This window comes from Lysinibacillus sp. NPDC093692, from assembly GCF_050280125.1.
GTDB lineage: Bacteria > Bacillota > Bacilli > Bacillales_A > Planococcaceae > Lysinibacillus.
The window spans coordinates 1-57,671 of the sequence record NZ_JBNNUW010000015.1 but is presented as its reverse complement, the minus strand read 5'-3'; the positions used below and the strand labels follow the sequence as shown (position 1 = coordinate 57,671).

The window sequence follows — 57,671 nt, the reverse complement described above, 5'->3', positions numbered from 1 at the left end:
ACTCCGTTATTTATGGGAAATCAAAAGCTGAAGCAACATTAGTAAATAAAATAGATCCTCGTTATGCAACAATATTGAAGGATCTAAAGGATAAAACATTTACGAAGGAAATTTTTACAAATCCTTACTTTAGTAAAAATTCTTGTTCTTTAGCAACAGAAGTCGCTTACGTAGTTGATTACTCTGCTTCGATGAAAGCTTCTGACCAAACAAATTACCGTGGTAAGAAAATGATGGAAGTCATCAATCAAATTAAGGCAAAAAATAATATTGTGATTGAAACAAATACAAAAGCTACTGTTCTTGGAGAGGGAACGACAGACAATGTATTGAAAAAAGATCTATATAAAGCATCGAAAGAGAAAGGTGCCACAGATATTTTTGCAGGTATTGAAATGGCACTGTCTAAATTCTCAAATGACTCAAAAACGTCAAAAGCTATTATTGTCGTGTCAGATGGTAAAACAAGTAAATCTAAGATGACAAAAGTGTTAAACGAAGCGAAAAATAAAGGGGTTAAGGTTTACACTGTAAGTATAGGTAAAAAATCACAAGTCAATGATGCAATTTTAACGCAATTGGCTGCTGAAACGGGTGGTATTTACTACCACGCAATCGATAACTTACAATTACATCAAGTTTTCCAAAAAATTATTGATGCAATTTTATGTAAAACTTCGCCTTCAAGTTGCGTGAATCCTGAAGACATATTTGAAGAAGCGACGGTAACTCTACGCAAAGGCAATATTACAATGAATGCAAGAATCGATGGTAATTGCTCAAATGTTGCAAAGGTTAATGTACGATTCCCTTCTTTAAGTGGAGATGCGCAGTTTGAATTGAATAAGCGTAGTGATAATGTCTACATGCTAACAAAAACAGTGCAAACAATGCAGGACTTCAAAGTTAATAATGAAATTGAATTTATAGCATATGATAAAGACGGTAAAATCATAGCTACAAAAACTACGACAATTACAAATTAATAGATTAATACTCAAAAAAAGCTGAACTAATTCTAACAATTAGTTCAGCTTTTTTTTGAAATATTTATATAGCATTCACCATATCGTGTGGTTGATTTCCGTTCCGACTGGGCGCGTCCGATGAGCCGCTTGGGCCAACAGAATGTTGGTCTCGGAGGCGTTATCACAGGATGTGATGGTTTTAGCCTTCGTTCCACTATTGCTAATCCCCAAGGAGTCGCCCAGTCTCCACTCCAATCAACTTATCCTCATTATATATTTTTTAACAAATTTTTATTCTAACTTTCAGAAATGAACGGTACATTTAATAAATTTATTAAATTCGGCAATACTACAACTAAAGATACTTTGAGGTGAAAAAATGAGCAGAACTGTTTCTTTTTTTTTAGTTTCATTTTGTGTGTTTTTTCTAATAACATTACATGCATCTGCAAAGGATAAACCTAGTCTTTATGAAGAAATATATCCTGAAATAGGATATAAATCGGTAGAAGAAGCAGTGGGTGATTTTGAACAACACTTTAACCAAAAATTAAAGCTACCTCTTAGAGTACCCTCTATAAGCTTTACACATCATTTTGGAAGATTTACCGATTCAAAATATGAAGGCAATGACGCATTTGAAGTGACATTTATAAATGATCAATCATCTGAAAATCATTATAAAATTGACATTCGCCCACTTAAGTATAGATTGCCTATAAGAGAGAAATATGTAATCAAAACATTTGAATTGAAGAATGGGAATGTAGGCACATATATGACAATATCAGGCTTTAATGTGCTTGTTTTTGAGAGAGATAATTTGCAGTATATGCTAAGTGTAGATAAACGAGTCTCAAATAAAGTTACGCCTGAAGCTTTAGTAGACATAGCCAATTCTATTGATTATTAAGTGGAACAAAAATTTTGATGTGACTCGAGAACAATAGTATAGAAAAGTAAAAATAGCTTTGTTAAAGATAATTAAACAAAGGCTATTTTTTTATATCTTAAAAAAAATTTCATTTAATTTAGTTCGACTCTATTAGGATGATCCTTTAAAACGTATATCATGTGGATATGTTGATTGTAGTGGAGGCTTGCGACTCCTTCGTGACCAATATCGTGATGGCCCGAGACCCTGCAGCGAAGCGGCTCATCGGACGCCCCCCAGGAAAGCACCAAGCAGGAACGGAAATCAACCACACGTTTTGGTTAATAGCCATTAAAATAATAATTAATTCTGTCCCTTTAGAAAATGTTCTGGAAAACATTAAATTTGAAACAGAACGTATAATTTGTTACACTTAGTTTATAATAATTCTAATGTAGATGACGAATTTCAGTTCTTCATGACATGTTCACAAATTATTGATGAACTCTTGTCGAACTGTGCTATAATGAGATTTGTTAATTAGAACGTGAGAGGTGTTATTCATGCATACCATCGTAGTAGGCTTGAATTATAAAACGGCGCCAGTTGAGATTCGTGAAAAGTTATCATTCATAGAGAGTGAACTACCACAGGCAATGGAAGCGCTGCAAAAGGAAAAAAGTATATTAGAAAACGTTATTGTTTCGACATGTAACCGTACAGAAATATATGCAGTAGTTGACCAATTGCATACTGGACGTCATTTTGTTAAACAATTTTTAGCAAATTGGTTCGACCTGCCTGCGGAGACATTTTCTTCGTATTTAACAATTCGTGAAGAAGATGAGGCAATCGAGCATTTATTCAAAGTGACAGCTGGTATTGATTCGATGGTACTTGGCGAAACTCAAATTTTAGGACAAGTTAGAAAAAGCTTCTTAAATGGACAAGAGATTGGAACGACAGGAACGGTATACAATCAGCTATTTAAACAAGCAGTGACATTTGCGAAGCGAGCACATAATGAAACGGCTATCGGTGAGAACGCGGTATCTGTCTCTTATGCAGCAGTTGAATTAGCAAAAAAAATATTCGGATCTTTACAACGTAAGCATGTAGCTATTTTAGGTGCAGGAAAAATGGGGGAACTTGCTATTGAGAACCTTTACGGTAGCGGTGTAGGAAAAGTAACCGTAATTAACCGTACGTTCGAAAAAGCAGAAAGCCTAGCAGCTAAATTTGACGGTGAAGCAAAATCCATGAAGGAACTACAATGTTCATTACTGGAAGCGGATATTTTAATTACGTCTACAGGTGCAACAGATTATGTGATTGACTATGAATTGATGCAATTTGTTGAACGTTTGCGTAAAGGTAAACCATTATTTATGGTAGATATTGCGGTTCCACGTGATATTGATCCACGTGTTGGAGATTTACCGAATGTTTTCTTATATGATATAGATGATTTACAAGGCATCGTCGAAGCAAACTTAGTAGAACGTGAACGTGCTGCTGCTGATATTTCTTCGATGATTGGTAAAGAGGTTGTGCAATTTAAAGATTGGGTTGCGACTCTTGGCGTTGTCCCTGTCATCTCGGCTTTACGTAAAAAAGCAAATCATATTCAAGAAGAGACAATGATTAGTATCGAGAATAAAATGCCGGATTTAACGGATCGAGAACGTAAAATTTTAAGCAAGCATACAAAGTCTATTATTAATCAATTGTTAAAAGAACCAATTTTACAAGCTAAAGAAATGGCAAATTCATCAAAAGCAAATGAACAGTTACGTTTATTCCAACAAATTTTCGGTATTGAGGATGCTGTGGAAGCTGAAGTTACTGCGATGACAGAACAAGAGCTTGAACGCAAAGAACGCTTACAGTCGTCACAATCTTCCACTGAACCAAAGTATTCTTTCTAACTTCTTTCGGCAAATCTCTTTTGTAGCGAAAGCAAAGCGTCAGCTACAGAAGTCTCCCACCTCTATAGATGGTGAGATGAATGCAGGTTAAAGTTACTTTTCAGCGGGTGTCCAAACTCCGCTGAAACAGAGGAACTCAGGCTAAGACCTTCACATCCTGTGAAAACGCCTGTGTGACCAACTTCGTGTTGGCCTAAAGCCTCCGGCGGATGTCACAGAATCGGAAAGGAGTTCTTAGGGGATGTTAGCCGTTATCGCATCCATGCGATAACGGCTAACTGACCTGCTTCGTGCAGACCTAAGCACAAAGCCGATTCCGGACGCAATTATGCCAAGACATAATTGATAGATGTCTATGTGTTCGCGGTGCAACTTTAGAAAAGTTGTCCTTCGAGCTTTTTCCCGCGAGCAAGATTTTCTACTGATATTAAATGAGGCGTTTTCGTATCTGTATGGTAAACTAAGGATACGAAAACGTTTTTTTTTCTAGGCTAAAGTACACTACTTTAGTACTTTCAATATAAAGAAGGGATGTCTATTGGCTGATTTGACGATGACAAGGCTCTATGAAGTAATGATCGTCTTGTATGCGATCAGTCTAGTATTTTACTTTACTGATTACTTTTATAAGCAAATACGAGCAAGGCGAGTTGCTTTTTGGCTTGTTTCATTCGTATGGGTAATTCAAAGTGCCATTATTTTATTAACTTTTGTGGAAACGAAGCGATTTCCGATCTTATCCTTGTCAGAAGGAATTCTCTTTTATTCCTGGCTGCTCGTGACACTATCTATTATTTTGCACTGTATTGCACGAGTTGATTTACCGGTATTTATTATTAATATACTAGGATTTTTATTCGCTAGTATCTTTACTTTTATGCCGAAACGCCCGACAGGAATAGTAAGCGATACTTTAATTTCGGAATTGCTTTTTATTCATATATCATTTGCCATTTTATCGTACGCAGCGTTTTCTTTAACATTTGTTTTTGCGATATTGTACTTAGTATTATATCGTTTGCTGAAAAAGAAAAAATGGTCACATGTCTGGACAAGGCTGCCATCACTACAGCAGACGAGCAACTGGATGAATGTTTCATTTTACATTGGTATTCCAGTGTTGTCTGTAAGTTTAGTTTTAGGGTTTGAATGGGCACTACTAACGCTAGAGAGTCTTTCGATTTTTGATGCGAAGATTATTGGGTCCTTTATTATTTTAATTTTGTATTGCTTTATATTATATGCGAATCGTAAAAGTAAGCTGACAGGGACAACTTATGCGTGGGTACATATATACGCTTATCTATTAGTTGTTGTTAACTTCTTTTTAGGAAGCAGTTTATCACGATTCCATTTATGGTATTAGAAGAGAGGTTGGAGACTGTTGAGAAAAATTATTGTAGGTTCTAGGAGAAGTAAGCTAGCTTTAACACAAACAAATTGGTTTATCAATGAGTTAAAAGCAGCTGGTGTACCATTTGAATTTGAAGTGAAAGAAATTGTCACGAAAGGTGACCAAATTTTAGACGTGCAACTATCTAAAGTAGGTGGTAAAGGGCTTTTCGTAAAAGAAATTGAACAAGCGCTTTACGACAAAGAAATTGACTTTGCTGTCCATTCTATGAAGGATATGCCTGCAGTATTGCCTGAAGGATTAGTCATTGGCTGTATTCCACCACGTGAAGATGCGCGTGATGCTTTTATTTCAAAAGGACATGTGAAATTTGCCGACCTTCCAGCAGGAGCTGTTGTTGGGACAAGTTCTCTTCGTCGAAGTGCTCAACTTTTAACTGTCCGTCCAGATATAGAAATTAAATGGATTCGTGGAAATGTAGATACACGCTTAGCTAAACTTGAAACTGAAGAATACGATGCCATTATTTTAGCAGCAGCTGGCCTAAAACGCCTTGGCTGGAGCGATGATGTAGTTACTGAGTTTTTATCTGTTGAGGATTGTCTACCAGCAGTAGCACAAGGATCTCTAGGTATTGAATGCCGTGGAGATGATACAGAACTATTAACGGAATTGGGCAAGTTAACAGATAGCATTACATGGCAAGAAGCACATGCAGAACGTGCTTTCCTAGCGGCTATGGATGGCGGCTGTCAAGTGCCTATCGCAGGATATGCAAAGTCTAACGGGGAAGAAATTACATTAACTGGCCTTGTTGCTGCACCAGATGCTTCAGTTGTTTATAAGGAAACAGTTGTGGGCTCTAATGCGGAAGCAGTTGGGAAAGAGCTTGCTGAGATTTTAACGAAGCAAGGTGCTTTTGAATTAATTCAACGAGTAAAGGCAGAGCAAGATGCAAAATAATTTACCTTTAGAAGGTAAAACTATTATTTTGACAGGTACATCTAAGACGACAACCATAATAGATGACATTACAGCATTAGGTGGTCAAGCAGTAATTGCCCCTTTGATTGAAACTTGCGAGCTGATCGATAAAAACGATGATGTGCAATTAGAGTTTGCACGTCAATTTGAATGGCTCATTTTTACGAGTCAAAACGCGGTAGAAGCTTTTGCCAATAAGATGCATCGCTTTAATATAAGTGCAGCATATTTTCAAGGCAAAGTAGCTTCTATTGGTACTAAAACTACTACAGCCTTAGAAAAGCTAGGATTCCATGTTAGCTTTATGCCTTCTATATTTAGTGCAGATGTATTTGTTCAAGAATTTCCTGATGTGGTAGCAGGGAGCAATCCTACTTGTCTATTTATTCGTGGAGAAAAAGCGAAAAATACATTAAAGGAAGGTCTGCCCTTTACATTGAAGGAATGGACAGTTTATGAAACGATTGAGCGACATGATCAAAAACAATTAATGATTGAATGTATCCGTACGAATAGCGATGTCACAGTGATTTTTGCTAGTCCTTCTGCTGTTGATGTATACGCAAAGGATATAGCTTCGGTAATTGGTTGGGAGGCAGTACATGTAGCAGCAATCGGCCATATTACAGAAGCAGCTATTGTAAATCACGGTGCTATTGTAGATATTATGCCGAGCGTATATACAATGCAAGCAGTCATCGAGGAAATAACGAAAGTAGGAGAAAGAAAATGACAAAATTACAATTTCAAAGACATCGTCGTTTGCGTGCAAATGCTGCTATACGATCAATGGTAAAAGAAACATACTTACACAAAGAGGATTTAATATATCCGATTTTTGTTATGGAAGGCGAAAATATTAAAAATGAAGTCCCTTCTATGCCAGGAGTTTTTCAATTTTCATTAGATAAACTTGAAGCTGAGATTGATGAAGTTGTTGCTTTAGATATTCCTGCTGTTATTTTATTTGGCTTACCTGCAGAAAAAGATGCAGTTGGAACTGGTGCTTTCCATGATCATGGTATTGTGCAAAAAGCAACACGACTTATTAAAGCTCGTTACCCAGAACTATTAGTCATAGCGGATACATGCTTATGTGAATTTACAGATCATGGACATTGTGGCTTAATTGAAGGCGATCAAATTTTAAACGATCCTTCATTAGATGTTTTAGCACGTACAGCAGTATCACAAGCGAAAGCAGGGGCAGATATCATCGCTCCATCTAATATGATGGATGGATTTGTAGCAGCTATTCGTACAGGTCTAGATGAAGCAGGCTTTGAAAATGTTCCGATTATGTCATATGCCGTAAAATATGCATCTAGCTATTATGGTCCATTCCGAGATGCAGCTGATGGTGCACCTCAATTTGGTGATCGCAAATCATACCAAATGGATCCATCGAATCGAATGGAGGCATTCCGTGAAGCGGAATCAGATATTGAAGAAGGTGCAGATTTCTTAATCGTTAAACCAGCTTTAAGTTATTTAGACATTATTCGTGATGTGAAAAATAATTATACATTACCGATTGTTGCATACAACGTTTCTGGTGAATATGCAATGATTAAAGCTGCGGCTATTAATGGCTGGATTGAAGAGAAAAATGTAGTGCTTGAAACGTTACTTAGCATGAAACGTGCAGGCTCAGATTTAATCATTACGTATCATGCTAAAGATGTTGCACGTTGGTTGGAGGAGAAATAAATGACTCGTTCTTATGAAAAATCAAAACAAGCATATGCTGAAGCGATTAACCTAATGCCAGGTGGTGTTAGTAGCCCAGTACGTGCATTCAAATCCGTAAATATGGATCCAATCTTCATGGAATCTGGTCACGGAGCTATTATTAAAGATGTTGATGGCAATGAATATATTGACTATGTATTATCATGGGGACCTCTAATTTTAGGTCATACGCATCCAGAAGTTGTACAAGCAATTGCAGAAACAGCAGCGAAAGGCTCTTCGTTTGGAGCACCAAGTTACACAGAAAATCGATTAGCTAAATTAGTGTTAGATCGACTACCTGGTATGGAAATGATTCGCTTTGTTTCTTCTGGGACAGAGGCTACGATGTCTGCTTTACGCGTAGCTCGTGGTGTTACAGGTCGCGATAAAATTTTAAAATTTGAGGGCTCATATCACGGTCATGGAGATTCCTTGCTAATTAAGGCTGGCTCTGGGGTAGCTACATTAGGCTTACCTGACAGCCCTGGTGTCCCAGCGGATATTGCACGCAATACATTAACAGTAGCGTACAATGACTTAGAAGGGGCAAAACTAGTTTTCGAAAAGTTTGGTTCAGAGCTTGCGGCAGTAATTGTTGAGCCAGTCGCAGGAAATATGGGCGTTGTCCCTCCACAACCAGGCTTCCTACAAGGTTTACGTGAATTAACAAAGGAACATGGAACACTGTTGATTTTTGATGAAGTTATGACAGGCTTCCGTGTTGACTATGGCTGTGCACAAGGTTATTTTGATGTAACACCGGATATTACAACGTTAGGTAAAGTTATTGGTGGTGGACTTCCTGTAGGTGCATTTGCAGGGAAAAAGGAAATTATGGAGCAAGTGGCTCCGGCTGGACCAATCTATCAAGCTGGGACATTGTCAGGGAATCCATTAGCAATGACAGCTGGCTATGAAACATTAACTCGCCTAGATCCTAGCTCTTATGAATACTTCAAAAAGCTAGGAGATCAATTAGAGGCTGGTTTCCGTGAAGCCGCAACGAAATACAATATTCCGCATACTGTAAATCGTGCTGGTTCAATGATAGGTTTCTTCTTTACGAACGAAGATGTTATTGATTTTGATTCAGCAAAAACGTCAGATTTGCAATTATTTGCTGAATATTTCCGTCTAATGGCAGAAGAAGGTATTTTCTTACCTCCATCTCAATTTGAAGGTTTATTTATTTCTACTGCACATACGGAGGAGCATATCTCAAAAACAGTTGATGCTTTCCATAAAGTATTTGCACAATTAGCAAGATAATAGGTTGATACAAAATAGCATGCTAGAAGTATTTTCTGGCATGCTATTTATTGTTGTTTACTAATATAATTTGCCTCTGTCTGTAATGGCTTATATTTTTGCGGTTCATCACCAAAAGTTATGGATGACATTTGTTAAAACGTCTAAGTTGATTGGAGTGGAGATGGGCGACTCCTTGGAGATTAGCGTCACAGATGAGACCCTGCAGCGAAGCGAAGCAGCTCATCGGACGCCCTCAGGAAAGCGCCCGGTCGGAACGGAAATCAACCACTCGTTTTGGTGATGATCCATTTTTACCCGTTAAATGACAATGGATGTATGATCGTTACCGCTTGAAAAATTTTTATTAAAATTATAACTTTCAGCATAGCCAAATTGTGGCCGAAATCGTATATAATAGAGCTATTCGTAAAAGAAAGTAGTGAATTGATATGGCAACTGGCACACATATGGTCGAAGTACCTGTAGGAATTGAAAATGTATGGGACTTCGTCAGTGATATGGAAAAATGGGCAAAGCTTGTCCCAGGTTATAATGCGCATGAAATGATTGATGAAAAACATTCAACATGGACGTTTAAAGGCAATGTTGGTGTTCTGAAAAAAACAGTACAAGTAGAGATTACTATTTTAGAATGGGCAGCGCCTTCTAAAGTAACATTCGAATTAAAAGGAATTTCTGATAACTTTTCAGGAAACGGTTATTTCCTAGCAGAAAGTATTGATGCAGAAAATACAAAAATGACAGGCTTCTTGGAAGTAACAGCAGGAGGATTAGCCGGTCCTGTTTTAAATCCAATCTTTAAGCCAATCGTACCAAAAGCAACACAAATGTTAACAGACCGTGTAGCAAATAAAATTAAATTGGTGAATGTATAATAACGATTCCACCACAAGTAAAAGGCATGCTAGAATACTTCTTCTAGCATGCCTTTTTTAGGCTCGTTATTGTGGGGATTTTTGTTACGGCAGGCGCTTTTCTTAGGGGACGTCCGATGTGCCGCTTCCCTTAGGCACTATACAAAATCCGATCGCATTGTTTCTTTGCACGAGAGTAAAGAGACAGCTACATAATATACACCAAGACGAAATTGATTAATCACCCTATAGCATACTATCCTTCCGAGCTTCATATGATGCAAGAGGAGGGATTATTATCGAACACAAAACTTGGAATATGAGTGAAACTTTTTGTTTTCCTGGTTATGGCTGCCCAACAGAAATAGCAGCTGTACAAATTAAGCCACGGTGGCAGACAACGCAGTTAGAAGACTCTCTACGATTAATGGGTATTTATCATATCACAGCACATGTTCGCTTTGATTTTCAAGACATGCAAGCTTACATGGGTGATGATGAATTAGTACAAATCGATACGCTAGATATTCAAGGAGATACTGGTTATTTTGAATATGCAGTTCCTTTAAATGTAGATTTACCAAAGGATGCAGCTATTGAAGATTTAATGGTAAAGGATATTCGACCTGTTTTGAGGAATCAGATGTGTCAGCTCGAGTGGACGGTTACAAGTGTTTTTCATGAGCCTGAGCTTGCGTTAGAAAAAGCGCACGTTTTTGAAAGTCAGTCTGTCAATGCCTCAGCTCAAATTGAGAAGGGGGACCTTACAAAAGAAACGGCACAAGTAAAACAACCTACAACTGCAGTAGCTTCGAATCAGAAAGAAAAAACTGTAGCTGTAGTAGCTTCAGCACAAGAAGAAAAATCAAAGTTAGTTTCATTCGCAGTTCAAAAGGAAAAGTCTGAAGCAATAGTAGCTTCAGACAAAAAAGAAAAGCCTGCATCAAAAACAATGTTGAGGGAGTCCTCAAGTAATATTGTAGTCCGTGAATCTAGCTCCTGGCATGAAGTGCCATCGATGATCTGGGATTTAACCGAAGACTATACACCGCTAAAGGTTCGTGTTTCAAATGATTTCATTCAAAAGTAAATAGCATATAAGTAAAAGGAGCAATAAGATGATGAAATCCCCAGATGTTGGAATGATGATGACACGTATAAACTGAAAAGCACAAATTGGAACAATTATCGTTTTGCAATAAAAACGAAATTGTCGTAGCCATGGTGGTAAAAAACAAGGATTATACTTACGTCGTCGCATTTGAATTTTCACTTCCTTTTCTAGTAGTGCTTCCTAAAAAATAACTAAATCACTTGAAAAATTGCATGATTTTGGGGTACAATGTGAAAAAGTTGAATATCAATGCAAATGCTATGACAGGGAAGAGTAAATTATTCGTACATTTTAAGAGAGGAAACAGTAGCTGAAAAGTTTCTATTTGTACCTAGTTGAATGTAGCCCTCGAGCAGCTTTAGTGAACTAACAGTAGTTAAAGCCGGTTAAACACCGTTACCGAATTGAGAGCCAGTAGTAAAGGCTTAAGCAAGTAATACATTTTTTCTGATGAAACGTATGATAGCTTAACGCGCCTCTGCTGGAATTAAAGGTGGTACCGCGAACTTAAACTCCTTCGTCCTTTTTGACGTTAGGAGTTTTTTTATTTTTATTAATCTTCTTGTTAATGTCTTTTTACTGAGACTTAAAAAAGAATGATTGGTACTATCTCACACTAAAAAAAATATTAAGTTAACAGGAGGAGTCAAAATGACAGAAAACATTTCAATGCCAACAAAATATGATCCACAGTCCATTGAAGCAGGTCGTTATGAATGGTGGTTACAAGGGAAATTTTTTGAGGCGCAGCCTACAAGTGAAAAGGAGCCTTATTCTATCGTTATTCCACCACCGAATGTAACAGGTAGACTACACCTTGGCCATGCTTGGGATACAACTTTACAAGATATTTTAATTCGTATGAAGCGCATGCAAGGTTATGATGCACTTTGGTTACCAGGAATGGACCATGCAGGTATTGCGACACAAGCAAAAGTAGAAGCAAAACTACGAGAAGAAAATATTACACGTTATGATTTAGGTCGTGAAAAATTCCTCGAAAAAACATGGGAATGGAAAGAAGAATATGCTGGACATATTCGTGATCAATGGGCGAAGCTTGGTCTTGGGTTAGATTACACTCGCGAGCGTTTCACACTTGATGAAGGTCTTTCTGATGCAGTTAAAACTGTTTTCGTTCAATTGTATGAAAAAGGCCTAATCTATCGTGGCGAACGCATTATTAACTGGGATCCTGCTGCAAAAACAGCATTATCAGATATTGAAGTTATCTATAAAGATGTTCAAGGTGCATTCTATCATATGAAATACCCATTAGCTGATGGCTCAGGATATGTGGAAGTAGCAACTACACGTCCTGAAACAATGCTAGGTGACTCTGGGGTAGCTGTTCACCCGAATGATGAGCGCTATCAACACTTAATCGGTAAAACAGTTATTTTACCAATCGTAGGTCGTGAAATTCCAATCGTAGCAGATGACTACGTAGATTTGGATTTCGGTACTGGAGTTGTAAAAATGACACCAGCACACGATCCTAATGACTTTGAGGTGGGTAACCGCCACAACCTAGAACGCATTCTTGTTATGAATGAAGATGGTACTATGAACGAGCTTGCTGGCAAGTATAACGGTATGGATCGTTTTGAATGTCGTAAGCAAATCGTAGCTGATTTACAAGAAGCTGGCGTGCTTATCCGTATTGAAGAGCATACACATTCAGTAGGGCACTCTGAGCGTTCTGGTGCTGTTGTAGAGCCATATCTTTCTGCACAATGGTTCGTAAAAATGCAACCACTTGCTGATGCTTCACTTACTCTTCAAAAAGATGAAGAAGGGCAAGTAAACTTCGTACCATCTCGTTTTGAAAACACATATTCTCGCTGGATGGAAAACATTCGTGACTGGTGTATCTCTCGTCAATTATGGTGGGGTCATCAAATTCCTGCTTGGTATCACAATGAAACAGGTGAAGTTTACGTAGGCAAAGAAGCACCGGCAGATGCAGAAAATTGGACGCAGGATGAAGACGTATTAGATACATGGTTCTCGTCTGCACTATGGCCATTTTCTACAATGGGTTGGCCAGATGAGACTAACGAAGAATTTAAACGTTACTATCCAACAAGCACACTTGTAACTGGTTATGATATTATTTTCTTCTGGGTTTCTCGCATGATCTTCCAAGGTCTTGAATTTACAGGTCAGCGCCCATTCAAAGATGTATTAATTCACGGTTTAGTACGTGATGGAGAAGGACGCAAGATGAGTAAATCACTTGGCAATGGTGTAGACCCTATGGACGTTATTGATCAGTATGGTGCTGATTCATTACGTTACTTCTTAGCTACTGGATCTTCTCCTGGTCAAGATTTACGCTATACAACTGAAAAAGTAGAGTCAGTATGGAACTTTGCAAATAAAATTTGGAATGCCTCTCGTTTTGCTTTAATGAATATGGAAGGTATGACATATGATGAAATCGACTTAACTGGTGAAAAATCAGTTGCCGACAAATGGATTCTAACTCGCTTAAATGAAACAATTGAACGTGTAACATCTCTTGCAGAACGTTATGAATTTGGTGAAGTTGGGCGTGAGCTGTATAACTTCATTTGGGATGATTTCTGTTCTTGGTATATTGAAATGGCTAAATTACCGTTATATGGTGATGACGAAGCAGCTAAGAAAACGACGCGTTCTATTTTAGCTTACGTTTTAGACCAAACTATGCGTCTATTACATCCATTCATGCCATTCATTACAGAAGAAATCTGGCAGCACTTACCTCATGAAGGTGAATCAATTACAGTGGCAGCATGGCCAACTGTTCGTGCGGATCTTCATTTTGCAGAGGAAGCAGACAATATGAAGCTCCTAATGGATATTATACGTTCAGTACGTAATATTCGTGCGGAAGTAAATACACCAATGAGCAAAAAAGTGCCGCTATATATTTCAGCGAAGGATGCTACAACGGTTACAGTACTAGAAGCCAATAAAGCATATTTAGAAAAATTCTGTAATCCAGAATCACTAACAATTGGAGAAAACTTAGAAGCACCTGGTCAGTCAATGACAGCAGTAGTAACTGGAGCTGAACTATTCCTACCACTTGTTGGACTTATTAATCTAGAAGAAGAAATTGCTCGTCTTGAAAAAGAATTAGAAAAATGGGCAAAAGAAGTGAAGCTTGTGAATGGTAAGTTATCGAATGAAAAATTCGTGTCTAAAGCGCCGGAAGCATTAGTTAATGCGGAGCGTGAGAAATTAGCTGATTACGAAAGTAAACATGCGGTCGTATTAAAACGTTTAGAAGAACTAAAAAATATGTAAGATTGAGACAGCGGATGGCTATCGTCATTCGCTGCTTTTTTCTTTCATTCAAGTGTAAGTTTTTATTTACTAAAATAGAGGTAATGTAGTAAGAGGGAGTGTTTCTTTTGTTTAAAACGATGAAAGAATGTACAGATTTTATTTTTACGTTAAAGGCAGTTGATCATAAACGTGCTCCGCTCGTCTTGATGCGAGAGGTATTAGCTTTTCTTAATAACCCACAGGACAAGCTACGTGTTATCCATTTAGCAGGCTCAAATGGGAAGGGGTCAACAGTGAATGCGCTAAGAGAAATGTTACAACTTACTGGCTACAAAGTAGGCGCCTTTACTTCACCTCATTTAGAGCGTGTTAATGAACGTATGACTATTAATGGTATGCAAATTAATGATGCGCAATTTTTACACTATATGAACAATGTTGCTGAGATTATTGAAACACATTATGAAGGTGAATTTCCGAGCTTTTTTGAAGTGGTAACACTTATTATGTACCAATATTTTGCGGATGAAGAAGTGGATTTTGCGTTGATTGAAACGGGACTTGGTGGACGTTTAGATGCTACGAATGTCGTTACGCCTCTAATTTCAATTATTACAACGATTTCATTAGAACATACTGCGTTTTTAGGAGATACGTTAGCTAAAGTAGCGTTTGAGAAAGCGGGAATTATTAAAGAAAATGTACCTGTTGTAGTGGGCGTTAAAAGTGAGGAGGCACTTTCTGTTATTCGTGAGGTAGCAAATGAGCGTCATGCCCCATGCTTTGTTTTAGGGAAGGATTTTACGGTTGAAAATATTGAACAAGGAACTGATATGCAATATTTTAATTACCGAAAAGCAAATGTGGAGATGGAAGCTATCCCATTAAAAATGGCTGGTCAGCATCAAATAAATAATGCAAGCGTTGCGATTACGGCGATCTTAACTTTAAAAGAGAATGGAGCAATTGATATTTCAGATGCATCAATCCGTCAAGCTTTGGCAAAAGCTCAGTGGGCAGGCCGTTTTGAGCAATTACCAGGTCCTATAATATTAGATGGGGCACATAATTCTGAAGGAACTGCGGCGTTAATTCAAACTCTTAAAACGGTTTATCCGCAACAAAACTATCGATTTATATATGCAGCATTATCGGATAAAGATCATGCGAAAAGTATTGCTTTAATGGATAGTATTGCTACATCAATTGCATTTACACAAATTGAGCTTCCAAATGCTATGCCTGCTGATCAATTAGCTGCATTATCTACAAATACGAATAAAATATATAATGCGAATTGGTGTGAAATGGTTCAAATGATGCTACATCAAAGAAATGATGAGGATGTTATCGTCATTACAGGCTCCTTGTATTTTATAGCTGAAGTTCGACAATGGCTACAGGGGGAACAAAGATGATCCCTAAATGGAATAGCTATAAGGAAAAATGGAATGTTCAGAGTGATGATGTTATTAAACCAGGTCTAACTGCGATTGAAGAAGCTTTGGCACGAGTAGGTAATCCGGAAAATAAATTGCAAGTCGTACATGTAGCAGGGACTAACGGTAAAGGCTCGACACTTACTTTTCTAGAATCAATTGCTAAGGAACATGGCTTACGTGTTGGTAAATTTATGTCTCCTTGTATTTTGGACGTGCATGATCAAATTCAAGTAGAAGGTCAAGCTATTTCAGAAGCTGAAATGGACCTTGTATTCCAACAAATGCAGGTAGCCGGACTTAGTAGCAAACTAACGGATTTTGAACTTTTAACAGTTGCAACATTTTTACATTTTGTTGCTAGTAATGTAGATATCGCCCTTATTGAAGCTGGTATGGGTGGCTTACTTGATAGTACGAATGTGGTCACACCAATTGCCTCTATCATACCGAGTATCGCATTAGAGCATACGAATTTTTTAGGAGATACGATTGAAAGTATTGCCTACCATAAAGCTGGAATTATTAAGCCGTATCATCCAGTTATTATCGGCGATTTACCGTTAGAAGCGAAAAATATAGTCTACCAGGAAGCCAGCAAAAAACATGCATCCGTTTTTGAGCTAAATCATCAGTTTTATGTGGAACAAGAGAAAGATGGAGAGAGCTATGTGCATAATGACAATGGCCTCCGCATTACAAAGCTTACACGCACTATAAAGGGAGCACATCAGGCGAATAATATGGCACTTGCTATTACAGCCTTCTTTGAAGTAGCGACTGCATTGGAGTTACAAGTTAGTAAAGAATCTATTCAAAAAGCTGTGAAAAACGCTACCATTTTAGGACGCTTTGAAGAAATTATGCCTTATATTGTTTTAGACGGTGCGCATAATCCAGCGAGTGCTGAGAAATTAATAGAAACGATTAAGCAGGAGTTCCAAGATGAGCAGATTACTTTTGTAATTGGAATTCTTGCAGATAAGGCTGTAAAAGAGATTTTGCAACTATTTGAGCAAGTAAGTGATTGTTTTTACTTTGTTGATATTGATAATCCCCGTGCGATGGCTGCTCACAACATGCTTGAGCTGTCCAACGCCTCTCATAAGGCAGTTTTAGAAGATTATGTGCAATTTTTAAAACGACAGTCAGCAAGTAAATCGAGGACGATTGTATCGGGTTCATTGTATTTATTAACGGAAGTTCGTAGTAGATTAAAAAACAATTAACATGTAGTTAGTATATTTCCAATATAATCAGGTACTCATAAAAAAATGAGTACCTGATTTTTTTTCATTTGGGTATTCTCTCTTTGAGTTCCATAAGTACTTTTTGCCAATATTGTTTCATTTCTTCTCTTACATTCTGATTAGAAAGTTTTTCTTGATGGAAGCTAATAGTAGTTTTATTACTTGCACCCGGTATAATACGAACTTGTACGGTTGATGCCTTGTCCCATCCTACCTTTTGCCAAGTTAGACGAAGTTGTTGTAAAGGTTTAACTACGCGTATTTCTCCTGACCCTAATTTCGTAATATAGTTCTGTCCTGGTTCAAGGATAATGAACATACTCTCTCCTAACCATACGTTTAATCCATCTTGTGAAGTAACTAGGTTCCAAGCTTCCTCTTTGGAAATCGGGAACATCCTTCTAACACCTACTTGAAACCCTACTGTTTTTGTTTGTCCAATAATTTTCGGATTATCCACCTTCTTACCTCCATCACTAGTATTTATCTGTAATAATATTATTTCTATTTCTGCTTTCTGTTTCCTTGCGCATCCTCAAATTTTTTTGTTAAACAGTAGAAGACTCCTTTGATAGAGATACAAAAGAGTAATATAAAAAATCCACCTCTTTTTTAGTAAATCTTTTTATACAAAAATATTTATTTTTGCAGTAAAACCTCGAAAATAACTAGTGAATCAAAATGTAGTAAATTCGCATTTACACATCCTTTTGTACATATACTTATATATCAAATTGGTCTTTTCTAAATTTACTTTGATACGTTAAAGAAAGAGGTGATGGTCGAATGAAAATTGTCAGTCAAGTGATGAGAAAACAAATATTTCGGGCGATGATTATTGGAGGAGTAGTAGGACTTTTTGGTGTAGGCATTTTTTTAGGTATTCTTCAAGCGAGCACTCAATTTTCTATAAAAAATGATAGTAATGAGGTAGCTAATAAAAGTAATAATAATACCAAAGGGGAAACCATTACGACAGCGGGAGGAGCAACGAACGGACCCATGCTTTTTGCTAGTCAAGCAGGGGTCTATTCAAATTATGAAAGTGCAAGCGCATTTGTATCTGAACACCCTTCATTAAAAGAAAGTGCCATTGTCGAGGTCGATGGAAAATTTCACATTTGGACAAGTGTGGTAACAGATGAAAGTCAACTTGTTTTCTTAAAAGATCCTGCAACATTTAAAAAAGCATTCACTTTGAGTGGCGACAGTTGTAAGGAGGCAACACTTGCAGAGCTTCCATCTGTGCTAACTGACAAAAATGCAACAAAATTAAATTTTAAGGATAATTCCAAAGATTCTACGCTACCTGCTGATTGGCAATCTATTGGAGCAGCAGCCTCGTCTATTTCAAGCGATACCAGCATCATTCGATTACAAGTTTTGGCCCATTACAAATCGAAAAATGCTTGTCTTCAAGTGAAATTTTAAGCATAAAAGATAGTGAAATAAGCATTATCTTGATTTTTAGAAAATTTTCAAATGCCAAATTCTCCGTTATGATAACTAATAAGGAGGAATGGTCAGACAATGTTTAAAATAAATCACAAGATAGTGCTTGCTTCTGCTTCACCACGACGAAAGGAATTACTTACTATGCTATCCCTTCCGTTTGACATATTAACTAGTGAAGTAGAAGAGACAAGCGTTCAGGCAACTACAATGCAAGATTATGTAAAAGGTGTAGCTCTATTAAAAACACGTGATGTGGCAAAAAAAGCGCCAGATGCAACGATTATTGGAGCGGATACGATTGTTGTTTATGATGATGAGCTACTCCATAAACCAAAAGATCGTGAGGAGGCAATTTCTCACTTATTGCGCTTATCAGGGAAGTGTCATGCGGTCATGACAGCTGTTGCCATTATTGAGCCTGACGGTCATGAAACTACATTTGTGGAAGAGACAAATGTTGTCTTTCATCAATTATCGCAGGAGCTCATCGAAGCATATGTAGATTCGGGAGATCCATTTGATAAAGCAGGCGGTTATGGCATTCAAACTGCTGGAACCCTCCTAGTGAAACGAATTGAAGGAGATTATAACAATGTTGTCGGTTTACCACTTGCAGCGTTGTTTACGCAATTGGTAGCACGCAATATTATCCAATTTGCGAAGGAGTGAGGCTTTTTTGACGAATGATGTTTTACAAAGGACGATGATACGAGACGTTCATATAGAAGATCGCCCCCGTGAAAGACTACGTAGACAAGGAGCTATGAGTTTATCGAATCAGGAGCTACTGGCTATTTTACTAAGGACAGGAACTAAAGAAGAGTCTGTCCTTGTACTGGCAAATCGCGTACTAAGCGTTTTTGAGCGTTTACATCATTTGAAACATGCAACAATAGAAGAAATGGTTGCTATTAGAGGGATTGGTGAGGTTAAAGCCATTCAGTTATTAGCGGCAATTGAACTCGGTAGACGTCTCGCGCAGAAACATAGCGATGAAAAATATACGATTCGTTCCCCGCAAGATGCCGCTACCTATTTAATGCCTGATATGACCTCATTGAATCAGGAACATTTCGTCGTTCTTTTTTTGAATGTGAAAAATCAAATTATTCATAGAAAGACAATTTTTATAGGTAGTCTAAATGCTTCGATTGTCCATCCAAGGGAGATATATCGCGAAGCTGTAAAAAGATCTGCCGCTTCTATAATTTGTGCACATAATCATCCTAGTGGCGTTCCAACACCTAGTGATGAGGATATTGAAGTGACGAGAAGAATTTTAGAGGCTGGTTATATTATAGGCATAGATTTAATCGATCATCTCATCATCGGTGATCATCAGTTTATTAGTTTGAAAGAAAAAGGATATTTTTAACTCTGCAATATATTTTGCAGAGTTTTTTTATTTAGTTTAAAGATGACAATCTCTAGCTAAATAAGATTTGTTGAGGTATATAATTAAGATTGTAGAGTGGTCACCGAATCATTTCGTGAAGCCTCACAGTGTTCCTTGTTTCTAAAATTTAGTGAAAATCAAATCGCTCCATTATTTTACAAAAAAATTTTTTTGTATTTTTTTGCGAAAAGCTAATAATGAAAACGAACCTTTTCTTATAGAATACGTTATTGTATTCATAGAAATGTCTATAATATTCACAAAAATTGGTAGCCTATTACACGTTGTCTTACAAGAATAAAAATTATATGCTAATCTATACGTACTGTTTTTGTTTGGGAGGGAATTAAAATAGTATCTTTTCCGTGAGAAGAGGTATGTGGCACTATAAATTCTTGCGTTTTTCCGTTATAATGAACGGTATGATTTTATTTTTATTCAGAAAAAGACTCTCATTCCAACAGGTGTGAGATAATTGAGTGTGTAGTTTTTTTCAGTAGGTGTCTAACACCGAGTGAATGAAGATAAAGCCTCGGGGTGTAAACGCGCCGAGGTATAAGTTGATGTCAACGAAAGTATGGCTTAAATAGAAAGGGAGTACACAAATTGTTTGGATTAGGAAATAAAGATGTCGGGATTGACCTTGGCACAGCGAATACATTAGTGTTTATTAAAGGGAAGGGAATCGTTTTACGCGAACCTTCAGTCGTAGCGAAAAATACAAAAACTGGAGATATCGTTGCAGTAGGTAACGATGCAAAAAATATGATTGGTCGTACACCTGGCTCAATCGTAGCAATTCGTCCTATGAAAGATGGCGTTATTGCTGATTTTGATATTACTACAGCAATGATAGAATACTATTTAAAAGAAGCTTGTAAAAATTCTGGTGGTAATTGGAAAAAACCGAATGTTATGATTTGTGTGCCTTACGGTATTACATCGGTTGAACAACGTGCGGTTATTGATGCTGCTCGCCAAGCAGGTGCTAAGGAAGCCTTTACAATTGAAGAGCCATTTGCAGCAGCAATCGGTTCAAACTTACCAGTATGGGATCCAACAGGGTCAATGGTCGTTGATATCGGTGGTGGTACAACAGAGGTAGCGGTTATTTCATTAGGTGGTATTGTAACAAGTGAATCCGTGCGTGTCGGCGGGGATGCAATGGACCAATCCATCATTTCGTATATTCGTAAAACATATAACTTAACAATCGGTGAACGTACTGCGGAAGCAGTGAAAATGGAAATTGGTACAGCGTTGGCTGAAGGTCCAGAAGAAAAAATGGAAATTAGAGGGCGCGATCTTTTAACAGGATTACCGAAAACGATCGAAATTTCATCACAGGAAATTTCTGAATCATTACGTGAAGCGGTAGCATCTATTATTGATGGAGTTCGAAAAACGCTTGAACAAACACCTCCTGAATTATCTGCAGACGTAATGGAACGCGGAATTGTCCTAACAGGTGGCGGTGCGCTATTAACAAACTTAGACAAAGTTATTAGCCAAGAAACTAATATGCCAGTATTTATCGCAGAAGATCCACTAGACTGTGTTGCTATTGGTACAGGTAAAGCTTTAGAACATATTGACTTAATTCGTCAACAACAAGTTAAAGGGTAAGGAGGTTTAGGCAATGCCACACTTTTTTTTCAATAAGAAATTAATTTTGCTGCTTGTGGGCATGGTTTTTATTGTGGCATTGATTAGCTTCTCATTACGTGAACGGACTAATGCAACTTTACCAGAGCAAATTATTAAAGACACTGTCGGCGTCGCACAATCTATTGTTGCGAAGCCGGCGAATTATATTGCTGGTGTTTTTGATAATATTGATTCCCTCTTAAACACGTACGAAGAAAATAAACGTTTAAAAGCACGCTTAGATGAATTTGTTGCTGTACAAGCTGAGGCATCGGACTTGAAATCTGATATTAAAAAGTTTCAAGAGCTTATGGACAAATCGGAAAGCTTAAAAGCATATGATCCGATTCATGCCACAGTTATTGCTAGAAACCCTGACCAGTGGGAAGACAAAATTATTTTAGATAAAGGATCTTCACACGGTGTAGAAAAAAATATGGCAGTTATGACAGCGAAAGGTTTAATCGGTAAAGTTACTAAAGTGACGCCTTTTACCTCTACGGTAGAGCTTTTATATTCAAATAATCCAAACTATCGTGTTTCTGCGATGGTTCCAGGAGATAAACAAGCATACGGTTTAATCGAGGGCTATGATAAAGAGCGTAATGAACTCATCATGAAGCGAATCGATTCAAGAGTAACAGTTAAAAAAGGTCAACAAGTAGTTTCATCGGGACTTGGCGGTATTTTCCCAAAAAATGTGCCAATCGGAGAAATAACTGAAGTAAGTACAGATGATCATGGCTTAACGAAAATGGCTTATGTAAGACCATCTGCTGATTCTTCAATTTTAGATTATGTTGTTATTGCTAAACGTTCCTCTACGATGATAGATGGATCTGATGGTAATAAATCGAACGGAGATTTAACACATCCACAACAGGGTAACGAGGAGGTTGAATAATGGTTCGATTTCTCATTCCCTCTGTGGCAGTTTTACTATTTTTACTAGAACCAGAGTTTGCTATGCTTTCACCGATTGAAGTGAAAGGGCATATCTATTATTTGGTCCCTAGATTTTTAATCTTATATTTAATATTTATATCCATCTATTACAGCCGTCAACGAGCGGTAATGTATGGACTTTTTTTTGGTGTCTTGTATGATGTGTTTTACATTGATATTATTGGATTATATTCAGTACTGTTTCCGCTAGTATGTTTTTTAGCAGGGTCAATTGTGAAAGTTATTCATCAGCACTTAGTTGTGACAACGACGATTTCAGTTGTTTTAGTAGCAATTTTAGAATTTATACTTTATCAATTCTTCTATCTTATCGACTTTACAACGATTCCATTTTCGGATTTCTTACGTTCACGACTACTGCCAACGATCATTGCTAATGCACTATTTTTAATGATTCTTGGTTGGGCCTTCAAGTATCTGATTAATGCGCGTGTCTTACAGAGAGCACGTGAAGTTTCTTAACAAAGAGCAACGTGGGGTGAGGCATTCATGAAAAAACAGTTAGTTAATATGAAGGGAACAAAGGATGGATTTGTTCTTCATTTAGACGATCAATGTGCGTATGTCGATTTAGTAGAAGAGCTAAAAAAGAAAGTTTCAGAGAGCGGTATCGATAGTAAAGTAGATGTACAATTATATTTGGGCTATCGATACTGTTCTGATGAACAAATCAAAGAGCTTATTAAAATTGTTCAGGAAACAGAGCAACTAATCGTTTCAAAAGTGCAAAGTGAAGTACTGACTGTCCATGAGAGCAACCAGAAAAGGATTGAAAGTCAACAAGATACATATTTAGGTGTGGTCAGATCGGGTCAAGTTCTACGTTCGCCAGGCGATATTATTATCGTAGGGAATGTCAATCCGAACGGGCGTGTAGAAGCAGCTGGCAATGTGTATGTCCTAGGTAAACTTAAAGGAATTGCACATGCTGGTGTTCATGGTAATAAGGAAGCAATCATTGCAGCATCTTGTTTTGAAGCCACACATATCATGATTGCTGATCAGGTTCAGGCAATGTCAGACGAACATGTAAAAACGATTAATCAAGAAGAGATGACTTGTGCATTTATTGGCTATGATGGGCGCATTACGTACGATCAAATTCACGCGTTAAAAAATATTCGACCATTGTTAAATGTGTCTAAGGGAGGAAGCTAGTGTGGGAGAAGCGATCGTCATAACTTCAGGTAAAGGCGGCGTCGGAAAAACGACGACAACGGCTAACCTTGGGACTGCATTGGCTCTACAAGGTAAAAAAGTATGTTTAGTAGATACAGATATTGGCTTACGTAATTTGGACGTGATTTTAGGTCTTGAGAATCGAATTATTTATGACTTAGTAGATGTTGTTGAAGGGCGCTGTAAGATTCATCAAGCGCTAATAAAAGATAAACGTGTAGATGAAAAACTATTTTTATTACCTGCTGCTCAAACGACAGATAAAAATGCTGTTAAACCTGAGCAAATGAAGAGCTTAGTAGAAGAATTAAAAAGAGATTATGATTATGTTTTAATAGACTGTCCAGCGGGCATTGAACAAGGCTATCGCAATGCGGTTGCTGGTGCTGATCATGCAATTGTAGTAACAACGCCAGAGATTTCTGCTGTGCGTGATGCTGATCGAATTATTGGCTTACTCGAACAGGAAGAAATTACGGCACCTAAACTAATTATTAACCGTATTCGCCAGCATATGATGAAAAGCGGTGATACTTTGGATGTGAATGAAATTACAACACATTTGTCTATAGATTTATTAGGAATAATTGTAGATAATGAAGGGGTTATTTCATCGTCCAATAAAGGGGAACCAGTAGTAATGGATCCTGCTAATAAAGCATCTCTTGGCTACCGTAATATTGCTCGAAGAATACTTGGAGAGTCTGTACCACTTATGGCCATTGAAGATGAACATAAAGGTGTATTTTCAAAACTAAAAGCGTTATTTTCAAAATAATCATCAACCTTTTCGTGCATTTGTACGAGAAGGTTTTTTCTTTGTGCATGAATGGACATGCAAGCTCATATAGTGTGAAAAAAGGATGAGGGCTTGTTTAAAAAATGGAAATGGTTGGTCGCGATATTACTTGTGGCTGCAACTATGCTAGTAATTCGTTTAGAGGATCAAGGCGTATTGGAAACACCGGTGCGAAAACTTGTTACAACATCAGCTGATTTGACTTATTTAAGCGAGCTCGGACAAAGCTGGTTAAATAAAGATGATGCAACAATTTTAGTATCGAGTGATGTTGGACAAACTGAACTATTAACATTTGCCAATGCGGAAGTTTTTAAGGAAGGCTTTTTATTGCAATATGACATGGGCTTACCGGTTTATGCTGGAAAGAGTGGTCTTGTCGTTTTTACCGGTCATACAAAATATACTGGTAAAACAATGACAATCAGTTATGACGATGGTACAACTGTATCCTATGGTATGCTAGATAGTTTAGCACAACTTCCATACACAACAGTGCAGGCAAACGATTTAATCGGCATGAAAGAGACGGGGCAACTCTATATCTCAATTGAGAAAGAAAAGGCACAATATAATTTGGAGCAGATTGTACAGTGGCTTGAAACAGCGGAGTCCAATGAAAATTAAACTGCATCTTCTATGTATCCCTCTCGTATTTTTAATGATTTTTACCGGTCAAATTGCTTATTACGCTATTATTTTATCTTCGTTATTATGGCATGAAGCAGGTCATTTGTTAATGGCGATGCTTTGTGGCGTTAGCGTAAAATCATGCGTAATTACACCTTACGGAGGGGAAATAGAATTTGAAAATCCAGCGGCTGTGCCAGCAACGTCACTCCTTTGGATTGCCTTAGGGGGACCAATCGCTACAATATTAGGGATTGGCCTCGCTTTTTTTATGCCAGAGCTGCTTGCGACTAAGCTTATTAATGTGCAACTTGTGCTATTAGCAATCAATGTTATACCGATTATTCCATTGGACGGTGGCAGAATATTTTTAGCGTGCTTATTTTTATTCAATCCAAGTGTTCGTGCGTTTGAATATTACTACTGGCTTTCTCTTATAATTGCCTTTATACTATTCATGATAACTTTAAGTTACCTTCCGCAATCTATTTTTATAGCAATTTTATGTTTATTTATATGGCTTCAAGTGTTAAAGGAATGGAATTATCGAAAATATCGTTTAGCATTTGAGAAATATGTAATGAAAAGATTGACTTGATAGAAATCGTGTGGTAATATTTTAATGTTATTGTTTGTAGCACCTGTGCTACTATAACCGCTCTGGAAAGGTCTAAGTATCGTATGATCACCTTTATAAACAGGCGAGTCTGAGTCTATGAGGAGGTGCAGTAAAATGTACGCAATTATTGAAACTGGTGGTAAACAAATCAAAGTAGAAGCTGGTCAAGAAATCTATGTTGAAAAATTAGGTGTAGAAGCTGACGAGGTTGTAACTTTCGATAAAGTTTTATTCGTAGGTGGCGAAAACGTTAAAGTTGGAGCTCCATTCGTAGAAGGCGCTACTGTAACAGCGAAAGTTGTGAAAGAAGGCCGTGCGAAAAAAATCGTTGTTTTCAAATTGAAAGCTAAAAAGAACTACCGTCGTAAACAAGGTCACCGTCAACCTTACACAAAATTAGTTGTTGAAGCTATCAACGCTTAATTATGAGGTGTAGCGAATGATACAAGTTACGATTCATCACAATGAAAATAGACATGTGTCAGCATTTGAATTTTCAGGACATGCGGAATACGATGAATCTGGTAAGGATTTAGTATGTGCAGGAGCATCTACCATTGCCATCGGTACGGTAAATGCTATTTATGCACTATTACAATTACAGCCAGAAGTCGAACAAGCTGCTGAAGGTGGAGGCTATCTTAAGGTAGACTTACCATCAGATTTAGAGCCTGAGATTGATGCAAAACTACAGTTAATTGTCCAAGTAATGACAGCCCAAGTGTATTCTATGGTGCAAAATTACGGACAATATATCCAAATCAACTACAACCAAGTAGGAGGTGGAACACAATGAAATTATTATTAACTTTAGACTTACAATTTTTCGCATCTAAAAAAGGTGTAGGTTCTACTAAAAACGGACGTGACTCTGAGTCTAAACGACTTGGTGCTAAACGTGCTGATGGCCAATTCGTAACTGGTGGTTCAATTCTTTACCGTCAACGCGGTACAAAAATTTACCCAGGTACAAACGTAGGTCGTGGTGGTGACGATACACTATTTGCTAAAGTTGACGGCGTTGTAAAATTCGAACGTTTAGGTCGCGATCGCAAACAAGTATCTGTATACCCAGCAACACAAGAAGCTTAATCTTTTATAAGATAACATAAAGCGGAGGACTGCATTTATTGCAGTCCTTTTTTTGGCTAAATTTCGATGAAGATTTAAGGGAAAAATACAGCAAAACTTGTTATACTAGTAAGGATAACTTTATTGGAGTGAATGGGATGAACAATCAATCACTAACCATTAGTGAAGTAATACGTTTTGCAAATCATGATTATGTGAATCAGCTGCAGCTTATTCGCATGAATTTAGATTTAGGTAGAATTGATGAATCAAAAAAACTTATTCAAAATTATTCAGAACAGTTACAAGTACTTTCTATCCTTAATCGAATACAATTACCGCAAACAATCGAATGGCTGCAAACGGCAGGCTGGCGCTATCCTTCATTGCCAATGAAGCTTAGTGGTGATATAAAAATGCCTGTCACAAATACGATTGATTCGGAAGTTGTAGATTACTTAAACAAAACAGTTATGCATGTTTATGATACATTAGATCCATTTACAGAGCAGAGCTTAGCGCTCGATGTACGTGTTGACGATCATACATTTGCCGTGACATTTACGCTAAATGGGCAATGGAGTGCTGATGCATTCACCGAAAAAGGTTTGAAACAATTAGACATTCAAACAGTGGAAGAGACAAATACGTCTTGGATATATGTATTGAGTGCAAGCAGGGAGTGAATTAAATGTTTGTCGATCACGTCAAGATTTATGTAAAAGGTGGCGACGGTGGGGATGGAATGGTAGCCTTCCGTCGTGAAAAATTTGTACCGAATGGTGGTCCTGCTGGTGGCGATGGTGGTCACGGTGGGAATGTTGTCTTTCAAGTTGAAGAAGGTCTGCGAACGTTAATGGATTTCCGTTACAAACGCAACTTCAAGGCTGACCGTGGTGAGCATGGTATGAGTAAAGGGATGCATGGTAGACGTGCAGATGATTTAATCGTTAAAGTACCACCGGGCACGGTTGTAATGAACGAAGAAACAGGCGTTGTTATTGCGGATTTAGTAGAGCATGGTCAACAAGCGATTATCGCAAAAGCTGGTCGCGGTGGCCGCGGGAATTCCCGCTTTGCAACACCAGCCAATCCTGCTCCAGAACTTTCTGAAAAAGGTGAGCCAGGACAAGAATTAAATGTTATATTAGAGCTGAAAGTACTAGCAGATGTAGGATTAGTTGGCTTCCCAAGTGTAGGTAAATCAACATTATTATCTGTTGTTTCTGCGGCAAAGCCAAAAATAGGTGCTTATCATTTCACTACAATCGTACCGAACTTAGGAATGGTTGAAACGGATGATCATCGTAGCTTTGCAATGGCCGATTTACCAGGTTTAATCGAAGGTGCGCACGAAGGTGTTGGTCTAGGTCACCAATTCCTCCGTCATATTGAACGTACACGTGTTATCGTACATGTAATTGATATGTCGGGTATGGAAGGGCGCGATCCTTATGAAGATTACTTAACAATCAATGATGAGCTAAAACAATATAATCTTCGTTTAACAGAACGTCCACAAATTATTGTGGCAAATAAAATGGATATGCCAGATGCAGAGGAAAACTTAGAAATTTTCCGTGAAAAAGTGGGCGATGATGTGAAAATATTCCCAGTATCAGCGGTTTCTCGCCAAGGTTTAAAGCCAGTATTATTTGAAATTGCTGACTTACTGGAAGTAACTCCAGAATTCCCATTATTCGACGATCTAGATGAAGAATCAGATGCAACGGTACTTTACAAACACCAATCTGAAGCAGATTCAATCGAAATCTCTCGTGATCCTGATGGTACATTCATTCTTGGTGGATATGCGATTGAGCGTATCTTCAAAATGACAGACTTCAGCCGCGAGGACGGTGTACGTCGTTTTGCACGCCAATTACGTGGTATGGGCGTCGATGAAGCATTACGTGAACGTGGTGCACAAAATGGCGATATTGTACGCTTATTGGAATTCGAATTTGAATTTGTCGACTAAGAATAGGTTTTAGGGGGAAGCGTATGAAGAATGTTGCGAATCAGCGATATTATTTAGTTCGTGAAGATGTTTTAACGGATGCTATGCAAAAAACTTTGGAGGCGAAACACTTACTTTCAAGTGGTACGGTAACTTCCATTTGGGATGCGGTAAAGCAGGTGGATTTATCGCGTAGTGCGTTTTACAAATATCGTGATGCTGTATTTCCTTTTCACTCAATTGTGCAGGAACGCATTTTAACAGTCTTTGTACAGCTTCAGGACCGTAAAGGAACACTTGCAAAGCTTTTAGAAACAGTGACAATTACGCATTGCAATGTACTGACTATCCATCAGACGATACCGATTCAAGGACGTGCTAATGTTACGTTGTCGCTAGATGTCACTAGTATGACATGTGAACTTGATGATTTAATACAGCAACTTAAACGTTTAGATTTTGTAGAGTCAGCGGAAGTAATTAGTTCGGGTGCATTGTAATGACTGACAGCATGTTTAAATTTTTGACAAAATGTAAATAAGCTCAAAAGGAGCAGTCCCATGTGATGTAATGATCACTTCATGGGACAGCTCCTTATTCTTTATCGATAGAGAAAATTCATAGAGAAGAGGAATGGATAACCATAGAGGCTCCGGAGCGTTTGGGAAGCTTCATACTATGCCTTACCTAATATTTGATGTAGAATAAAAGGAGTTTTTTAGGAATTAAAAATTCCGAATTTTTACATTAGTGAAACTAAAGAGGCTTTTCTCCAAAAGTTAGGGATGACATTTGTTAAAACGTATATCATGTATATACGTTTTGGTGGTGAGCCAATTAAATAAAACCATGAACAGGAGGAAATGTTATGACAGAGCAACAATGGGAAAAACGAATAGGATATTTAGGACCTGAGGCATCATTTACATACTTAGCAACAAAGGCAACTTTTCCGGATGAGTGGCTTGTCCCTTGTTCTACAATTCCAGAATGTATTGAGGCGGTAGCGAAGGGGAAGGTGGATTTAGCAGTTGTACCACTGGAAAATGCTTTAGAAGGATCTGTATCGTTAACGCTTGATTATTTATTTCATGAGGCGACCTTATATGTTACAGGTGAGCTTCAGTTAAAAATACAGCAGCATTTAATGGTCAATAAAGCGCAGAAAGACAATTGGGAATCAATCACAGGAGTTTATTCACACCCACATGCTCTAGCCCAATGTCATAAATATTTATTTTATCGTTTCAGCCATGCTCCGTTACATCAAACGACATCAACGGCAGCAGCGGCAAAATTTGTATCCGAAAATCCTAATGAGTGCATTGCCGCAGTAGGAAATGCAGCGGCAGCAGAAAAATATGGCTTAGAAATCGTTCAAACTAATATTCATGACTTCCATTTTAACCATACACGATTCTTCGTATTATCTAAGCAAAATAAACGATTACCGCAAGAATTATCAGATGGACAGGCGAAGACAACTTTCATGATTACATTACCAATAGATCGTTCAGGGGCGTTACATCAAGTATTATCAGTTTTCGCATGGCGACAGCTAAATTTAAGTAAAATCGAATCACGCCCATTAAAAACGGGCTTAGGCGATTATTTCTTTATGATTGATGTTTTAGCAGATGAAAAGGAGCCAATGATGCGTGGGGCTATGGAAGAACTAGCTGCACTTGGTTGCAAAGTGAAGTCACTTGGGACATACTTTACTTATCGAACATCAGACGAGTAATCAATGTCGTCTTCGCTAGGAGGAAATTGTATGGGCGGCGTTATTTTATTTGACGGAGTGTGTAATTTTTGTGATAGCAGTGTGCAATTTATTATCAAATATGATCATGCAGCATATTTTCAATTTGCATCCATCCAGAGTGATGCAGGGCAGGCGTTACTTGCTCAATACGAAATACCAGAAAATATCGATAGTGTCATATTAATTGAGCATGGGAAGGTCTATTTTGAATCTACTGCAGCACTTAAAATTTGTAGGAGATTAAATAGTTTTTGGCCTGTCTGCTATGTTTTCATTCTTATTCCTCCATTTATACGAAATATAATGTACCGACTATTTGCTAAAAATAGATATCGTCTTTTTGGACGGAAAGAAAGTTGTTTATTGCCAACACCTTCACAACGAAAAAGATTTCTTTAACTTTGAAGCTATCCAATTAATGTGGATGAAAGCTAGATAAAGTATGGCTCTTCTGCAAAACGAGGGGGTGATTTCCGTTCCAACTGAGCGCTTTCCTGGGGGCGTCCGATGAGCCGCTTCACTCGCAAGGCTCGCTGCAGGGTCTCATCTGTGACGCTAATCCCCAAGGAGTCGCTCAGTCTCCACTCCAATCAACCATTTCTCATAGCATGTATATTCTAGCATGTCACTTAAAACATACAAAAAACTTCGCAGAAGTTTTTTGTGCGAAAGAGTAGTCGAGAATACAGTAACAGCAGTCTTACAGTCGCGTCACTGTTATAAGTTTATTCCGTTTGATTAAGTAGCTATAGCATTCATTTTTGAAATGCATTGCCATCATAGTTTTCAACAAAATGCGCTATCCAATTAATGTGGATAGCTCTTTTTTTGAAATTGCAATAGCATTTTCCATATGATTACATAAATAATGAAATAAGCTTCAAAAAATTAAATAATAATATTATCAGGTTGTCGATAGAGAAAAAAGAGGATTATATTTGAGTGATATATAAGGATTTTTTTGTTGCTATTTTGCTAATATATCCCCATTTTAACTGATTTCCGCTACGGGCTACTCGACTCCCGCGGGAAAGCGAGTAGCCCGTAGCGGAAATCAGCCTTTCGAATTAATTAGAATGTATAAATGGTTAATCAATACACCTGATAGTAAACCATATAAATTCATTTAAATAGAAAGCTGCTAGTCTCCGTGAAGGCTAGCAGCTTTGAATCAACTATTTGATTTTATACATTATGGAAGGAAAATTTGTTGACTTATTGATCGACAACTAAATAGCCTTTTTTTCGTAAAGTAAGCTCAATTAAATCTAAAATTTCAACAGAAGGCGCGGAAATAACATGAAGATGTGTACCACCTGTTAGTTCGGATAAATAACTTGCTTGTGTTTCGTTGACACGTTGAATAAATTTTTTTACCTCATGACGGTTAGAGACCATAATGGATGCAGTAATTTCTCCATAAATAGGATGTTCAACAATAACATTTTTTACTGTCCCACCGCAATCAACTATTGTTATCAGTTCATCATCTGCATTTTCTGCTGTATGAAAGCAAGGAATTGTCCGTTCAACGGTCTGCTGTATTTGTTCCTGATGCATATAAAGATATCCTTGGCTAGTAGCAATAATAGGCTCATTCCTAGCCTTTAATAATGTCATATCATTAACAATGACTTGTCTAGAAACATTAGCGAATTTAGCTAGGTCTGTCCCTGTTATAGGTGCTGTGCTGTTTTTTAGTTGTGCTAGAAGTTGCAGTCGGCGTTCTTCGCCTAACATTTTTTTCATAAGAGATCACCTCTGCTTGTAATAAAGGAAGCAGTTTTCCTTAAAACCTAGTGTACCATGAAGCCTTTCTAACATGGGTGAATTTTTTGTATCCAATTGGAACATTGAACATATGATACGAAGAGAGGAAGGGAGGAAAAAATTGCGTATTCATATTGTCCAAAAGGGAGACACGTTGTGGAAGATTGCGAAAGAGTACGGAGTTTCATTTGAAGATTTAAAGCGGCTTAATGCCCATCTCGCTAACCCAGACTATATTGTACCGGGCATGGAAATTATCCTACCTGAAAAAATAAACAAAGAACCACATAGAGAACATCATCGAGAAACAGATCGTGGAATGCATAGAGATGGACATAGAGAGGGGGGACATAGAGACGGACATAGGGAATCACATAAAGAGGGACACAAGGAACATATGCATAAGGAGTCACCTACAAAGCACTTTAAGGAAAAAGAAGTACAGCGACCAATGCCACCACCAATTATTGCACCACCACCACCAATGCCAGAACCACAGATGATTCCAATTCCGTATCCAATGCCGATGCCTCAGCCAGCGCCAGTTGAGCTTAGCTGGAATCAACAAGTTGTCATGCCAAGTGTAGAGCAAACTGTATCACCAATTCAAATTCAACCACAACCACAACCACAACCTGTAGCCCAACCGACGCCAGCACCTATGCCAATGCCGCAACCGATTTTTATCATGCCACAAATGCCAGCAGTACCACATTGTGCAAGCTGCCATCAGCCAGTGCATCATCATATGTATTGGCCAATGCCGATGCATATGCCAATGCCAATGGAGCCGCAAGTTGAGGCGTATACAATGCCAGAGCAACCATCATGTGAAATGGGATGCGAAAAAGTTGCTGGGGTAGGGGATTTCTTAGAATCTAGTACATCTCCATTCTTCCCTATGAAACCAGAATTTGAAGCTATGCCGGAAATGGAACAGCCTTGTGGTTGTCATGCTCAGCCAGCTATGATGCCAAATTGGCACATGGACCCATGTTTCTGTCAGCCACCATGCCCGCCACCATGTCCACCACCATGTCCATCACATTGCCCAATGCCGTATTCGTCAGTAGGACCATGGATGTCACCGCACTTTTTCCCAGGCGGGATGACGCCTTATCGATGGTGAAAAAGCGTATATCATTGAAGAAGTAAAGCCGAATATTTGGAAGTATAAATATCAATCCAATAATTATTTTGTAAAACGAGCAAAGCAGATAGAAATAGCAGAAAAGGTGAGGGCTATTCATCGACAGCTTGGATATCTAGAACCCTCGTTGATTTTGCCTTTAATGAAAAGTGATGACGAGTATTTAATCGTGCAAGATTGGCAAGAGGGAAGTCATGGTGCTAATTTTGCCCGTAAAAAAGATCGGAAGGAATCACTGAAGTTATTAAATATGTTACATGATACACATAAAAAAATTGCTTGGCAACGTGTGCCAGGCTTGCACACCTATTCACAGCTTTTAAAATGGCAAATGCGTTTTATGCGTTTTAAAAGCAGACGGAAAGAGTTTCGCCCATTTTTAACAAAAGAAGAAATCGATCAAATTTTACATTATAGTGAGAAATCATTACAGTTAATCGCGCAGGAAGATGTACCTGAAAAAGAAATAACACTTTTACATGGAGATGTCGTACATCATAATTTTTTATGGTGCACAGATGGTGAATTACGTTTAATCGATTTTGATCTGGCTCACCTTGGAGAAGCGGATGATGAATATATTTTATGGTTGCATCGTGTACTGCCAGCTGTAAATTATGACCTTGGTAAAATATTTGCAGAGCTACCAGAGATGAAACGATTAGATAAAAAAAAGCTACATCGTTTAAAATATCCAAATGAGCTATTACGTGAATGGCTTTTTGCAATAGATTTACCATTAGCTCAGCAGCTGGTATTTTTAGATTATTTAGTGCCATTTACAAAACGAGCTCTCACATATTGGCCAAAACTGTGGTACGATATTGATAAAATGATAAAGAAATGACCGTCTTTCGGCGGTCATTTTTGTCTGTGAACGAATACTTGTGCTATTTCTTAATGGTAAGGAAATTATAGATTCTTAACTGTGTATAACCTAGAGCATAGTTTTCGTCTAGGCTAAAGCGCTACATTCTCGAGGTCGTTTCGATCCCTCGGGAAAAAGTGGTGAATCACTTACTTTTGCTTCGGGCTCTCTAGCGCTTGTCGGATGTAAACGAGCGCTTTAGCGCATTTGTTATAGTCGAGCATTCGTTCGCAATATGCTATAATCGAAGACGATGATTGTGAGGGATTATAGAATGTATGATTATTTAAACGGGCAAATAAAGCGTATAACTCCTGAGTATATCGTCCTAGAACAACAAGGGATAGGCTGGCAGCTGAATACACCTAATCCATTTGCGTTCAGGACATCAGCACTTGAACAACAAATTTATGTACATTTGCATGTACGCGAGGATGCACAAGTGTTATATGGCTTTCCAAATTTAGACCAACGAGAGCTGTTTCGTAAACTTATTTTAGTGTCAGGGATTGGACCAAAGGGTGCGCTTGCTATTTTAGCTACTGGGAATCCACAACAGGTTATCAGTGCCATTGAACGAGAGGATGAATCGTTTTTAGTAAAGTTTCCTGGTGTCGGTAAGAAAACGGCACGTCAAATGATTCTAGATTTAAAAGGTAAACTTGGCGGATTGTTAGATACTATTGAACTACCAAGTACAGAAGATGAGCTACCGTTATTTGGTGTGAATCCATATAAACATGAGCTTGAAGAAGCTATTCTTGCCTTAATGGCACTAGGTTATTCTGAAAAAGAACTAGAAAAAATACGTCCACAGCTCGAAGATAACGACAAGCTTGAAACAACAGATGCATTTATGAAACAAGCTTTACAATTGCTATTAAAGTTAAAATAGTGAAAGGGGGGAAAGTACATGTCTGAACGTATGATGGCTAGTGAGGCAGGTAGCTATGATGAACATTTTGAATTATCTTTACGCCCACAAAGATTAGCACAATATATTGGTCAACATAAGGTAAAGGAGAATTTACAAATTTTCATTGAAGCGGCAAAGCTTCGTCAGGAAAGTTTAGATCATGTGCTGTTATATGGACCACCCGGACTTGGGAAAACTACATTAGCTGCTGTCATTGCTAATGAAATGAATGTCAATGTGCGCATGACTAGTGGCCCTGCTATCGAACGTCCTGGCGATTTAGCAGCTATTTTAAGCTCACTGGAGCCAGGAGATGTGCTATTTATTGATGAAATACATCGCCTGCCTCGTGCAATTGAAGAGGTGCTTTATCCTGCCATGGAGGATTTTTGTTTAGATATTGTCGTTGGTAAGGGCCCTGAAGCGCGTTCTGTACGACTTGATTTACCGCCATTTACACTCGTGGGTGCAACAACAAGAGCAGGTGCATTATCAGCACCTTTAAGGGATCGCTTTGGCGTATTATTAAGATTGGAGTATTATGATAATACTTCACTTGCAGAAATTGTTGTACGTAGTGCACTTTTATTTGATGTTGATATTGAACAAATAGCAGCACTTGAAATGGCAACTCGCTCACGTGGTACACCTCGTATTGCTAACCGTCTGCTAAAACGAGTACGAGATTATGCACAGGTGCTTGGAGATGGTATGATAACGGAGGGACTTGCTAAGCAAGCGCTTGAGCTATTACAAGTCGATCCTAGAGGGCTTGACCATATTGACCATAAACTTGTGACCAATATGATTGAGCGCTTCCGAGGTGGCCCAGTAGGCTTGGATACGTTGGCAGCATCTATTGGTGAAGAACGCGTTACGATTGAGGATGTGTACGAGCCATATTTGATGCAAATCGGCTTTATACAACGGACGCCGCGTGGACGTGTGGCAACACATTTGGCCTACGAACATTTTGGATATGAATATCCCCAACAAACCTAGAAGAAGGAAGTATTTTCATGCGTGTAGAAGATTTTGATTTTGAATTGCCAGAAGAGCTTATTGCACAAACCCCACTTTTGGATCGTACAGCTAGTCGATTAATGGTAGTGACGCCAGGCTCAGCAAATGTAGATCATCACCATTTTGCTCATATTTTAGATGAGCTACAAACTGGAGACTGTCTTGTGTTAAATGATACAAGAGTATTACCAGCACGTTTAATGGGTGTTAAAGAGGAGACAGGTGCTCATATAGAGGTACTGCTATTAAAGCAAATGGCGGGTACGGATGAATGGGAAACGCTTGTTAAACCAGCTAAGCGTGTAAAAGTTGGCACAGTTGTAACATTTGGAGATGGCTTACTGACAGCTACTTGTACAGGAGAGCTTGATCATGGTGGACGTACATTTGAGTTTAAATATAACGGCATTTTTTATGAAATTTTAGAGCAACTTGGTGAGATGCCACTACCTCCATATATTCGCGAAAAGTTAGAGGATAAGGATCGCTACCAAACCGTTTATGCAAAAGAGCGGGGTTCAGCAGCAGCACCAACTGCAGGTCTGCATTTTACTGAAGAATTACTAGAGCAAGTGAAAGCAAAAGGGGTCGAAGTTGTTTTTATCACTTTACATGTGGGACTTGGAACTTTCCGTCCTGTAAGTGTAGATTCAATTGAAAATCACGAAATGCATTCTGAATTTTATAGTGTAACGGAAGAAACCGCATCTATCATAAACCGAGTAAAGAGTAATGGTGGTAAAGTAATTGCAGTTGGTACAACCTCTACACGTACTTTAGAAACGATCGGCTCTAAATATGGAGGTGAAGTACGAGCAGAACAAGGTTGGACGTCTATTTTCATTTATCCGGGATATGAATTTACTGTTGTGGATGGTTTAATTACAAACTTCCATTTACCAAAGTCTACCCTTGTAATGCTTGTTAGTACGCTTGCAACAAAAGAAACAATTTTAAGTGCATACCAACAAGCTGTAGAAGAAAAATATCGTTTCTTTAGCTTTGGTGATGCTATGTTTATTCGTCCAAAAGGCGAATAAAGAAAAAATCGGAGTACTGTTTTTACTTTAGATAAGAGAGGAATTTTTATAATATGACACAACCAGCAATTCGTTATGAGCTACTTCATACTTGTAAACAAACTGGAGCACGCCTTGGTATCGTGCATACACCGCATGGCTCTTTCGAAACGCCAGCATTTATGCCTGTAGGGACACAAGCAACTGTTAAAACAATGTCACCTGAGGAATTAAAGGAAATGAATGCAGGTATTATTCTGTCAAATACGTATCATTTATGGCTACGACCTGGGAATGATATTGTTAAGGAAGCAGGGGGCCTGCATAAATTTATGAACTGGGATCGCCCGATTTTAACAGATTCAGGTGGTTTCCAAGTGTTCTCACTTAGTCAATTCCGTAAAATCGAAGAAGAAGGGGTTCATTTCCGCAATCATTTAAATGGGGACAAATTGTTTTTAAGTCCTGAAAAGGCGATGGAAATTCAAAATGATTTAGGTTCGGATATTATGATGGCTTTTGATGAATGTCCACCTTTCCCTGCGACATATGACTATATGCTGCAATCAGTAGACCGTACAACACGTTGGGCTAAACGTTGTAAAGAGGCACATAAACGTCCAGAGGACCAAGGTCTATTCGGTATTATTCAAGGTGGAGAATTCGAGGATTTACGCCGTCGTTCTGCAGAAGCATTGGTAGAGCTTGATTTCCCTGGTTATGCAATTGGAGGCTTATCTGTTGGTGAACCTAAGGACATTATGAACCGAGTATTAGAGTTTACAACACCATTAATGCCAGCAAATAAACCACGTTATTTAATGGGTGTAGGTTCACCTGACTCATTAATTGATGGTGCTATTCGAGGTATTGATATGTTTGACTGCGTATTACCAACACGTATTGCACGTAACGGTACATTAATGACATCTGAAGGCCGTTTAGTTGTTAAAAATGCAAAATATGCACGTGACTTCGGACCAATTGATCCAAACTGCGATTGCTATACATGTAAAAACTATTCACGCGCTTATATTCGTCATCTAATTCGTACGGAAGAAACGTTTGGTATACGTTTAACAACTTACCATAACTTACACTTCCTATTGAAACTAATGGAGCAAGTACGTGAGGCAATACGAGAAGACCGTCTTGGTGATTTCCGAGAAGAATTTTTCGAGAAATACGGCTTTAATGGGCCAAACGCAAAGAACTTCTAATATTTAGTAAAAAGATCATGTGAATTTGTGTGAAATGAGAATGTTTTTAGCAAAAAAATGTCTATCGTAGAAAAAATATTAGTAATGTAGAAAAATTTTGGGCTTGTCCATCGCTTTTTTATGGTGGAATAGTCTATACTAAAGTAGAATTGGAAAGGGGGCAAGAATGATGGAACAATATTCTGGCTTAATCATGATTTTAATCATGTTCGTTGCAATGTGGTTTATTTTAATCCGCCCTGCTAAAAAGAGACAGCAGGAAACACAAAATATGCAGAGCAGTTTGCAACGTGGAGATAAAATTATTACAATCGGTGGTTTACATGGCGAGATTGACTCAATCGAGGACACAGCTGTGACATTAAAAATTGCAGACAATGTGCGCGTTAAATTTGACCGTCAAGCAATTGGACGAGTAGTAAATGGCGACCAATTAAAATAATTATGAGAAAAAGACTTACATTAGTTGTAAGTCTTTTTTTAATTTCTTTCAGTAAGTGTTTTCGTAGCGATATAGTGAAGCGACAAATACTGAGATCTCCTCCACGTCTTAAGGCATTATCGAAACATTGTATCAACTCTCATCCAAACCTAAGCGCAAAGCCGATTTAGGACGTAACGCTGGCATAATCGATGTTCTTTTTTATTTTAGCTAAGTGCCACCATTTTTTAATTTCTTAATTAATTCTGCTCCAGTGTCATTGCCATTCACCGTTATTCTGCTTAAAGCAAATGCATTATCGCCCATAGTAACACCTTTATTTTTAATAACAAAAGCCATTTTAAATCCAGCATCTTTCGCCAATTTCATTGCATCTTCAGAATTAGTTCCGAAGGGATAGCTAAGAGCAATTGGTTCATAACCTAACTTTTCTTTAATAATTTCCCTAGAAAGAATAAAATCTTTTTTAACTCGTTCTTCGTACTCTTCTTGTGTTTCGAGCTTTCCATTAATGTAACTACGACCATATATAGCACCTTTCATTCCGCCATTGAATGACTGTAATTTATTATGTGAATTCCAAGTATGGCTTTGGATGGTTATATAATCCTCCATTTCTTTTAATTGATCCCAATTCATTTTGGGAATTTCGTTTGGATACGCATTTTTTCCGTTTCTTTCTAGAACATGACTGGTGATAACAAAAATTTCTGCATGCATTTTGTATTTTTTTAAAATCGGATAAGCTTTTTCATAGTTGCTTAAATAACCATCGTCAAAAGTTATTAACACCGGATTTTTAGGCAATTCTGTTTTACCGTTCAAGTAATCATATAATTCTTGTGCTGTAATAGAGTTGTATCCATTCTCTTTAAGTGTTTTGATTTGTTGTTCAAAATTCTCTGGGGAAATGACTGTATTATTATTCATGTTTTTATCCAAATGGTGGTACATTAGAACGGGAATCTTCTCATTATTATATCCGTAAATAGGGAAAGGTTTAATGAGCGAAATACTATAAGCAACAATAACTAGAAAAATTACTAACCTTTTCATTTTCTCACCTTGTTTTCATGTTTGAATTAGCCTGTTAAGTTGGAAAAAAGTAGGGTATTTACTAAACGGAAGTACAAGAAGGACCTTATAAACAATAACTACATGGGTGAGCATTGTGTAACGTCCTGTTAACTGTCCGAGAAAATTTTGTTTTTTCCACTTAAAAAGCAGGAATTATAGCTCCTTTTATTGTACACAAACAACTAAGGTTTATTCTTTTGATTTACGAAAGTTACATGGTGTCATTTCCTAATTAAAGAGATGTTGTTTTTTTATGTTATTCGTGCGTTTTTTTAGGTTTTGCCTTAATTGAAAACACGATTTTCAATTAAGGTTAGCATGCAAAATAATAAAGTTCCGTCATAAGGAATTCCGAGAAGTTAAGTGTTAAAAATCAAAGCTAAGATATACCATCATCCTGTATAAAAAAAGATAAGTAAGGTCACCTTGAATAGTATGGGGGTGACGATATGGAAGAATATTTAATGATTGTTTTTAGAACCTGCTTTTTATATGTGTTTATCCTAATAATTTTTCGTTTAATGGGTAAACGTGAGGTCGGCGAATTATCTGTAATCGATTTAGTTGTATCCATTTTAATGGCTGAAGTTGCTGCGTTTGCACTTGATGATTTCGAAAGTCCTTTATTTAATGTGATTTTACCAATCATCGTGTTGTTTTTCATTCAAATAGCAACTGCATATTTGTCACTCAAAAATAAAAAATTCCGTGACCTAGTTGATGGTGATCCAGTATTGCTTATAAAAGACGGTGTCATTTTAGAAAGTGAAATGCGCAAGCAACGCTATAACTTAGATGATTTGTGTCAACAATTACGCGAAAATGGAAATGCTTCCGTTACAGATATTGCTTATGCTTATTTAGAGCCATCTGGTAATTTGTCCGTCTACCAAAAAGATGAAAAGGCATTTGTTTACCCATTAATTATCGATGGTGATATTCAGGAGAGGCATTTAAAGGTATTGCACAAAGATGCTGATTGGTTAATGGCAGAGCTTGCTAAAAATAATATTACGGATAGTAACACTGTATTTTTTTGTGTTTGGGAGGAAGATCGGCTGCATATTCAACTGAAAGAATCTTAAACTTTCTTGGCCAATTTACGAATGTAGCGCAAATCAGTTATTCGTAATTGATTGGAAACTAGTAAGAATGTAAAAAGTAAAAACAAAGTTACACAGCTACTTAAAATAAATGGTAGTGGCATTATTTGCATCAGAAAATACTGGGTAACACAAACAGCAATAAAACAGCCATATGGAACAACAAACATTCTAAAACCAGCACGTAAATTTTTACGTTGCCTTACTGTTGCAATATGCAAAAACGAAGTCAGTAAAACGCCAAAGCCAATCGCCACAACGGCACCTTTTTCTTGTATACCCGGCTGAGAAGCAAGTACGAACATGACAAAGAGCTTACCAAGACCACCGTATATGGAGTTCATCATTGCTGCGCGTGCTTCTCCAATTGCTTGTAATATAGAGTGCAATGGACTTTGTATATAATAAAAATAAAAAATAGGAGCCAATATTTTCACATAACCACGATTTTCTTGTAAGTGAAAGAGCTTCACAGCTAATTCGTCTCCATGAACGAAAAAGTACGTAGCGGCAACACAGCCCACTAAAGAAGATAGTCGCAATGAAACAGAGATACGTTCCTGTAGGAGTGGTATATGCTGACGTGCAACCGCGTCACTTACAGCTGGTATTAGTACAATTGAAAGTGCTGCAGACACAAAAGCAGGGAATAATAATAGGGGGACTAGTACACCTGAAATAACCCCATATAAAATTGTTGCAGCGGAGGCTGTTAAACCAGCCATAGTTAACGCCTTTAAAAAAATGATAGGTTCTAAAAACCAAGTAAAAGATCCGAATAGCTTGCTTCCTGCAGAAGGAAGGGCAATTCGTAACATTGGAGAGGCAGGATAAGCCTCGATTTTGTTTTTTCGTGTCAATAATTTTTTCTTTGAGACTATATAATGAATCCACAAATACAAGAAAGCAACGATTTCAGCTAGTAGTGTAATACCCATAGCAGCGGCTGCTGTAACGGCAGCATTATTATAGGCAGCCACATATGGCAGTGTCAAAGTGATGAAGCTAATACGGATAATTTGCTCAATCATTTGAGCCCAAGCTGTTGGTGTGATTTTCGCAATACCCTGTAAATAAGCGCGTAATAAACCTGAGCCAACAGAAACTGGTACAGCAAAGAGTGCAATCCAAAGCGTAAATGTTGTATGTTCATTATGTAAAAGTGTAGTCGATATATATGGTATAGTTAGTGCAACGATTGGCATAAAGACGATCATTCCAATAAATGACCAAAAAATAGCCGTACGCATAACACCATAGATGCTCTCGCGTTTGTTTTTTGCTAATAACTCTGCTACAATTTTTGCCACAGCAATAGGTAGTCCAAGTTGAATGAGTGAGATGAAGAAAATGAACGCCGGATAGACGGTCATATAAATGCCGACTGCCTCTTCACCAGCGATCCGCATAAATTGCATTCTATAAAAGAAGCCAAAGAGTTTCGATAAAAAAATCACGAACATTAAAAATAGTGTTCCCCGTACAAAAGAACTCATGCCATCCGTCCCTTCTCAAGCCACAAAAATTCATTTACACTATTTGTATGCAAACTTGTCTTACGATACGACTTTGATTGGAGATGATTCAAAATGAGTATGCAGCATGAGCAACTATTTGAAAAAATCCGTCCTGCAATTGATAGTAAGATGGAAGAGTTTAAATATTACCAATACAATGCGATTACAGCAGAAGAACTATGGCGCTATTGTGTAGAGAAAAAATGGCGCAGAAAAAATATTGAACAATTACGCATACATGAAATTATCGCCACTATTTTTGCAGTATCACCGTCCGATATCGTATCTTTTAATCAAGTAGAATTCTTACAAAGTAATGATTGGTTTACAGAATTGAATACGGAAGAGTTAAAAATGCTGCTTGGCCCGGTTAAAACTTAAGAAGAATGTGTGAAATTTGTCAAATAATAATAGAATACTAAAAGTGTTGAATTGACACCAAGCGCAACGTGTTTCATAATGAGTGTGTTGCGCTTTTTTTTATTTGTATAAGTATTTTTACCAAAACCCTCCTAATAGTTCTTTTCCAAATTTGGAGGCAAAACACCTATTCAAATACAGGAATAAATTTGCGCGTTATGAACGATCGAAATAAGTAGAGCAATCTTTTTTGAAGCACAGGCAACATTATTCTAAAGGAAAAGGAGGAATAAACGCTTCAAAAGGACTTGCTATTATACTTGTTTGTAGTGTAAGGAATTGCCTTACACCAATTCGAGGAGGATTTATAAATGAAACTTAAAAGTCGTATAGTTGCATTCGTACTACTAATGGTTATTTTTACAGCAGCCATCGGTACGACTGTAGGCGGCGTCTTAAAGGACATTAAGCTAGGCCTTGACTTACAAGGCGGGTTTGAGGTTCTTTATGAGGTTAAAGAATTAAAAGAGGGACAAAAAATTACACCAGAAGTTGTATCGGCAACAGCAACAGCTCTTGGTGAGCGTGTAAATGCTATCGGGGTAAGTGAGCCGAGCATTCAGGTTGAAGACAAAAACCGCATTCGTGTACAATTAGCGGGTGTCGAAGACCAAGAATCAGCACGTGAATTATTGTCTACTTCTGCAAATTTAACATTCCGTGATGTCGATGACAATTTATTGCTGGATGGTAATGACTTAAAGCCAGGTGGCGCTAAAGGTTCTTTTGACCAGCAAAATCGACCTATAGTTTCGCTAACGTTAAAGGATGCGGAAAAATTTGCTGATATCACAAGTAAAATTGCTGCTAAACCAGCAGGTCAAAATTTACTTGTTGTATGGTTAGACTTTGAAGAAGGTGTTGATTCATATAAAACTGAATCACAAAAGGCGAAGCCTCGCTATGCATCTGCTGCGACAGTTAACCAAAGATTAGATACAACAGATGTTATGATTAGCGGGAATTTCACAGTTGAAGAAACGAAAAATCTAGCGGGTATTTTAGATGCTGGGGCACTTCCTGTTAAGCTTAATGAAATTTATTCTACTTCAGTTGGTGCACAATTTGGTGACCAAGCACTAAAAAGTACAGTTTTCGCCGGTATTGTGGGCGTAGTAATAATTTTCTTATTTATGTTATTCTACTATCGTTTACCTGGCTTTATTTCCATCATTACACTTGCTATTTTCACTTTCCTAGTACTAGTTGTATTCAGTTGGATTAATGCGGTGTTAACGCTTCCGGGTATCGCAGCAATCGTGCTCGGTATAGGGATGGCGGTAGATGCAAATATTCTTGCCGCAGAACGTATCCGTGAGGAATTACGTGTCGGTTATTCGGTTAAACAAGCATTCCAAATTGGCTCGAAGGAGTCTTTGTCAGCCATTGTCGATGCACAGCTAACTACATTATTAGCAGCTGCTGTATTATTCCAATGGGGTACAAGCTCTGTTAAAGGGTTTGCCACAACATTAATTATTAGTATTTTACTAAGCTTCCTAACAGCTGTTTGGGGCTCTCGTGTCTTACAAGGAATACTTGTAAATAGTGGCTACTTCAACAATCCAGCATGGTTTGGTATTCCAAAATCTAAACAGCATAGCCTGGATGAAAATATCGGAACATTAGATTTATCAACGAAATTTGATCGTTTTGACTTTGTACACAACCGTAAGAAATTCTATACATTCTCATTAGCTATTTTAGTGGCCGGTTTAGTGGTTCTTGGTATTTTCCGCTTAAACCTTGGTATTGATTTCTCTAGTGGTACACGTGTGCAAATTGAAGCGGAGCAAACGTTGAATAAAGAAGAAGTATCCAAATATCTAGATAGTATTGGCTTCTCATCAGAAGATATCGTTTTGACAGGTGAAAAGAGCAACGGAGCGGTTATCCGTTATAAACATGACCTGACGCAAGCAGAAATTATAAAGTTCAAAAAAGAAGCAGGCGAAAAATATGGTCATGAACCTGGCATAAGTACAGTGTCTCCGACCGTTGGTAAAGAGCTTGTGAAAAATGCGATTAAAGCATTATCTCTTGCGGCTATCGGTATCATTATCTATGTAGCGGTTCGTTTTGAGTGGCGCATGGGTATTGGGGCAATTGTTTCGTTACTACATGACGTATTCTTAATTGTTGCTGTATTTAGTTTTATGCGCTTAGAAGTTGATATTACGTTCATTGCGGCTGTACTGACAATTGTCGGTTATTCTATTAACGATACGATCGTTACGTTTGACCGTATGCGTGAAAACTTAGATCGATATGATACGATTAAAGACCGTGAAGTGTTAGCGGATATCGTTAACAAATCACTACGTCAAACAATGGGTCGATCTGTTAACACAGTGTTAACGGTTATTATCGTGACAGTGGCACTTCTTATTTTAGGTGCACCATCGATTCAAAACTTCTCAATCGCGTTATTAGTTGGTTTAATCACAGGTATGTATTCTTCAATTTGTATTGCTGCACAAATCTGGTATTCACTTAAAGTTCGTGAAATGAAAAAATCAGATGGTCAAATACACAAAAAAGCGAAAAAACAATGGGGTACTGACGAACCTACTGTTTAACATAAGCATTAAAATGAAGCAGGGAAGGAAATATTTCTTTCCCTGTTTTTGATGAAAAAAGAATCTTCTGGCTTTCATGAGAAAGCTGAAGATTCTTTTTGTTTTTAGGTTTAAATTGCCTTAGTAAGATTGCGGTTGTAGAGCATTGTTGCTTAATTCCACAGCTACCCTATTCACCTGCTGCATTGTAGGCAGTGACGTCTTTCGCACTTGCTGAAATTTGTACTGAAGTGGCTGAAATATCTTCAATTAGGTTAATGAATACTTGTACAAACTCTTTGATAGAATCAATTGCAACACTGTTTACCTTCCTTAAATTTTTTTAACATTTTTCTTTTTCTCTGAATTGATTGACAATTATCGTAGTTTAGCATAGAATAAGGCTAACTTTTTTGTTCGGTACAAGGTAGTTGGTCTCGGGAGCGAGGCCAGCCTTAGAACAGATGAGCTGAGTTTAGTTTAGATGAGAATAGCTGAGAAATTGTTGAATAAGAGTAGTAGCATAAGTGTGCAATTTAGAGAGTCAGTGGATGGTGCGAACTGATTTGCAGCTTATGTGAATGGACTTATGAGAGTCGCTAATTATAATAGCGAACGGATTCCCCACGTTAAAGGGGATGCTTTGACTTAGATAAGACAAATCTTTTTGAAATAAATTCAAAAGATCTGTCAATTTAACTTCTTTCAGCAGGTGTCCAATCATCCGCTGAAAGAAGTTAAAGCCTCCGGCGGATGTCATGGAATCGGCTTTGTGCAAACACAAAGCCGATTCTGGACACAATTATGCCGAGACATAATTGATCCGGCGAACTAAGCTAAGCATTTAAGGGAGAGCAAATATGCTCTAATATGAGGTGGCAACGCGGTCATGATCGTCCTCTGCAATTAGGAAAAATCCTTTTTGCAGAGGACTTTTTTTGTTGTTTTTAATTTGCAGGTATTGAATGCTATGCTTTCGCGCAAAAAAACATCTGCCGCTGCCGCTACGTTGCACTACGCTTTCGCGCAAAAAACATCTGCCACCCCGATAAGCATCCTGTCGGAACGGAAATCAATACCAGGCATTGGTAACATACCATACAAGATGATTTCTAATGAATTTTTGTCAATCATCAGAAATTAGGGGTGACTTTGTGTTAAACCATCTGCCCTGCATATAAGTTGATTGGACTGGAGGCTGGGCGACTCCTCGGGGATCAGTGTCAGAGGAACGAAGGCTAAAACCATCACATCCTGTGATAACGCCTTCGTGACCAACATCGTGTTGCTGCCGCTTCGTCAGCACTACGCTTTCGCGCAAAAAACATCTGTTGGCCCGAGACTCTGCAGCGAAGCGGCTCATCGAACGCCCCCAGGAAAGCGTCCAGCCGGAATGGAAATCAACCCTACGCGATGATGATCTTTTTTTCAACAAGAACTGATTCAGTAACTAAACATTTATAAGTCTAAAGGTAGTGGATTTTTAAGAAAAGGAGCTTGGTCATTATGCTATCAACGAGTTCAAGAACAAAAATGAAAACTATTAATGCTGATTCATTAACACCGATTTTAATTTTTAGACGCCTTCAAGGGAAACATAAATTTTTGCTGGAAAGTTCAGCACAGCATGAAGGAGCAGGACGCTTTTCTTTTATCGGCGCTAATCCAAGAAAAACATATAAAGGCTTTGGAGATGAGATTCAGGAATATTCATATAAGACTGGACACACCTATACACATAAGGGCGACATGTTTGTTTTATTGAAAAGGTTAATGCCACGTATATCCAATACGACACAATTCCCATTTTCAGGCGGAGCTGTTGGCTATGTTGGTCAAGGTACAACAACAAGGTTTTCGACTGAACAGGATAAAGTGGAGTTACCAGATGTGCATTTCCATGTGTATGAGACAGTTATTGTGTTTGATCATGTAACAGATGAGGTTACTTTAATTTATACGAATATTGATGCGGAAAAAAAAGAACCAAATTTAGAAGTGTTGGCAGAGCAGCTTTTAAAAGGTAGAGAGAATGAGGATACGGCTTGTAGTTTTGACCCTTTCGAATCGACTACGACTGAACAGTTTGCAACATCTCTTACATCGATCAAAGCTACTTTAGATGAGGATATTACTAGGGTTATGTTATCAAAGTGCATTTTAGCAAATTTACAAGGAGATGCTTTTTCTTTATATCGTCAATTGCGAAAAAAACATCCTGCTCCCTATATGTATTATGTAGAATTTGACGATCATATTGTCTTAGGGACATCTCCTGAAAGTCTAATTCGAGTAAAAGGTGAGCGTGTGATTGCCACACCAACTGAGGGAGCATTTCCTAGAGGCTCCACAAAAGCTGAAGATTTAGAGCAGGAACGCAAGCTACATGAAAACGCAAATATTAGGGAGTCGCATGCTGTACTTGTTTCTGCCGTGCAACGAGAGCTACAGTCTGTGTGCTTCCGAGATTCCATTCAAGTCATTGAGGCGATGAGAATTGAGCGTTCCAAGCATGCATTGCACATGACATCGAGAGTCGAGGGACAAATCCTACCGATGCTTCATGCACTTGATGTATTAGCTGCGACATTACCATCCTTTGCATCAACAGGTGTTCCAAAGGGTCAGGTAAAGGATAATTTAGATGAATCTAATCAAACTACTGGGATATTTAGAGGTGCTCTTGGATTTCTTGGTTTTAACGGTCATCTTGATTTTGCCTTAACAGGGAAATCCATTGTCATAGAAAATGAAACGATGCATATGCAATCGACTGTAATGGTGACCAAATATACAAATGTTGAAGAAGTTTTGAATCAAGTAGAAGAGGACGAACAGGAATTTTTACAGCTACTTGAAAAAGAAGGAGGTTCCCACTAATGGAAGGTATTCGTGAAAAAGTACAACGCCGAGAGCATTTAATGTATGAGGAAATGCTACAGGCAGCAAAATGGATGTTTCTAGATGACACACCAAAGGATCAAATCGCAAGCTTTTTAACGGCATTATCTGTCAAAGGTGAAACTGCACATGAAGTAGCTGCATTAGCCACAACTATGCGTTCATTTGCATTAGACGTCCCAGCAAACGAAGGGGTCTATATGGATAATTGTGGTACTGGTGGCGATGGACTTAATACATTTAATATTAGTACCACTTGCGCCTTTGTATTAGCGGGTGCCGGTGTCAAAATGGCAAAGCACGGCAATCGAAAAATATCTTCGGCATCAGGAAGCTCTGATGTTTTGGAGGCACTCGGTATTCATACGAATATTTCTATTGAACAAACTGTCGATCTGTTAGAGAAAGAAGGAATAGCCTTTTTATATGCTCCGAATGTTCATCCGAAATTAAAGCGAATTGGCGAGGTTCGTCGTGCACTTGGCAAGCCAACAATTTTTAATCTTGTCGGTCCTCTTACGAATCCAGTGCCTTTATCGACGCAATTTACAGGTATTAATCGTCCTAATTTTGTCATGGAATATGCATCTGTATTACAAATGCTCGGGCGAGAACGTGCAATGGTCGTTTCTGGGCCACTAGGTTTAGATGAGGCGTCATTAGCTGGTCAAAATACTTTTGTCTTACTAGATAAGGGAGACTTAATTCCATTTTCGTTAACTGCAGAAGAAGCGGGTCTCAGCTATGCACCAATAGAGGCTATTCGTGGAGGTAATACAGATGAAAACGCGGCAATTATGCGTTCATTATTAGCCGGTGAACAAAGTGCTTATTTTGACACCGTTTTATTGAATGCCGGTATTGGGTTGTTCAGCTATGGAATCGCTGAAACCGTTAAAGAAGGTGTAGAAATAGCGAAAGATAGTATTTTTAGCGGGCGTGCCCTTCAAAAATTAGAGGCAGTCGTTACTTATAGTGAGCATATTAAAGGGGTGGAGGTCCAACAATGAATATTTTAAATAAAATTCTCGAACAAAAAAAGATTGAAGTTTGTGCTTTACTTGAACAGCCCGACCCTTTAGCGAATTTTACAGAAAAACCGCGTCCATCGTTGTTTGAGCAATTGCGAAAAGCTGAAACATTACAAGTTATTTCTGAGATGAAGCGTGCTTCCCCCTCGAAAGGGCTAATCGCGGAAGGGGCAGATCCAGTGGCACAAGCAAAAATTTATGCAGACGCAGGGGCAGCAGCCATTTCCATTTTAACAGATAAACAGTTTTTTAAAGGCTCCTTTGATGATTTAGCTGCAGTTGCAAATGCTGTCCAAACGCCACTTCTTTGTAAGGATTTTATGATCGATCGTGTGCAAATTCGATTTGCGAAGGCATCAGGTGCATCAATTATTTTATTAATTGTGGCCGGGTTAACCGATCAAGCATTACGTGATCTGTATAGCTATGCAACAGGTTTAAATTTAGAGGTATTAGTGGAGGTGCATGATCTCGAAGAGCTTGAGCGAGCTATTGCAGTTGGTGCCAAACTAATTGGCGTCAATAACCGAGACTTACGTACGTTTGAAGTGAGCTTAGACCGAACACGTGAAATTGCTGAAGCTTTTCCGTTCGGTGAAGAGAAGGTTTTAATAAGTGAAAGTGGGATATGGACACAAGAAGACGCTAAAGAGGTGGCGGCGATGGGAGCTAGTGGCGTTCTTGTAGGTGAGTCATTAATGCGCAGTGGTGATGCTGGTTTTGCTCTAAAAAGTTTACAGGTCAATAAGGTGGGGGCATCTGTATGACGAAAGTAAAAATTTGTGGACTAAAGGAACAACAGCATGTACGGGCAGCAGTAGAGGCAGGGGCTGAAGCCATTGGTTTTGTCTTTGCACCAAGTAAACGACGAGTGACGATTGAACAGGCACAACAATTAGCCAAACATGTGCCAGAGAGCGTTTTAAAAATCGGTGTTTTTGTTAATCCAAGCGCGGAGGAATTACGAACTGTAATAGAAAGTGTGCCACTAGATTATGTGCAATACCATGGGGAGGAATCTCCTGATTTTATTCGTCGGCAAGGCTATCCTGCAATTAAGGCTTTGTCCGTCAGAGGTGCTGAAGATGTTCAGGTTGCTGCTAATTATGATGTGGACTATTACCTATTTGATGCGCCAGGAACAGACTTTAAAGGAGGTAGTGGTAATACGTTTGATTGGACCCTCCTAGAAAAAGTAGGGATTCCGCGAGAAAAGTTAATGTTAGCAGGTGGTTTGCAAGCTGAAAATATAGGAGAAGCAGTATCACTTGTGTCGCCATTTATGGTAGATGTATCAAGTGGTGTGGAGACAGACGGTGTAAAAGATATAGCTAAAATAACCGCATTTATACAGGCAGTAAAGAAGGAGAGAGCATAATGGCGAATTCAATTGCAAATAGTGTACCGACAAAGGAAGGGCGATACGGAAAATTTGGGGGTCAATTTGTTCCAGAAACATTAATGACAGCTTTGTTGGAATTAGAAACAGCCTATGATGAGGCAATGAATGATCAAGCATTTACTGAGGAACTGGCTTATTATTTACAACAATATGTTGGTCGTGAAACGCCGTTGTATTACGCAGAAAATTTAACAAAAGAGCTAGGTGGCGCGAAGGTTTATTTAAAGCGTGAAGATTTGAATCATACGGGAGCCCATAAGATTAATAATGCGATTGGTCAAGCACTTCTTGCAAAACGAATGGGTAAAAAGAAAATAGTGGCAGAAACAGGTGCAGGGCAGCATGGAGTGGCGACGGCAACAGCATGCGCATTATTAAATCTTGAATGTGTTGTTTTTATGGGCGCAGAGGATATCAAACGCCAACAGTTGAATGTGTTTCGCATGGAGTTACTCGGTACAAAAGTGGAATCTGTAGAAACAGGTTCAAAAACATTGAAGGATGCTGTCAATGCGGCACTACGCTACTGGGTGACAAATGTTGAGGATACTCATTATATTTTGGGCTCGGCTTTAGGACCACATCCATTTCCAAAAATCGTAAGGGATTTCCAGCGTGTAATTGGTGTTGAAACTAGAGAGCAAATTTTAAATAAAGAAGGTCGTTTACCCGATGCAGTCGTAGCTTGTATAGGCGGCGGTAGTAATGCAATCGGTATGTTCCATCCTTTTGTCGATGACGAGACTGTAGCGTTATACGGAGTAGAGGCTGCAGGCAGTGGCATTGAGACAGGTAAGCATGCAGCAGCAATTGCAGGTGGACAGCTAGGCGTTTTACACGGTGCATACATGTATTTATTACAAGATGAAAATGGTTTTGTGCAGGAAGCACATTCTATTTCAGCTGGTCTAGATTATCCAGGGAAAGGTCCAGAGCATTGTTATTTACATGATATTGGGCGTGTTCAATTTGATTCGATTACAGATAGTGAAGCACTTGAGGGCTTGCAATTACTGAGTAAAACGGAAGGTATACTACCTGCACTAGAAAGCTCCCATGCTATTGCTTATACAGCAAAACTTGCGAAGACAATGTCTACAGATGACATCATTGTAGTTTGCTTGTCCGGCCGAGGAGATAAGGATGTTCATACTGTCCGAAAAGCATTAGGAGGAGAAGTGTAATGACAAAACTACAGCAGGCAATTGAACAAACGAAAATCGCTGGTAATAAAGCATTTGTACCTTATATTATGGCGGGGGATGGGGGTCTGGCAACTTTGAAGCCAACGATCCTGAAGCTACAGGAAATGGGTGTAACGGCAATTGAAGTGGGTATACCGTTTACGGATCCTGTAGCGGATGGACCGACGATCGAGCAAGCAGGTGAACGTGCTTTAGCCGAAGGTGTAACATTACGTAAAGTGCTTGCAGCATTAGCTTCATTTAGAGGAGAAATTCAAGTTCCATTAGTTGTCATGACTTATTTTAATCCTGTTTTAGCTTTTGGGTTAGAGGCTTTTGCTAAAGCTTGTGTAGCAGGGGGTGTTAAAGGGTTAATCGTTCCTGATGTACCGCTTGAAGAAAGTGAGATCTTACGTGACACTTTAAATTCTCGTGGTATCGACATCGTTCAGCTTGTATCGTTAACAAGTCCTCCTGAGCGAATTGCACGTATTGCGGCTGCTAGTCAAGGGTTTGTCTATGCTGTGACAGTCAATGGAATTACAGGGGCCCGTGCAAGTTTTGCAGATGATTTACATGATCATTTTGCACGCTTACGTGAAGCAAGCCAAATACCAGTTCTAGCCGGCTTTGGAATTTCAACTCCTGAGCAGGTGGTAAGCATGGGGGCACTTAGTGATGGTGTAATCGTTGGTAGTGCGATCGTGACAGCATTGCATGAAGGTAATTTGGAGAAGATTGAGGCATTAGTGTCTGCTTCAAAAGGTGTGTTTCAGAAGTCTACTCTTTAATGGAGTGGGCTTTTTTCTTTTGAGACTAATAGATATAAGTAGAAACGACGGACTGCCACAAATTCACAGGTAAAACTATCATTCTCACGGATAGTGCGGATAGGTTAGATTTTCGGTATAATAGCTTTCGTGAGGAAGTGAAAAGATGATTCTATCGAAAAAGAGATGGCAAGTAGAGCGTCCAGACGCGAAGCTTGTCCAAACATTACAAAATGACCTACAACTTTCTGCGATTGCAGCAAAAATTTTAGCAGCACGAGGCTGCGAAACAATTGCTGACGCAGAGAGCTTATTGAATATGACAGAAGCAAGTATCCATGACCCGTTTTTAATGCACGGCATGGCAGAAGCAGTAGCACGTATAGAGCAAGCACTTGATAATGGAGAGAAAATCCTAGTATACGGCGATTATGACGCGGATGGTGTCACTAGCACGACAGTCATGCTGAATGTGTTACTTGATCTCGGTGCCGATGTTTCGTTTAAAATACCAAATCGTTTTATTCACGGCTATGGACCGCACGAAGCACTATTTCGTGAAGCACATGAAGAGGGTGTTCAACTAATTATTACAGTTGATAATGGTATTTCAGGGATGGAACCGATTCGTATCGCGAAGGAACTAGGTATGGATGTTATCGTTACAGATCACCATGAACCAGGCGATGAATTACCACCTGCAGATATTATTTTACATCCTCGTATACCAGAAGGACATTATCCTTTTGGTGAGCTAGCAGGTGTAGGTGTAGCGTTTAAGTTAGCTCATGCTCTATATGGGGAACTGCCAACGCATTTATTCGAATATGTAGCTGTTGGAACAGTAGCGGATTTAGTACCATTAGTTGATGAAAATCGCTACCTAGTAAAGCGAGGAATAGAAGAAATGCGTCGTTCACTCAGCCCTTGGGTACAAGCGATGTGTGAAGTTGCAAGTGCAGAGCAAGCTAAAATCAGTGAAGAAACAATCGGCTTTTACTTTGGACCGCGTTTAAATGCAGTTGGTCGACTTGGAGAAGCGGCACCAGGTGTAGAGCTATTAATGGCTGAGGATAATGCTAAAGCAACAGCATTGGCGAAACAACTTAATACATGTAATAGTGAACGCAAAGATATTGTAAAGAGTATTACAGATGAGGCCATTGCTCTCATCGAATCAGATAAAAAAATTGGAGATTCACTCGTTTTAGTGATCGCTGGAGAAGGCTGGAATGCTGGGGTAGTAGGAATTGTCGCGTCTCGTCTTGTAGAGCTATATTATCGTCCAACCATTGTATTGTCACTAGACTACGAAAAAGGAACAGCTAAAGGTTCGGCTCGTAGTATTGAAGGGTTCCATTTATTTAATGAACTAGCGAAAAATCGAGATATATTACCTCATTTTGGTGGGCATCCTATGGCAGCGGGGATGACGTTACCCATTGAGCATGTTGATGAATTAAGAGCACGCTTAGATACTCAAGCAAGAGCATGTTTATCAGAAGAGCAATTAACGCCTGTTCTCAATATTGACATCCCACTAAAAATGGATGAGATCTCAGCAGATGCTATTGAAGAAATATCAACGCTCGGTCCATATGGTACGGATTTTCCGAAGCCTGTATATGTGCTCGAAGATGTGGAAATATCCTCCATGCGGAAAATTGGAGCAGCAGAAAATCATATAAAAATGGAATTGACGGATGGCTATGAAAAATTGGATAGCGTCGGTTTCAATAAAGGACATTTACACGACGAGTTAACATATGGAATAAAGGTTTCATTTACTGGAGATTTACAAATTAACGAGTGGCAAGGACGTAAAAAAGCACAATTTATGATAGAGGATGTTCAAACGACTGAATGGCAATTATTTGATATTCGTGGTATCCGACAAACATCACGCTGGTTAAATACGGTCCCAAAAGAGGAGGCAACATTCATCGCCTTCCGTCCAGAGACAGTAACCTATTACCAGTCGTTAATTGGTGTGCCAATCCTAGCAGTGGATCCTAAGCTTTCAAATGTAGAACAAACCAATTATATCGTGCTATTAGATTTGCCACAAAATGTTCAAATGTTAGAAGAGGTCTTACGAAAAACAGCACCTTCCCGTATTTATGCACATTTTTATATGCCTGATTCTCAGTATTTCAGTGGATTGCCTACACGTGAGCAATTCTCCTGGTATTATAAGTTTTTAAAAAATCGTCCTGCTTTTCCACTGAATATGCATTTGTCTGAATTAGCGAAGCATACAGGTTGGCCATTAGATGCATTAAAATTTATGACACAGGTGTTTTTTGAGCTTGATTTTGTTAAAATGGAGAGTGGACTGACGACTGTCAACGTGAATGCACCGAAACAGGCACTTACAGAGGCACCGTCTTACAAACAGCGTTCAGAACAGATTGAAATGGAGCAAAAGCTAGTATATGCCCCTTATATAGAAATAAAACAATGGTTTGATGAACGATTACATTAATATGCGAAAAAGTTTCGTAGGAGGAACAATAACATGGATTTAAAGCAATACGTAACAACGGTTGAGAACTGGCCGAAAGAAGGTATCAGCTTCAAAGATATTACGACAATTATGGATAACGGTACTGCATACAAGTATGCGACAGATCAAATCGTAAGTTACGCAAAAGAATTAGGTGCTGAAATTGTGGTAGGTCCTGAGGCTCGTGGCTTCATTATCGGATGCCCAGTTGCTTATGCGCTTGAAATTGGATTTGCACCTGTTCGTAAGCCAGGAAAATTACCACGTGAAGTAATCAGTGCTGACTACGGCCTTGAATACGGTAAAGATACACTAACAATGCACAATGATGCGATTAAACCAGGTCAAAAAGTATTAATCTGTGATGACTTACTTGCGACTGGTGGTACAGTTGAAGCGACAGTGCGTTTAGTTGAACAATTAGGTGGTCAAGTAGTTGGCTGTGCCTTCCTTATCGAATTAACAGAGCTAAACGGTCGTGCAAAACTTGGTGACTTAGACATTAAAACACTTATTCAATATTAATAAATAATTGGATACTAGCTAGTCCAGAACGGAAATCAACAACTCATTTAGCAGAAAAGCGATGAAAAGCGTCACATTTTTGTGGCGTTTTTTTATTTATAAGGCTGTTTTCTAAAAGATTGTTGCTATTCTACTAACGGAGCAGGATAGTTCAATAAGCATCACTATTCTATTTGGATATCTTTTACATCTCCTGTATAATTGTAGAAAGTGATATTTAACTTTGAGTATTTCTAATGAATTAATTTGGGAGGGGAAAATTTGTTATATTTAGCTTTATTAATTGGCATCGTTTCAATTGTAATTACGGATAAGCTTACCCAAGCTTTTAAATTATCAAGCATTTGGGGACTGATTGGTCATATTTGTGCATCACTTGTAATAATAATGGTCGGCAAACTTGAGGTTAGTTATATTAATCTAGGTAATCACTTCGAGTTAGGATATTTGGCGATTCCATTTACTTTATTATTCCTTGTAGGTTTTACAAATGTAATGAATATAGAAAAAGTGCAAAATCCTTCAATATTGTTGTTGCCATTCGTTTCTTTAGTTTGTTTCTCAATAGCAGCTTTCTTCATGGGCCATTCATTTGTATTAATAACGGGAATTTGTGCCAGTTTAACGATTATGTTTATTCTGCTATACGGCTATTTTACTGGTAAAGTATTTGTAGGAAGAACGCTTACTACGTCAATAGGTTTTATAATAGCCGTGCTTTCAATATCCCTCATTGAAATATCTATTGTAACAATTTATATTCCGTTATTTACTTTAGCACTACCATTCACTTTATATTATTTAATTCAAGATAAAATTACGAATGTACAATCAATTACAGTTAGCTTTTTAACAGCTATTTTATTTGGTGTATTAATGTACATAGTTCCTTTTAATATAATATGGTATCTCGTTGTTGGGTTAACGAGTATTTTGGTTATCACGCAATTTTCACGTAAATATCGCTTTATTTAGAAACTAAACTTCTTACTCAACTAACGCTGGCTTTACTTGAATTCATTGAGTTGCATAGGCAGCTCTTTTCTTACGATTAGTCAAGTATCTATAATAACTTTCTTAACTCTCTGATATTATTTTGATAAATTGGGCCATGCCGAATAAGCCTAGTGATTTTTCGATTTTTCATAAGGCTTTAGTATGTTAAACTGATGCTACGACTGTACTAGGGAGCCAACCTGTAGTCGTAGTTTTGATTATGTGTGACAAGAAAGAAGATCGTTTTCAATAACTTGTTTACACATGCGACGGAGGCAACCTTATGACATTTGTTATAGGGTTGCGTTTTTAATTTATCGTAGTACTCAACAATGTGATTTCCACCAAATCGTCGCTGTCTAATCATGTTCTGAACGGTTAGATACATTATTTTACGTAGGTGTTTATTGCCGCGTTTATTAATCTTGTCTTTAGCTATAAACTTCCCGGATTGATACCGCCTAATATCAATACCTGTATAGGCATTCAACTGTCTGTTGTTATCAAATCTCTGAATGTTCCCAATTTCTGCTATGATTCTGACAGCTGAGTTAGCTCCAATAGCCGGAATACTACGTATTATGCTATATTCTTCAATCCTTTCGGCTATCGACTCCATTTTACTGATACATTGTTCTTTCTGAAGGAGAAGCTCTTGAAACCGTTTAGCATATACACGAACTTGATCACAAACCACATCTGTTGAAGACGCGGCGGGGTAAGATTGCTTTGCGGC

The 57,671-nt window shown here is 38.3% G+C and carries 55 protein-coding genes and 3 other annotated features (1 of these 58 running past the window's edge); of the genes, 50 read left to right on the top strand and 5 right to left on the bottom strand.

The genetic code is table 11. The features are described 5' to 3' along the window. From ACQKN4_RS16135 to ACQKN4_RS16075, 13 genes are all read left to right on the top strand, one after another. Positions 1–986: the final stretch of a VWA domain-containing protein gene (locus tag ACQKN4_RS16135; protein WP_427484186.1), read on the top strand. It extends 1,918 nt beyond the left edge of the window; the window shows 986 of its 2,904 coding nt (coding positions 1,919–2,904); its start codon lies off the left edge, out of view; it ends in the stop codon at positions 984–986. Between the two features lie 361 nt (positions 987–1,347). Next, positions 1,348–1,881, top strand: a complete 534-nt coding sequence (locus ACQKN4_RS16130) for a hypothetical protein (protein WP_079563120.1) — start codon at positions 1,348–1,350, stop codon at positions 1,879–1,881. A gap of 524 nt (positions 1,882–2,405) precedes the next feature. Continuing rightward, the gene (gene hemA / locus ACQKN4_RS16125) at positions 2,406–3,770 is read left to right on the top strand and encodes a glutamyl-tRNA reductase (protein WP_427484185.1); all 1,365 of its coding nucleotides are present in this window, start codon (positions 2,406–2,408) and stop codon (positions 3,768–3,770) included. A 538-nt stretch (positions 3,771–4,308) separates the two neighbouring features. After that, on the top strand, positions 4,309–5,136 hold the full coding sequence (locus tag ACQKN4_RS16120) for a cytochrome C assembly family protein (RefSeq protein ID WP_079563123.1): 828 nt from the start codon (positions 4,309–4,311) through the stop codon (positions 5,134–5,136). Between the two features lie 18 nt (positions 5,137–5,154). Then, positions 5,155–6,087, top strand: a complete 933-nt coding sequence (gene hemC / locus ACQKN4_RS16115) for a hydroxymethylbilane synthase (protein WP_079563124.1) — start codon at positions 5,155–5,157, stop codon at positions 6,085–6,087. Next, the gene (locus ACQKN4_RS16110; RefSeq protein WP_079563125.1) at positions 6,077–6,841 is read left to right on the top strand and encodes a uroporphyrinogen-III synthase; all 765 of its coding nucleotides are present in this window, start codon (positions 6,077–6,079) and stop codon (positions 6,839–6,841) included. Before hemC ends, ACQKN4_RS16110 begins: the two co-directional genes overlap by 11 nt. Continuing rightward, positions 6,838–7,818, top strand: a complete 981-nt coding sequence (gene hemB / locus ACQKN4_RS16105; protein WP_079563126.1) for a porphobilinogen synthase — start codon at positions 6,838–6,840, stop codon at positions 7,816–7,818. The genes ACQKN4_RS16110 and hemB overlap by 4 nt, the downstream gene beginning before the upstream one ends. Beyond that, positions 7,819–9,111, top strand: coding sequence for a glutamate-1-semialdehyde 2,1-aminomutase (hemL, locus tag ACQKN4_RS16100; protein ID WP_079563127.1), 1,293 nt, complete (start codon positions 7,819–7,821; stop codon positions 9,109–9,111). A gap of 431 nt (positions 9,112–9,542) precedes the next feature. Next, the gene (locus ACQKN4_RS16095) at positions 9,543–9,989 is read left to right on the top strand and encodes a CoxG family protein (RefSeq protein ID WP_079563128.1); all 447 of its coding nucleotides are present in this window, start codon (positions 9,543–9,545) and stop codon (positions 9,987–9,989) included. A 298-nt stretch (positions 9,990–10,287) separates the two neighbouring features. After that, positions 10,288–11,058 carry a valyl-tRNA synthetase gene (locus tag ACQKN4_RS16090; RefSeq protein ID WP_427484184.1) on the top strand — a complete coding sequence of 257 codons (771 nt, stop codon included), beginning with the start codon at positions 10,288–10,290 and terminating at the stop codon, positions 11,056–11,058. A gap of 275 nt (positions 11,059–11,333) precedes the next feature. Beyond that, positions 11,334–11,610, top strand: a binding site (T-box leader). Positions 11,611–11,733: 123 nt separating this feature from the next. Further along, the gene (locus ACQKN4_RS16085; RefSeq protein WP_427484183.1) at positions 11,734–14,379 is read left to right on the top strand and encodes a valine--tRNA ligase; all 2,646 of its coding nucleotides are present in this window, start codon (positions 11,734–11,736) and stop codon (positions 14,377–14,379) included. Positions 14,380–14,486: 107 nt separating this feature from the next. Beyond that, positions 14,487–15,779, top strand: a complete 1,293-nt coding sequence (locus tag ACQKN4_RS16080) for a bifunctional folylpolyglutamate synthase/dihydrofolate synthase (protein WP_079563132.1) — start codon at positions 14,487–14,489, stop codon at positions 15,777–15,779. Next, a complete protein-coding gene (locus ACQKN4_RS16075; RefSeq protein WP_427484182.1) occupies positions 15,776–17,029 on the top strand; it encodes a bifunctional folylpolyglutamate synthase/dihydrofolate synthase in 1,254 nt (417 codons plus the stop codon). Before ACQKN4_RS16080 ends, ACQKN4_RS16075 begins: the two co-directional genes overlap by 4 nt. A gap of 64 nt (positions 17,030–17,093) precedes the next feature. Here ACQKN4_RS16075 and ACQKN4_RS16070 read toward each other — a convergent pair whose 3' ends face one another. Next, the gene (locus tag ACQKN4_RS16070; protein ID WP_427484181.1) at positions 17,094–17,510 is read right to left on the bottom strand and encodes an SRPBCC family protein; all 417 of its coding nucleotides are present in this window, start codon (positions 17,508–17,510) and stop codon (positions 17,094–17,096) included. 326 nt (positions 17,511–17,836) lie between these two features. Here ACQKN4_RS16070 and ACQKN4_RS16065 point away from each other — a divergent pair, with 326 nt between their 5' ends. The 18 genes from ACQKN4_RS16065 to ACQKN4_RS15980 all read left to right on the top strand — a co-directional run bounded on the left by ACQKN4_RS16065 (position 17,837) and on the right by ACQKN4_RS15980 (position 30,936). Further along, complete coding sequence (locus ACQKN4_RS16065; protein ID WP_079563135.1) at positions 17,837–18,481, top strand: hypothetical protein; 645 nt, start codon at positions 17,837–17,839, stop codon at positions 18,479–18,481. A gap of 99 nt (positions 18,482–18,580) precedes the next feature. Continuing rightward, positions 18,581–19,174: a Maf family protein gene (locus tag ACQKN4_RS16060; RefSeq protein WP_427484180.1), complete on the top strand. Its 594-nt coding sequence runs from the start codon at positions 18,581–18,583 to the stop codon at positions 19,172–19,174. Positions 19,175–19,208: 34 nt separating this feature from the next. Then, the gene (gene radC, locus ACQKN4_RS16055; protein ID WP_427484217.1) at positions 19,209–19,880 is read left to right on the top strand and encodes a RadC family protein; all 672 of its coding nucleotides are present in this window, start codon (positions 19,209–19,211) and stop codon (positions 19,878–19,880) included. A gap of 627 nt (positions 19,881–20,507) precedes the next feature. Next, on the top strand, positions 20,508–21,527 hold the full coding sequence (locus ACQKN4_RS16050; RefSeq protein ID WP_079563567.1) for a rod shape-determining protein: 1,020 nt from the start codon (positions 20,508–20,510) through the stop codon (positions 21,525–21,527). 13 nt (positions 21,528–21,540) lie between these two features. Next, the gene (gene mreC, locus ACQKN4_RS16045; RefSeq protein WP_079563568.1) at positions 21,541–22,452 is read left to right on the top strand and encodes a rod shape-determining protein MreC; all 912 of its coding nucleotides are present in this window, start codon (positions 21,541–21,543) and stop codon (positions 22,450–22,452) included. Beyond that, positions 22,452–22,976 (top strand): rod shape-determining protein MreD, encoded by a 525-nt coding sequence (mreD, locus tag ACQKN4_RS16040; RefSeq protein ID WP_079563569.1) that lies wholly within the window; start codon positions 22,452–22,454, stop codon positions 22,974–22,976. Before mreC ends, mreD begins: the two co-directional genes overlap by 1 nt. Positions 22,977–23,003: 27 nt before the next feature. Further along, positions 23,004–23,672: a septum site-determining protein MinC gene (gene minC, locus ACQKN4_RS16035; protein WP_079563570.1), complete on the top strand. Its 669-nt coding sequence runs from the start codon at positions 23,004–23,006 to the stop codon at positions 23,670–23,672. Between the two features lies 1 nt (position 23,673). Beyond that, a complete protein-coding gene (gene minD, locus ACQKN4_RS16030) occupies positions 23,674–24,471 on the top strand; it encodes a septum site-determining protein MinD (protein WP_079563571.1) in 798 nt (265 codons plus the stop codon). Positions 24,472–24,603: 132 nt separating this feature from the next. Further along, complete coding sequence (locus ACQKN4_RS16025; RefSeq protein WP_427484179.1) at positions 24,604–25,119, top strand: peptidoglycan DD-metalloendopeptidase family protein; 516 nt, start codon at positions 24,604–24,606, stop codon at positions 25,117–25,119. Further along, positions 25,109–25,720: a stage IV sporulation protein FB gene (locus ACQKN4_RS16020; RefSeq protein ID WP_079563573.1), complete on the top strand. Its 612-nt coding sequence runs from the start codon at positions 25,109–25,111 to the stop codon at positions 25,718–25,720. Before ACQKN4_RS16025 ends, ACQKN4_RS16020 begins: the two co-directional genes overlap by 11 nt. A gap of 45 nt (positions 25,721–25,765) precedes the next feature. Next, positions 25,766–25,841 (top strand) — a sequence feature (ribosomal protein L21 leader region). 14 nt (positions 25,842–25,855) lie between these two features. Continuing rightward, positions 25,856–26,164, top strand: coding sequence for a 50S ribosomal protein L21 (gene rplU, locus ACQKN4_RS16015; protein ID WP_036124117.1), 309 nt, complete (start codon positions 25,856–25,858; stop codon positions 26,162–26,164). A gap of 16 nt (positions 26,165–26,180) precedes the next feature. Then, positions 26,181–26,537, top strand: a complete 357-nt coding sequence (locus ACQKN4_RS16010) for a ribosomal-processing cysteine protease Prp (RefSeq protein ID WP_079563574.1) — start codon at positions 26,181–26,183, stop codon at positions 26,535–26,537. Next, complete coding sequence (gene rpmA, locus ACQKN4_RS16005) at positions 26,534–26,833, top strand: 50S ribosomal protein L27 (RefSeq protein ID WP_079563575.1); 300 nt, start codon at positions 26,534–26,536, stop codon at positions 26,831–26,833. The genes ACQKN4_RS16010 and rpmA overlap by 4 nt, the downstream gene beginning before the upstream one ends. A gap of 137 nt (positions 26,834–26,970) precedes the next feature. Continuing rightward, the gene (locus ACQKN4_RS16000) at positions 26,971–27,498 is read left to right on the top strand and encodes a Spo0B domain-containing protein (protein ID WP_079563605.1); all 528 of its coding nucleotides are present in this window, start codon (positions 26,971–26,973) and stop codon (positions 27,496–27,498) included. 5 nt (positions 27,499–27,503) lie between these two features. Next, positions 27,504–28,793 carry a GTPase ObgE gene (gene obgE, locus ACQKN4_RS15995; RefSeq protein ID WP_079563576.1) on the top strand — a complete coding sequence of 430 codons (1,290 nt, stop codon included), beginning with the start codon at positions 27,504–27,506 and terminating at the stop codon, positions 28,791–28,793. Between the two features lie 23 nt (positions 28,794–28,816). Beyond that, positions 28,817–29,272: an ACT domain-containing protein gene (locus ACQKN4_RS15990; RefSeq protein ID WP_079563577.1), complete on the top strand. Its 456-nt coding sequence runs from the start codon at positions 28,817–28,819 to the stop codon at positions 29,270–29,272. A gap of 368 nt (positions 29,273–29,640) precedes the next feature. After that, entirely contained in the window at positions 29,641–30,516 is an 876-nt protein-coding gene (gene pheA, locus ACQKN4_RS15985; RefSeq protein WP_427484178.1) for a prephenate dehydratase, read from the top strand. 30 nt (positions 30,517–30,546) lie between these two features. Continuing rightward, positions 30,547–30,936, top strand: coding sequence for a thiol-disulfide oxidoreductase DCC family protein (locus tag ACQKN4_RS15980; RefSeq protein WP_427484177.1), 390 nt, complete (start codon positions 30,547–30,549; stop codon positions 30,934–30,936). A gap of 816 nt (positions 30,937–31,752) precedes the next feature. On the opposite strand, the gene ACQKN4_RS15975 is transcribed toward ACQKN4_RS15980, so the two are convergent. Beyond that, positions 31,753–32,286 (bottom strand): transcription repressor NadR, encoded by a 534-nt coding sequence (locus ACQKN4_RS15975; RefSeq protein WP_427484176.1) that lies wholly within the window; start codon positions 32,284–32,286, stop codon positions 31,753–31,755. Positions 32,287–32,428: 142 nt separating this feature from the next. Between ACQKN4_RS15975 and ACQKN4_RS15970 the strand changes: the two genes are divergently transcribed. The 7 genes from ACQKN4_RS15970 (at position 32,429) to yajC (ending at position 38,945) form a co-directional block, all read left to right on the top strand. Next, positions 32,429–33,436: a LysM peptidoglycan-binding domain-containing protein gene (locus ACQKN4_RS15970; RefSeq protein WP_427484175.1), complete on the top strand. Its 1,008-nt coding sequence runs from the start codon at positions 32,429–32,431 to the stop codon at positions 33,434–33,436. Then, positions 33,426–34,304, top strand: coding sequence for a phosphotransferase (locus ACQKN4_RS15965; protein ID WP_427484216.1), 879 nt, complete (start codon positions 33,426–33,428; stop codon positions 34,302–34,304). Before ACQKN4_RS15970 ends, ACQKN4_RS15965 begins: the two co-directional genes overlap by 11 nt. A gap of 295 nt (positions 34,305–34,599) precedes the next feature. Next, a complete protein-coding gene (gene ruvA / locus ACQKN4_RS15960) occupies positions 34,600–35,220 on the top strand; it encodes a Holliday junction branch migration protein RuvA (RefSeq protein WP_079563583.1) in 621 nt (206 codons plus the stop codon). Positions 35,221–35,238: 18 nt separating this feature from the next. Next, positions 35,239–36,243 (top strand): Holliday junction branch migration DNA helicase RuvB, encoded by a 1,005-nt coding sequence (ruvB, locus tag ACQKN4_RS15955; protein ID WP_079563584.1) that lies wholly within the window; start codon positions 35,239–35,241, stop codon positions 36,241–36,243. A gap of 17 nt (positions 36,244–36,260) precedes the next feature. Next, positions 36,261–37,304 carry a tRNA preQ1(34) S-adenosylmethionine ribosyltransferase-isomerase QueA gene (queA, locus tag ACQKN4_RS15950; RefSeq protein WP_079563585.1) on the top strand — a complete coding sequence of 348 codons (1,044 nt, stop codon included), beginning with the start codon at positions 36,261–36,263 and terminating at the stop codon, positions 37,302–37,304. A 53-nt stretch (positions 37,305–37,357) separates the two neighbouring features. Further along, positions 37,358–38,503, top strand: coding sequence for a tRNA guanosine(34) transglycosylase Tgt (gene tgt, locus ACQKN4_RS15945; RefSeq protein ID WP_079563586.1), 1,146 nt, complete (start codon positions 37,358–37,360; stop codon positions 38,501–38,503). A 169-nt stretch (positions 38,504–38,672) separates the two neighbouring features. Then, a complete protein-coding gene (gene yajC / locus ACQKN4_RS15940; RefSeq protein ID WP_079563587.1) occupies positions 38,673–38,945 on the top strand; it encodes a preprotein translocase subunit YajC in 273 nt (90 codons plus the stop codon). 210 nt (positions 38,946–39,155) lie between these two features. On the opposite strand, the gene ACQKN4_RS15935 is transcribed toward yajC, so the two are convergent. After that, entirely contained in the window at positions 39,156–40,001 is an 846-nt protein-coding gene (locus tag ACQKN4_RS15935) for a polysaccharide deacetylase family protein (protein ID WP_079563588.1), read from the bottom strand. A gap of 470 nt (positions 40,002–40,471) precedes the next feature. Between ACQKN4_RS15935 and ACQKN4_RS15930 the strand changes: the two genes are divergently transcribed. Continuing rightward, positions 40,472–41,107 (top strand): DUF421 domain-containing protein, encoded by a 636-nt coding sequence (locus ACQKN4_RS15930; RefSeq protein ID WP_079563589.1) that lies wholly within the window; start codon positions 40,472–40,474, stop codon positions 41,105–41,107. On the opposite strand, the gene ACQKN4_RS15925 is transcribed toward ACQKN4_RS15930, so the two are convergent. After that, entirely contained in the window at positions 41,104–42,621 is a 1,518-nt protein-coding gene (locus ACQKN4_RS15925; protein ID WP_079563590.1) for a putative polysaccharide biosynthesis protein, read from the bottom strand. The genes ACQKN4_RS15930 and ACQKN4_RS15925 overlap by 4 nt on opposite strands. Positions 42,622–42,714: 93 nt before the next feature. Between ACQKN4_RS15925 and ACQKN4_RS15920 the strand changes: the two genes are divergently transcribed. From ACQKN4_RS15920 to ACQKN4_RS15870, 11 genes are all read left to right on the top strand, one after another. Then, entirely contained in the window at positions 42,715–43,023 is a 309-nt protein-coding gene (locus tag ACQKN4_RS15920; protein ID WP_079563591.1) for a post-transcriptional regulator, read from the top strand. A gap of 350 nt (positions 43,024–43,373) precedes the next feature. Further along, positions 43,374–45,641, top strand: coding sequence for a protein translocase subunit SecDF (secDF, locus tag ACQKN4_RS15915; RefSeq protein WP_427484174.1), 2,268 nt, complete (start codon positions 43,374–43,376; stop codon positions 45,639–45,641). 475 nt (positions 45,642–46,116) lie between these two features. Then, positions 46,117–46,524, top strand: a binding site (T-box leader). A 602-nt stretch (positions 46,525–47,126) separates the two neighbouring features. Further along, the gene (locus ACQKN4_RS15910) at positions 47,127–48,500 is read left to right on the top strand and encodes a chorismate-binding protein (RefSeq protein WP_427484173.1); all 1,374 of its coding nucleotides are present in this window, start codon (positions 47,127–47,129) and stop codon (positions 48,498–48,500) included. Beyond that, positions 48,500–49,531 carry an anthranilate phosphoribosyltransferase gene (gene trpD / locus ACQKN4_RS15905; RefSeq protein WP_427484172.1) on the top strand — a complete coding sequence of 344 codons (1,032 nt, stop codon included), beginning with the start codon at positions 48,500–48,502 and terminating at the stop codon, positions 49,529–49,531. Before ACQKN4_RS15910 ends, trpD begins: the two co-directional genes overlap by 1 nt. Further along, entirely contained in the window at positions 49,528–50,319 is a 792-nt protein-coding gene (gene trpC, locus ACQKN4_RS15900) for an indole-3-glycerol phosphate synthase TrpC (protein WP_079563595.1), read from the top strand. Before trpD ends, trpC begins: the two co-directional genes overlap by 4 nt. Next, positions 50,316–50,930 carry a phosphoribosylanthranilate isomerase gene (locus ACQKN4_RS15895; protein ID WP_427484171.1) on the top strand — a complete coding sequence of 205 codons (615 nt, stop codon included), beginning with the start codon at positions 50,316–50,318 and terminating at the stop codon, positions 50,928–50,930. The genes trpC and ACQKN4_RS15895 overlap by 4 nt, the downstream gene beginning before the upstream one ends. Continuing rightward, positions 50,930–52,138 (top strand): tryptophan synthase subunit beta, encoded by a 1,209-nt coding sequence (trpB, locus tag ACQKN4_RS15890; protein ID WP_079563597.1) that lies wholly within the window; start codon positions 50,930–50,932, stop codon positions 52,136–52,138. The genes ACQKN4_RS15895 and trpB overlap by 1 nt, the downstream gene beginning before the upstream one ends. Then, entirely contained in the window at positions 52,138–52,929 is a 792-nt protein-coding gene (gene trpA / locus ACQKN4_RS15885) for a tryptophan synthase subunit alpha (RefSeq protein WP_427484170.1), read from the top strand. The genes trpB and trpA overlap by 1 nt, the downstream gene beginning before the upstream one ends. A 145-nt stretch (positions 52,930–53,074) precedes the next feature. Beyond that, on the top strand, positions 53,075–55,393 hold the full coding sequence (gene recJ, locus ACQKN4_RS15880; protein ID WP_427484169.1) for a single-stranded-DNA-specific exonuclease RecJ: 2,319 nt from the start codon (positions 53,075–53,077) through the stop codon (positions 55,391–55,393). A gap of 33 nt (positions 55,394–55,426) precedes the next feature. Then, positions 55,427–55,939, top strand: a complete 513-nt coding sequence (locus tag ACQKN4_RS15875) for an adenine phosphoribosyltransferase (protein WP_079563600.1) — start codon at positions 55,427–55,429, stop codon at positions 55,937–55,939. A 261-nt stretch (positions 55,940–56,200) separates the two neighbouring features. Continuing rightward, entirely contained in the window at positions 56,201–56,914 is a 714-nt protein-coding gene (locus ACQKN4_RS15870; RefSeq protein WP_079563601.1) for a UDP-N-acetylmuramyl pentapeptide phosphotransferase, read from the top strand. Positions 56,915–57,122: 208 nt separating this feature from the next. On the opposite strand, the gene ACQKN4_RS15865 is transcribed toward ACQKN4_RS15870, so the two are convergent. Beyond that, positions 57,123–57,671: transposase (locus tag ACQKN4_RS15865; protein WP_427484168.1), on the bottom strand; the 549-nt coding region annotated here is incomplete at its 5' end.

Bases quoted from the DNA above. Each gene is read 5' to 3' on its own strand.
- ACQKN4_RS16130 (WP_079563120.1), top strand. From the start codon at position 1,348: ATGAGCAGAACTGTTTCTTTTTTTTTAGTTTCATTTTGTGTGTTTTTT.
- hemA (WP_427484185.1), top strand. From the start codon at position 2,406: ATGCATACCATCGTAGTAGGCTTGAATTATAAAACGGCGCCAGTTGAG.
- ACQKN4_RS16110 (WP_079563125.1), top strand. From the start codon at position 6,077: ATGCAAAATAATTTACCTTTAGAAGGTAAAACTATTATTTTGACAGGT.
- hemB (WP_079563126.1), top strand. From the start codon at position 6,838: ATGACAAAATTACAATTTCAAAGACATCGTCGTTTGCGTGCAAATGCT.
- hemL (WP_079563127.1), top strand. From the start codon at position 7,819: ATGACTCGTTCTTATGAAAAATCAAAACAAGCATATGCTGAAGCGATT.
- ACQKN4_RS16095 (WP_079563128.1), top strand. From the start codon at position 9,543: ATGGCAACTGGCACACATATGGTCGAAGTACCTGTAGGAATTGAAAAT.
- ACQKN4_RS16090 (WP_427484184.1), top strand. From the start codon at position 10,288: ATGAGTGAAACTTTTTGTTTTCCTGGTTATGGCTGCCCAACAGAAATA.
- ACQKN4_RS16085 (WP_427484183.1), top strand. From the start codon at position 11,734: ATGACAGAAAACATTTCAATGCCAACAAAATATGATCCACAGTCCATT.
- ACQKN4_RS16075 (WP_427484182.1), top strand. From the start codon at position 15,776: ATGATCCCTAAATGGAATAGCTATAAGGAAAAATGGAATGTTCAGAGT.
- ACQKN4_RS16065 (WP_079563135.1), top strand. From the start codon at position 17,837: ATGAAAATTGTCAGTCAAGTGATGAGAAAACAAATATTTCGGGCGATG.
- ACQKN4_RS16060 (WP_427484180.1), top strand. From the start codon at position 18,581: ATGTTTAAAATAAATCACAAGATAGTGCTTGCTTCTGCTTCACCACGA.
- radC (WP_427484217.1), top strand. From the start codon at position 19,209: ATGATACGAGACGTTCATATAGAAGATCGCCCCCGTGAAAGACTACGT.
- mreC (WP_079563568.1), top strand. From the start codon at position 21,541: ATGCCACACTTTTTTTTCAATAAGAAATTAATTTTGCTGCTTGTGGGC.
- mreD (WP_079563569.1), top strand. From the start codon at position 22,452: ATGGTTCGATTTCTCATTCCCTCTGTGGCAGTTTTACTATTTTTACTA.
- minC (WP_079563570.1), top strand. From the start codon at position 23,004: ATGAAAAAACAGTTAGTTAATATGAAGGGAACAAAGGATGGATTTGTT.
- ACQKN4_RS16020 (WP_079563573.1), top strand. From the start codon at position 25,109: ATGAAAATTAAACTGCATCTTCTATGTATCCCTCTCGTATTTTTAATG.
- rplU (WP_036124117.1), top strand. From the start codon at position 25,856: ATGTACGCAATTATTGAAACTGGTGGTAAACAAATCAAAGTAGAAGCT.
- ACQKN4_RS16010 (WP_079563574.1), top strand. From the start codon at position 26,181: ATGATACAAGTTACGATTCATCACAATGAAAATAGACATGTGTCAGCA.
- rpmA (WP_079563575.1), top strand. From the start codon at position 26,534: ATGAAATTATTATTAACTTTAGACTTACAATTTTTCGCATCTAAAAAA.
- ACQKN4_RS16000 (WP_079563605.1), top strand. From the start codon at position 26,971: ATGAACAATCAATCACTAACCATTAGTGAAGTAATACGTTTTGCAAAT.
- obgE (WP_079563576.1), top strand. From the start codon at position 27,504: ATGTTTGTCGATCACGTCAAGATTTATGTAAAAGGTGGCGACGGTGGG.
- ACQKN4_RS15990 (WP_079563577.1), top strand. From the start codon at position 28,817: ATGAAGAATGTTGCGAATCAGCGATATTATTTAGTTCGTGAAGATGTT.
- pheA (WP_427484178.1), top strand. From the start codon at position 29,641: ATGACAGAGCAACAATGGGAAAAACGAATAGGATATTTAGGACCTGAG.
- ACQKN4_RS15980 (WP_427484177.1), top strand. From the start codon at position 30,547: ATGGGCGGCGTTATTTTATTTGACGGAGTGTGTAATTTTTGTGATAGC.
- ACQKN4_RS15975 (WP_427484176.1), bottom strand. From the start codon at position 32,286: ATGAAAAAAATGTTAGGCGAAGAACGCCGACTGCAACTTCTAGCACAA.
- ruvA (WP_079563583.1), top strand. From the start codon at position 34,600: ATGTATGATTATTTAAACGGGCAAATAAAGCGTATAACTCCTGAGTAT.
- ruvB (WP_079563584.1), top strand. From the start codon at position 35,239: ATGTCTGAACGTATGATGGCTAGTGAGGCAGGTAGCTATGATGAACAT.
- queA (WP_079563585.1), top strand. From the start codon at position 36,261: ATGCGTGTAGAAGATTTTGATTTTGAATTGCCAGAAGAGCTTATTGCA.
- tgt (WP_079563586.1), top strand. From the start codon at position 37,358: ATGACACAACCAGCAATTCGTTATGAGCTACTTCATACTTGTAAACAA.
- yajC (WP_079563587.1), top strand. From the start codon at position 38,673: ATGGAACAATATTCTGGCTTAATCATGATTTTAATCATGTTCGTTGCA.
- ACQKN4_RS15935 (WP_079563588.1), bottom strand. From the start codon at position 40,001: ATGAAAAGGTTAGTAATTTTTCTAGTTATTGTTGCTTATAGTATTTCG.
- ACQKN4_RS15930 (WP_079563589.1), top strand. From the start codon at position 40,472: ATGGAAGAATATTTAATGATTGTTTTTAGAACCTGCTTTTTATATGTG.
- ACQKN4_RS15925 (WP_079563590.1), bottom strand. From the start codon at position 42,621: ATGAGTTCTTTTGTACGGGGAACACTATTTTTAATGTTCGTGATTTTT.
- ACQKN4_RS15920 (WP_079563591.1), top strand. From the start codon at position 42,715: ATGAGTATGCAGCATGAGCAACTATTTGAAAAAATCCGTCCTGCAATT.
- secDF (WP_427484174.1), top strand. From the start codon at position 43,374: ATGAAACTTAAAAGTCGTATAGTTGCATTCGTACTACTAATGGTTATT.
- ACQKN4_RS15910 (WP_427484173.1), top strand. From the start codon at position 47,127: ATGCTATCAACGAGTTCAAGAACAAAAATGAAAACTATTAATGCTGAT.
- trpD (WP_427484172.1), top strand. From the start codon at position 48,500: ATGGAAGGTATTCGTGAAAAAGTACAACGCCGAGAGCATTTAATGTAT.
- trpC (WP_079563595.1), top strand. From the start codon at position 49,528: ATGAATATTTTAAATAAAATTCTCGAACAAAAAAAGATTGAAGTTTGT.
- ACQKN4_RS15895 (WP_427484171.1), top strand. From the start codon at position 50,316: ATGACGAAAGTAAAAATTTGTGGACTAAAGGAACAACAGCATGTACGG.
- trpB (WP_079563597.1), top strand. From the start codon at position 50,930: ATGGCGAATTCAATTGCAAATAGTGTACCGACAAAGGAAGGGCGATAC.
- trpA (WP_427484170.1), top strand. From the start codon at position 52,138: ATGACAAAACTACAGCAGGCAATTGAACAAACGAAAATCGCTGGTAAT.
- recJ (WP_427484169.1), top strand. From the start codon at position 53,075: ATGATTCTATCGAAAAAGAGATGGCAAGTAGAGCGTCCAGACGCGAAG.
- ACQKN4_RS15875 (WP_079563600.1), top strand. From the start codon at position 55,427: ATGGATTTAAAGCAATACGTAACAACGGTTGAGAACTGGCCGAAAGAA.